Annotated in this window: 54 protein-coding genes and 1 pseudogene (2 of these 55 only partly in view); 37 read left to right on the top strand and 18 right to left on the bottom strand. The window is 50.8% G+C overall.

From position 1 onward, the window contains the following. From ACTRXD_RS10890 to ACTRXD_RS10860, 7 genes and pseudogenes are all read left to right on the top strand, one after another. A protein-coding gene (locus ACTRXD_RS10890) for a response regulator (RefSeq protein ID WP_442431835.1) crosses the window boundary here: on the top strand, positions 1–318 show its 3' portion. 246 nt of this gene lie to the left of the window's left edge; 318 of the gene's 564 nt are visible here — the last part of the coding sequence; the start codon falls outside the window, past its left edge; the stop codon is at positions 316–318. A 105-nt stretch (positions 319–423) separates the two neighbouring features. Beyond that, the gene (gene malQ / locus ACTRXD_RS10885) at positions 424–1,986 is read left to right on the top strand and encodes a 4-alpha-glucanotransferase (protein ID WP_442432014.1); all 1,563 of its coding nucleotides are present in this window, start codon (positions 424–426) and stop codon (positions 1,984–1,986) included. 56 nt (positions 1,987–2,042) lie between these two features. Further along, on the top strand, positions 2,043–2,987 hold the full coding sequence (locus ACTRXD_RS10880) for a universal stress protein (protein WP_442431834.1): 945 nt from the start codon (positions 2,043–2,045) through the stop codon (positions 2,985–2,987). 144 nt (positions 2,988–3,131) lie between these two features. Then, positions 3,132–5,858 carry a cation-transporting P-type ATPase gene (locus ACTRXD_RS10875; RefSeq protein ID WP_442431833.1) on the top strand — a complete coding sequence of 909 codons (2,727 nt, stop codon included), beginning with the start codon at positions 3,132–3,134 and terminating at the stop codon, positions 5,856–5,858. A gap of 21 nt (positions 5,859–5,879) precedes the next feature. Continuing rightward, positions 5,880–6,177, top strand: a pseudogene (locus ACTRXD_RS10870) (phosphoketolase); the annotation flags it as partial. A 152-nt stretch (positions 6,178–6,329) separates the two neighbouring features. Beyond that, positions 6,330–6,752 (top strand): nucleoside diphosphate kinase regulator, encoded by a 423-nt coding sequence (gene rnk, locus ACTRXD_RS10865; protein ID WP_442431832.1) that lies wholly within the window; start codon positions 6,330–6,332, stop codon positions 6,750–6,752. Positions 6,753–7,150: 398 nt separating this feature from the next. Further along, the gene (locus ACTRXD_RS10860; protein WP_442431831.1) at positions 7,151–8,680 is read left to right on the top strand and encodes an alpha-amylase family glycosyl hydrolase; all 1,530 of its coding nucleotides are present in this window, start codon (positions 7,151–7,153) and stop codon (positions 8,678–8,680) included. Between the two features lie 112 nt (positions 8,681–8,792). On the opposite strand, the gene ACTRXD_RS10855 is transcribed toward ACTRXD_RS10860, so the two are convergent. From ACTRXD_RS10855 to ACTRXD_RS10840, 4 genes are all read right to left on the bottom strand, one after another. Then, positions 8,793–8,957, bottom strand: coding sequence for an FmdB family zinc ribbon protein (locus ACTRXD_RS10855; protein ID WP_376753545.1), 165 nt, complete (start codon positions 8,955–8,957; stop codon positions 8,793–8,795). Positions 8,958–9,054: 97 nt separating this feature from the next. Beyond that, a complete protein-coding gene (locus tag ACTRXD_RS10850) occupies positions 9,055–11,478 on the bottom strand; it encodes a Lon protease family protein (protein WP_442431830.1) in 2,424 nt (807 codons plus the stop codon). Between the two features lie 71 nt (positions 11,479–11,549). After that, positions 11,550–11,930: a c-type cytochrome gene (locus ACTRXD_RS10845; protein WP_442431829.1), complete on the bottom strand. Its 381-nt coding sequence runs from the start codon at positions 11,928–11,930 to the stop codon at positions 11,550–11,552. Between the two features lie 110 nt (positions 11,931–12,040). Beyond that, positions 12,041–12,466 carry a CBS domain-containing protein gene (locus tag ACTRXD_RS10840; RefSeq protein WP_442431828.1) on the bottom strand — a complete coding sequence of 142 codons (426 nt, stop codon included), beginning with the start codon at positions 12,464–12,466 and terminating at the stop codon, positions 12,041–12,043. A gap of 596 nt (positions 12,467–13,062) precedes the next feature. Here ACTRXD_RS10840 and ACTRXD_RS10835 point away from each other — a divergent pair. From ACTRXD_RS10835 to ACTRXD_RS10815, 5 genes are all read left to right on the top strand, one after another. Further along, positions 13,063–13,599 carry an Hsp20/alpha crystallin family protein gene (locus tag ACTRXD_RS10835; RefSeq protein ID WP_442431827.1) on the top strand — a complete coding sequence of 179 codons (537 nt, stop codon included), beginning with the start codon at positions 13,063–13,065 and terminating at the stop codon, positions 13,597–13,599. Between the two features lie 268 nt (positions 13,600–13,867). Beyond that, positions 13,868–14,440, top strand: a complete 573-nt coding sequence (locus ACTRXD_RS10830; protein WP_442431826.1) for an MlaC/ttg2D family ABC transporter substrate-binding protein — start codon at positions 13,868–13,870, stop codon at positions 14,438–14,440. A gap of 12 nt (positions 14,441–14,452) precedes the next feature. Then, entirely contained in the window at positions 14,453–15,667 is a 1,215-nt protein-coding gene (locus ACTRXD_RS10825; protein ID WP_442431825.1) for a methionine adenosyltransferase, read from the top strand. Between the two features lie 87 nt (positions 15,668–15,754). Next, positions 15,755–17,134, top strand: coding sequence for an APC family permease (locus ACTRXD_RS10820; RefSeq protein ID WP_442431824.1), 1,380 nt, complete (start codon positions 15,755–15,757; stop codon positions 17,132–17,134). Then, positions 17,131–17,910: a protein-L-isoaspartate(D-aspartate) O-methyltransferase gene (locus ACTRXD_RS10815; RefSeq protein ID WP_442431823.1), complete on the top strand. Its 780-nt coding sequence runs from the start codon at positions 17,131–17,133 to the stop codon at positions 17,908–17,910. Before ACTRXD_RS10820 ends, ACTRXD_RS10815 begins: the two co-directional genes overlap by 4 nt. 28 nt (positions 17,911–17,938) lie before the next feature. On the opposite strand, the gene ACTRXD_RS10810 is transcribed toward ACTRXD_RS10815, so the two are convergent. Both ACTRXD_RS10810 and ACTRXD_RS10805 read right to left on the bottom strand, forming a co-directional pair. After that, positions 17,939–19,792: an alpha-amylase family glycosyl hydrolase gene (locus tag ACTRXD_RS10810; RefSeq protein WP_442431822.1), complete on the bottom strand. Its 1,854-nt coding sequence runs from the start codon at positions 19,790–19,792 to the stop codon at positions 17,939–17,941. A 422-nt stretch (positions 19,793–20,214) separates the two neighbouring features. Continuing rightward, on the bottom strand, positions 20,215–20,721 hold the full coding sequence (locus ACTRXD_RS10805; RefSeq protein WP_442431821.1) for a universal stress protein: 507 nt from the start codon (positions 20,719–20,721) through the stop codon (positions 20,215–20,217). Positions 20,722–21,417: 696 nt separating this feature from the next. On the opposite strand from ACTRXD_RS10805, the gene ACTRXD_RS10800 reads away from it, so the two are divergent. From ACTRXD_RS10800 to ACTRXD_RS10790, 3 genes are all read left to right on the top strand, one after another. Next, a complete protein-coding gene (locus ACTRXD_RS10800) occupies positions 21,418–22,557 on the top strand; it encodes a hypothetical protein (RefSeq protein ID WP_442431820.1) in 1,140 nt (379 codons plus the stop codon). A 465-nt stretch (positions 22,558–23,022) separates the two neighbouring features. Further along, the gene (locus ACTRXD_RS10795; RefSeq protein ID WP_442431819.1) at positions 23,023–23,646 is read left to right on the top strand and encodes a hypothetical protein; all 624 of its coding nucleotides are present in this window, start codon (positions 23,023–23,025) and stop codon (positions 23,644–23,646) included. A 214-nt stretch (positions 23,647–23,860) separates the two neighbouring features. Beyond that, complete coding sequence (locus tag ACTRXD_RS10790; protein WP_442431818.1) at positions 23,861–25,021, top strand: IS30 family transposase; 1,161 nt, start codon at positions 23,861–23,863, stop codon at positions 25,019–25,021. Positions 25,022–25,444: 423 nt separating this feature from the next. On the opposite strand, the gene ACTRXD_RS10785 is transcribed toward ACTRXD_RS10790, so the two are convergent. The 3 genes from ACTRXD_RS10785 to ACTRXD_RS10775 form a co-directional block, all read right to left on the bottom strand. Further along, on the bottom strand, positions 25,445–25,756 hold the full coding sequence (locus tag ACTRXD_RS10785; protein WP_442431817.1) for a hypothetical protein: 312 nt from the start codon (positions 25,754–25,756) through the stop codon (positions 25,445–25,447). 165 nt (positions 25,757–25,921) lie between these two features. Next, positions 25,922–26,338: a hypothetical protein gene (locus ACTRXD_RS10780; RefSeq protein ID WP_442431816.1), complete on the bottom strand. Its 417-nt coding sequence runs from the start codon at positions 26,336–26,338 to the stop codon at positions 25,922–25,924. A 673-nt stretch (positions 26,339–27,011) separates the two neighbouring features. Next, positions 27,012–28,997, bottom strand: a complete 1,986-nt coding sequence (locus tag ACTRXD_RS10775; protein WP_442431815.1) for a protein-L-isoaspartate(D-aspartate) O-methyltransferase — start codon at positions 28,995–28,997, stop codon at positions 27,012–27,014. 537 nt (positions 28,998–29,534) lie between these two features. On the opposite strand from ACTRXD_RS10775, the gene ACTRXD_RS10770 reads away from it, so the two are divergent. From ACTRXD_RS10770 to ACTRXD_RS10755, 4 genes are all read left to right on the top strand, one after another. Continuing rightward, a complete protein-coding gene (locus ACTRXD_RS10770) occupies positions 29,535–30,449 on the top strand; it encodes an alpha/beta hydrolase (protein ID WP_442431814.1) in 915 nt (304 codons plus the stop codon). A 445-nt stretch (positions 30,450–30,894) separates the two neighbouring features. Next, entirely contained in the window at positions 30,895–31,116 is a 222-nt protein-coding gene (locus tag ACTRXD_RS10765; protein ID WP_312745526.1) for a type II toxin-antitoxin system HicB family antitoxin, read from the top strand. Continuing rightward, complete coding sequence (locus tag ACTRXD_RS10760) at positions 31,113–31,325, top strand: type II toxin-antitoxin system HicA family toxin (protein ID WP_312745529.1); 213 nt, start codon at positions 31,113–31,115, stop codon at positions 31,323–31,325. The genes ACTRXD_RS10765 and ACTRXD_RS10760 overlap by 4 nt, the downstream gene beginning before the upstream one ends. Before the next feature lie 202 nt (positions 31,326–31,527). Then, a complete protein-coding gene (locus tag ACTRXD_RS10755; RefSeq protein WP_442431813.1) occupies positions 31,528–31,965 on the top strand; it encodes a hypothetical protein in 438 nt (145 codons plus the stop codon). A 35-nt stretch (positions 31,966–32,000) separates the two neighbouring features. Here the strand turns inward: ACTRXD_RS10755 and ACTRXD_RS10750 are convergent, their stop codons facing one another. The 5 genes from ACTRXD_RS10750 to ACTRXD_RS10730 all read right to left on the bottom strand — a co-directional run bounded on the left by ACTRXD_RS10750 (position 32,001) and on the right by ACTRXD_RS10730 (position 36,025). Beyond that, on the bottom strand, positions 32,001–32,354 hold the full coding sequence (locus tag ACTRXD_RS10750; protein ID WP_442431812.1) for a DUF5615 family PIN-like protein: 354 nt from the start codon (positions 32,352–32,354) through the stop codon (positions 32,001–32,003). Further along, positions 32,351–32,590 (bottom strand): DUF433 domain-containing protein, encoded by a 240-nt coding sequence (locus ACTRXD_RS10745; RefSeq protein ID WP_442431811.1) that lies wholly within the window; start codon positions 32,588–32,590, stop codon positions 32,351–32,353. The genes ACTRXD_RS10750 and ACTRXD_RS10745 overlap by 4 nt, the downstream gene beginning before the upstream one ends. Before the next feature lie 2,087 nt (positions 32,591–34,677). Next, complete coding sequence (locus ACTRXD_RS10740) at positions 34,678–35,109, bottom strand: type II toxin-antitoxin system VapC family toxin (protein WP_442431810.1); 432 nt, start codon at positions 35,107–35,109, stop codon at positions 34,678–34,680. Further along, on the bottom strand, positions 35,106–35,339 hold the full coding sequence (locus ACTRXD_RS10735; RefSeq protein ID WP_442431809.1) for a hypothetical protein: 234 nt from the start codon (positions 35,337–35,339) through the stop codon (positions 35,106–35,108). The genes ACTRXD_RS10740 and ACTRXD_RS10735 overlap by 4 nt, the downstream gene beginning before the upstream one ends. Positions 35,340–35,779: 440 nt before the next feature. Beyond that, positions 35,780–36,025 (bottom strand): hypothetical protein, encoded by a 246-nt coding sequence (locus ACTRXD_RS10730; protein ID WP_442431808.1) that lies wholly within the window; start codon positions 36,023–36,025, stop codon positions 35,780–35,782. Positions 36,026–37,084: 1,059 nt separating this feature from the next. On the opposite strand from ACTRXD_RS10730, the gene ACTRXD_RS10725 reads away from it, so the two are divergent. The 4 genes from ACTRXD_RS10725 (at position 37,085) to ACTRXD_RS10710 (ending at position 42,101) form a co-directional block, all read left to right on the top strand. Then, positions 37,085–37,312, top strand: coding sequence for a hypothetical protein (locus tag ACTRXD_RS10725; RefSeq protein ID WP_442431807.1), 228 nt, complete (start codon positions 37,085–37,087; stop codon positions 37,310–37,312). Positions 37,313–37,509: 197 nt separating this feature from the next. After that, a complete protein-coding gene (gene fbp / locus ACTRXD_RS10720) occupies positions 37,510–38,610 on the top strand; it encodes a fructose-1,6-bisphosphate aldolase/phosphatase (RefSeq protein ID WP_442432013.1) in 1,101 nt (366 codons plus the stop codon). A gap of 286 nt (positions 38,611–38,896) precedes the next feature. Continuing rightward, entirely contained in the window at positions 38,897–40,192 is a 1,296-nt protein-coding gene (locus ACTRXD_RS10715) for an NrdH-redoxin (protein ID WP_442431806.1), read from the top strand. 169 nt (positions 40,193–40,361) lie between these two features. Then, positions 40,362–42,101, top strand: coding sequence for a sensor histidine kinase (locus tag ACTRXD_RS10710; protein WP_442431805.1), 1,740 nt, complete (start codon positions 40,362–40,364; stop codon positions 42,099–42,101). Between the two features lie 536 nt (positions 42,102–42,637). On the opposite strand, the gene ACTRXD_RS10705 is transcribed toward ACTRXD_RS10710, so the two are convergent. From ACTRXD_RS10705 to ACTRXD_RS10690, 4 genes are all read right to left on the bottom strand, one after another. Continuing rightward, positions 42,638–43,324, bottom strand: coding sequence for a rubrerythrin family protein (locus ACTRXD_RS10705; protein WP_442431804.1), 687 nt, complete (start codon positions 43,322–43,324; stop codon positions 42,638–42,640). A 219-nt stretch (positions 43,325–43,543) separates the two neighbouring features. Next, a complete protein-coding gene (locus ACTRXD_RS10700; RefSeq protein WP_442431803.1) occupies positions 43,544–44,479 on the bottom strand; it encodes a SufB/SufD family protein in 936 nt (311 codons plus the stop codon). A 6-nt stretch (positions 44,480–44,485) separates the two neighbouring features. Beyond that, on the bottom strand, positions 44,486–45,214 hold the full coding sequence (locus ACTRXD_RS10695; RefSeq protein WP_442431802.1) for an ATP-binding cassette domain-containing protein: 729 nt from the start codon (positions 45,212–45,214) through the stop codon (positions 44,486–44,488). Between the two features lie 30 nt (positions 45,215–45,244). Then, positions 45,245–46,132 carry a helix-hairpin-helix domain-containing protein gene (locus ACTRXD_RS10690; protein ID WP_442431801.1) on the bottom strand — a complete coding sequence of 296 codons (888 nt, stop codon included), beginning with the start codon at positions 46,130–46,132 and terminating at the stop codon, positions 45,245–45,247. A 442-nt stretch (positions 46,133–46,574) separates the two neighbouring features. Between ACTRXD_RS10690 and ACTRXD_RS10685 the strand changes: the two genes are divergently transcribed. From ACTRXD_RS10685 to ACTRXD_RS10620, 14 genes are all read left to right on the top strand, one after another. Beyond that, a complete protein-coding gene (locus ACTRXD_RS10685; protein ID WP_442431800.1) occupies positions 46,575–47,660 on the top strand; it encodes an MlaE family ABC transporter permease in 1,086 nt (361 codons plus the stop codon). A 2-nt stretch (positions 47,661–47,662) separates the two neighbouring features. Further along, on the top strand, positions 47,663–48,457 hold the full coding sequence (locus ACTRXD_RS10680; protein ID WP_442431799.1) for an ABC transporter ATP-binding protein: 795 nt from the start codon (positions 47,663–47,665) through the stop codon (positions 48,455–48,457). After that, on the top strand, positions 48,454–49,419 hold the full coding sequence (locus tag ACTRXD_RS10675; RefSeq protein WP_442431798.1) for an MlaD family protein: 966 nt from the start codon (positions 48,454–48,456) through the stop codon (positions 49,417–49,419). Before ACTRXD_RS10680 ends, ACTRXD_RS10675 begins: the two co-directional genes overlap by 4 nt. 4 nt (positions 49,420–49,423) lie before the next feature. After that, positions 49,424–50,062 carry an ABC-type transport auxiliary lipoprotein family protein gene (locus tag ACTRXD_RS10670; RefSeq protein WP_442431797.1) on the top strand — a complete coding sequence of 213 codons (639 nt, stop codon included), beginning with the start codon at positions 49,424–49,426 and terminating at the stop codon, positions 50,060–50,062. Positions 50,063–50,118: 56 nt separating this feature from the next. Continuing rightward, complete coding sequence (locus ACTRXD_RS10665) at positions 50,119–50,502, top strand: c-type cytochrome (protein ID WP_442431796.1); 384 nt, start codon at positions 50,119–50,121, stop codon at positions 50,500–50,502. A 101-nt stretch (positions 50,503–50,603) separates the two neighbouring features. Beyond that, entirely contained in the window at positions 50,604–50,981 is a 378-nt protein-coding gene (locus ACTRXD_RS10660) for an ArsR/SmtB family transcription factor (RefSeq protein WP_442431795.1), read from the top strand. Next, the gene (locus tag ACTRXD_RS10655; protein WP_442431794.1) at positions 50,978–51,457 is read left to right on the top strand and encodes an ArsI/CadI family heavy metal resistance metalloenzyme; all 480 of its coding nucleotides are present in this window, start codon (positions 50,978–50,980) and stop codon (positions 51,455–51,457) included. Before ACTRXD_RS10660 ends, ACTRXD_RS10655 begins: the two co-directional genes overlap by 4 nt. Next, positions 51,450–51,872: an arsenate reductase ArsC gene (locus tag ACTRXD_RS10650; protein WP_442431793.1), complete on the top strand. Its 423-nt coding sequence runs from the start codon at positions 51,450–51,452 to the stop codon at positions 51,870–51,872. The genes ACTRXD_RS10655 and ACTRXD_RS10650 overlap by 8 nt, the downstream gene beginning before the upstream one ends. Further along, positions 51,869–52,939 (top strand): ACR3 family arsenite efflux transporter, encoded by a 1,071-nt coding sequence (gene arsB / locus ACTRXD_RS10645; RefSeq protein WP_442431792.1) that lies wholly within the window; start codon positions 51,869–51,871, stop codon positions 52,937–52,939. Before ACTRXD_RS10650 ends, arsB begins: the two co-directional genes overlap by 4 nt. A gap of 123 nt (positions 52,940–53,062) precedes the next feature. After that, positions 53,063–54,088 carry a Vgb family protein gene (locus tag ACTRXD_RS10640; RefSeq protein WP_442431791.1) on the top strand — a complete coding sequence of 342 codons (1,026 nt, stop codon included), beginning with the start codon at positions 53,063–53,065 and terminating at the stop codon, positions 54,086–54,088. A gap of 54 nt (positions 54,089–54,142) precedes the next feature. Beyond that, complete coding sequence (locus ACTRXD_RS10635; protein ID WP_442431790.1) at positions 54,143–54,454, top strand: GIY-YIG nuclease family protein; 312 nt, start codon at positions 54,143–54,145, stop codon at positions 54,452–54,454. Positions 54,455–54,597: 143 nt separating this feature from the next. Beyond that, complete coding sequence (locus tag ACTRXD_RS10630; RefSeq protein WP_442431789.1) at positions 54,598–56,304, top strand: hypothetical protein; 1,707 nt, start codon at positions 54,598–54,600, stop codon at positions 56,302–56,304. A 340-nt stretch (positions 56,305–56,644) separates the two neighbouring features. After that, positions 56,645–57,433, top strand: a complete 789-nt coding sequence (locus ACTRXD_RS10625) for a TIGR04255 family protein (RefSeq protein ID WP_442431788.1) — start codon at positions 56,645–56,647, stop codon at positions 57,431–57,433. Next, a protein-coding gene (locus ACTRXD_RS10620) for a hypothetical protein (RefSeq protein ID WP_442431787.1) crosses the window boundary here: on the top strand, positions 57,433–57,671 show its 5' portion. 55 nt of this gene lie beyond the right edge of the window; the window shows 239 of its 294 coding nt (coding positions 1–239); it begins with the start codon at positions 57,433–57,435; its stop codon lies off the right edge, out of view. Before ACTRXD_RS10625 ends, ACTRXD_RS10620 begins: the two co-directional genes overlap by 1 nt.

Below are 57,671 nucleotides of genomic sequence, written 5' to 3'. Positions count from 1 at the left end.
CGTTCATTAATGTCTCAGGCGTCCCAGCTTGGTGTGAACCAGGTGATTGGGGGATTTCAAGGCGATGGAGGGGCGCTGAATCTTGATCAGGTGGAGTCTGCGATTAAAATGGCATTACACTCAACCATTGCCAAACGCGCATTTGAATTGTATGTGGCACGAGGTCGGACGAAAGGGAAGGACCTGGAAGATTGGTTGGAAGCCGAACGGCAAATTTTCAAGAAGACCTTGCCGTTGTCATCAGGGGAAAGCAAACAGAGAGCTAAAACCGAAGGCGGATCTCAGAAGCCAAAGAAAACCCAAAAGAAATCAACTTGAAGGAACAAAAGTTTTTTCAAGGTGAATGGACAAACATCCAAGAATGTTTTGCGGGTGTCATCAAGAAACAAGAAAACGTAAATTTTATCTTAACCCGTCAACTGAATAGTTTTTCAGTGCATTCAGCCGGTAATCATGGTGAATCTGGCGAGAGGAAGTGGAATCTTATTGCATCCGACGTCTCTCCCGGAGGGATGGGGCATTGGGGATTTAGGATCCACGGCCTATCAATTTGTCGATTTTTTAAAGGCTGCCGGTCAGAGTTGGTGGCAGATGTTGCCACTGGGCCCGACCGGTTATGGCAATTCCCCCTACATGTGCTTTTCCGCCTTTGCAGGAAATCCTCTGCTTATTAGTCCGGAAAAACTTGTAGAGGATGGATTTGTCTCGGCATCCGATGCCAGGCGGCCTCCGCTCTTTCCAGCCGAACGTGTGGATTATCCTCTGGTCATTGCGCATAAGCGCCTAATCTTCGAAAAGTCTTTTGAGCAGTTTAAAACCAATCCTCCAGCCGAACACCGCCAAGCCTTTTTGTTGTTTCGTGAGAAACATGCTTCCTGGTTAGAAGACTTCTCCCTCTTTATGTCTTTGAAGGAAAGTTATGCGGGGCAACCATGGACTCGATGGGATAAGTCACTGATCATTCGAGATCCTCAAGCCCTGCAGGACTGCAGTCGTCGCCTCTGGGAGAAGATAGATTATCATCAGTTTCTTCAGTACCTGTTTTTTCACCAATGGTCGGCCCTGAGACAGTATGCTCATGCCAGGGGGATCAGAATTATCGGGGACCTCCCGATTTATATTGCTCATGATAGTTCAGACGTCTGGGCCCATCCTGATTCATTCTATTTGGATGATCAATGTCAACCCTCCGTGGTGGCCGGGGTGCCGCCGGACTATTTCAGCGCAACAGGACAACGGTGGGGGAATCCGATTTACCGGTGGGACGTGAGGGCCGGATCCGGTTACCCATGGTGGATTGATCGATTTCGTGCCAATCTTGCCCTTGTCGATATGATTCGATTGGATCATTTCCGGGGGTTTGAAGCCTATTGGGAAATTCCGGCTTCTGAACCTCATGCCATCCATGGTCGATGGGTGAAAGGTCCGGGAGGCGAATTGTTCGCAGCCGTGAAAGCCGCACTTGGTGATTTGCCGGTGATCGCCGAGGACCTTGGTGTGATCACTCCGGAGGTGGAGGCGTTACGGGATACCTGTGGTTTTCCCGGTATGCGAATTTTACAAATGGCCTTCGGCAACGATCCCAAAGCCCATCATTATCGACCCCATCACTATACTCAGAATTCCATCGTCTATACGGCCACTCATGATCATAATACGACGGTCGGGTGGTTTACCGCTGAACCGGGGAAAGAAACCACCCAATCCAAAGAGGAGATCAAGGAGGAGCGTGTGAGTGTGTTGCGCTATCTTGGGACTGACGGTCGAGACATTCATTGGGATGTGATTCGACTGGCCATGAGTTCTGTTGCCCAACTCGCCATGGTTCCGCTTCAGGATGTTTTGGGATTGGGGAGTGAATGCCGGATGAATCGACCCAGCACGCTCAAGGGGAACTGGGAGTGGCGGGTTCATCCTGGTCATTTGACGGAGAATGTTGGGAACCGACTCCGTGACATGACAGGTTTATTTGATCGATTGCCATGACCCACGCCTTAGGAATCCAAAAAAAGTTAAAGCCTATGTGAGAAAAGGAGCTGACGATGAAAATTTTAGTGGCGGTTGATCCTTCCGAACATTCGCAGGAGGCCATTCGATTTGTGAAATCGGTGGATTGGCCAAAGGCATCAGAAATTTATTTAATCCATGTGATCGAGATGAAACATGCGTCTCCTCTGATACCGTCGGGTGGACCTTCCAGTTGGGATCGGGTCATTTCCGAGGCAAGGGGGAAACTGTTCACCGAAGCAAAGGGTCTTCTTGAGCACACGAAAAAGGAGATTCTTGAAAAAAGGGGTGTGACCATTAAGTCTCTGGTGATGGAAGGGCTTCCTGGTTCCGAAATTTTACAGGTGGTGGAGGACTATCAAGTCGACCTGGTCATCCTAGGAACCCGTGGCCTTTCCAATGTCAAACGGTTTCTTCTAGGGAGTACCAGTGATTGGGTGATGAGGGAAGCCCCCTGTTCAGTGTTATTGGTTCGTGAGAAACTCAGTAAGGTGACGACGGGAAAATCCGCCGCCAAAATTCTTTTGGCCACCGATGGGTCAGCGGTGGCTCTGAGTACTGTGGATATGCTCGGTCTATTGACCTGCAAGACTCCTCCAAAGGTGACAGTGACGCATGTGGTGGGAAGGCCGGCATACCTGGAGGGCTGGTATTTGGGAAAAGGAAAAGCGGCCTTTAAACAATTAGCCGAACAAGTATCGGAGAACGCTCAAAAAGAAGGTGCCAGCCACCTGGAAGAGATGGGCCAAAGAGTCAAAGGACTCGGCATGGAAGTCGAGACCGTGTTGACCAAAGGAGATCCCGCTGAAGAAATTGTCAAAATTGCCGAGCGTTCGAAGGCAAAATTGATCATGGTTGGATCAAAAGGATTCATAGGGGGCAAGCCGGTCCCATTGGGAGGGGTCGTTAGAAAAATTGCTCGCTATGCTCCATGTTCGGTGTTGCTTACCCGCCCTGGAAGATCCGAGAAAAAAGTTTGATGCGTGATCCATCTTCCCTCATCAGGAATACTCAAGGCCATCAAAGGGTGAAGGGCGCAATTATCATGGCTTTCCGCTAGTAAGGTGGGGGCATTCTGAACCTGTTTCTCATGTGTGGTGCTATTCTCAATTAAAAGGAGCGCGATGTCGGCATTAGATCAAAATAGGTCAGACGTATGCTGGCATGCCATGGATGGTGAATCTGTCCTCAAGGCAGTGGCCAGTCAAGTTGGGGGCTTAACGCAGGATGTTGCTGCCCAACGGCTGGCGCTCTATGGCCCCAATCGTCTACGTCCGCCTAAAAAGCAATCCTCCTGGCAGCGGTTTCTCGCCCAGTTCCACAATATTTTAATTTATATTCTCATGGGAGCGGGTGTCGTGACCGCCATCCTGGGTCATTGGGTGGATACCGGTGTGATTCTCGGTGTCGTGGTCATCAATGCCGTCATCGGATTCCTTCAGGAAGGAAAAGCCGAAAGGGCGATGGATGCCATTCGCCGGATGTTATCGGTGCAGGCCTGTGGACTCCGTGATGGATCCCGTTGTCCGATTCCCGCGGAAAGCCTTGTGCCTGGGGATATTGTGTTTCTCCAATCCGGGGACAAAGTCCCGGCAGATCTGCGTCTTCTGAAGGTGAAAGATTTGCGTATTGAAGAAGCCGCCTTGACCGGTGAGTCCGTCCCGGTTGAGAAACACATGAAACCGGTGCCGGAAACCGCATCCATTGGTGATCGAAAGGGCATGGCCTATTCGGGAGCTCTGGTGACCTATGGAACGGGAACCGGGGTGGTGGTCGCGACCGGAGATGCCTCCGAAATTGGACGGATCAGCGCCATGCTGGCCAGGGTGCAGACCTTGACCACCCCACTTCTCCGAAAGATCGGAGAATTCGGGAGCCGATTGAGTATTGCCATTATCACCGGAGCAGTTGGTGTGTTCCTCTTCGGAGTGTTGTTCCGGGAGTATGGGTTCAGTGACATGTTTCTGGCCAGCGTAGGATTAGCCGTTGCCGCCATTCCCGAAGGACTTCCAGCCATTATGACCATCACGCTCGCCATCGGCGTACAAGCGATGGCCCGACGGCAAGCGATTATTCGACGGCTGCCTGCTGTTGAAACCCTTGGCTCTGTGACCGTTATTTGTTCAGATAAAACCGGCACGCTGACACGAAATGAAATGACCGTTCAAACGCTGGCCACCGCGGCGTATACCGTGGAGGTTAGTGGTGTCGGCTATGATCCGCATGGCGGGTTTTCTTTGCTTGGCAACCCGATCGTGCTGACTGATCTTCCGGACGTGATGGAACTCGCTCGAGCCGGAATGTTGTGTAATGATGCGGATTTGTCCCACGTGGAGGGGGCCTGGCGGATCAATGGAGATCCGACGGAGGGGGCCTTGGTGACCTTGGCACGAAAAGCGGGTCTGGATATCCACTTCGAACTGGAGATGTGTCCCAGGACCGATGTGATCCCCTTCGAATCCCAACATCGGTTTATGTCGACGTTACATCATGACCATGCCGGGCATGGATTTATGTTTATCAAGGGTGCTCCTGAACGGGTGTTGGAGATGTGCGCGTTTCAGCGGAGTCTGGGGGAGGATCATCCTTTGAATAGCCGGTCGTGGCACGATCGGATCGAGCAGATGGCGAGTCGGGGGCAGCGAGTGCTGGCGGTGGCCTTTGCATCGACGAATCACGAACATCGAGAGTTGCGATTTCGAGATGTGGAGCAGGGCCTGACGATGTTAGGCCTCTTCGGCATTATTGACCCCCCACGGACTGAAGCCATTGAAGCGGTCCGACAATGTCAACAAGCCGGGATTCGGGTCAAAATGATTACCGGCGATCATCTTGTGACGGCGAGAACGATTGGCTTACAGATGCATATCGGAGATGGGAAACAGGCTCTCTCGGGACAGATACTGGAAACGTTGAGCGATGAGGAATTGAATCGTGTTGTTCGGGAAATCGATATCTTTGCCCGGACAAGTCCGGAGCATAAGTTACGGCTGGTGCAAGCTCTCCAAGCCGGTGGGGAAGTGGTGGCCATGACCGGAGATGGGGTGAATGATGCGCCGGCACTCAAGCGGGCGGATGTCGGAGTGGCGATGGGAGTGAAGGGAACGGAAGTGGCGAAGGAAGCGGCGGAAATGGTGCTGGCCGATGATAATTTTGCCTCCATTGCCCATGCCGTCGAAGAAGGCCGTCGGGTCTATGACAATATTCAAAAGTCCATTCTGTTTATTCTTCCCACCAATGTCGCCGAAGCCGGAGTAATTGTATCCGCCATTCTGTTAGGAACCATGCTGCCGATTACGCCGGTCCAAATCCTGTGGGTCAACATGATCACCGCCGTCACATTGGCCTTGTCTCTAACCGTCGAACCTCCTGAATCGGATGTCATGCGACGTCCCCCTCGAAATCCCGGGGACGCCATTTTGTCACGGTTTCTGCTGTGGCGAATCGGCTTTGTATCCATCTTAGCGGTGGCCGGTACGTTTGGACTGTTCCTGTGGGAGCGTGACCAGGGGGCATCTATCGAAACCGCGAGAACGATAGCCGTTAACATGCTGGTGGTTTTTGAAGCCTTTTATTTGTTAAATGCCAGGTCTTTTTATGGTTCGGTTCTGTCCCGCAACGGATTGTTTGGAAACCCCTATGTTCCCCTGACCATAGGAATGGTGTTAGGCATTCAAGGCCTCTTTACCTATGCCGAAGTGATGCAGACGCTATTTCATACTACCGGCATTGATGGCCTTGCCTGGCTTCGAATTTTTGGAATTGGCGCGGTGATTTATTTGCTGGTGGAATTGGAGAAATCTGTGTTTCGGATTGTTCTTAAACTCAGAACTCCCGATCTGAAAATTTGACGAATAGGTCGTGAGTCAGAATGGCTTTTGATTAGGCATCGGAAAGGTTTTGGGAATACCCGGAGGAATCATGAAAATTTTCACGTTCGAGGCTATAAAGAAGAAGGCACGATGACCACACCGTTTGATATGGTTGTTCTTAACGACCTTGACCGGTATCATCTGGTGGCGGATGTGATCGATCGTGTGCCGAAACTAGGATATCTTGCGGCCTATGCCAAGCAGGCGATTCGCGATAAAAAGATCGATCATAAAAACGTACATCGCCAAGTACGGCGACGATATGGCGGAAATTAATGATTGGAAAGGGCCGTTTTAGTTTTCACGCCCCATCAGGATAACGATGGGTGTGTCGATGTATGGCCTGCTCCATTACCACAATTCGACCGCCTAGATTATTGTGGTATTCTCTCTCATGTGGATGCCCTAGATTTTTCGTTTACCCTGATTGATCTTTTAAGGAGTCATGCGATGGACCGCCGAGACATTTATATTACGGAATTCGACCTGAATCGACTCACTGAACTATTAGGAGTTTGGCAAACATTCAAAGGTAGCAAAAGTACCAGCATTCATCTGGAAAGCTTAATGGAAGAATTGGATCGGGCGCATATCGTTCTCCCAAAGGATATTCCAGCTGATGTCGTCACGATGAACTCACGCGTCCGGTTAACAGACATGAGCAAAGGGGAAGAACTGGTGTATACGCTGGTCTTTCCGCGTGATGCGGATGCGGCGACAGGAAAGATTTCTATTCTGGCCCCGGTTGGAACGGCCATTCTCGGATATAGGGTCGGGGACAGTATTGAATGGCAGGTCCCTATTGGGACGAGGAAGTTAAAAATTGAAGAGATTCTTTACCAACCTGAGGCGGCGGGAGATTTCCATCTGTAAATTTTCCGTGCTCTATCCATTCACATGAACCACATGGAACGTGTTAAGATAAAGACCTAAAAAAACGATGAGCTGAACCGGACCGGAGGAATGTTTTATGATTCATGCTGTCGGTCATCACGAGGGATAGAATTTCCAATAACATCTTTCCTATCGAGTAGATCTTCCGGGAAATATGCTTTGGTTATCATGATGGAAGGTGTCTCATTTATGAAGAGATCCTTGCTCCCCGATCTGTTCACAATGGATTTTTTATTCAAGGGACCGTCCGGTTTGTCTGTTGGATTTCGTGCCTTTCCTCCCATACCTTTATGGCAGGGAGCACTGCCGCTGTCATTAAATCCCTGATCGTGTAGAATCCCTCAGTCAACTTGAATGAGACGGAGGGATGGAATCTTATGAAACCGCAATCTTCGGTTTTTTCATCTCGCTCACACCCGCATCTTTATGAAATCAATACCTGGGTGTGGTTGCATGACCTCTCTCAGAAAATGAACCGAACGATACGTCTTGGTGATGTGCCTGATTATGAATGGGATGAGCTTCAGGCAAAGGGATTTGATTGTCTGTGGCTCATGGGCCTATGGGAGCGCAGTCCTCTGGGCCGGCGGATTGCAAGGCAACATGCTGATTTACAGAAGGAATACGCCAAAGCGCTTCCCGATTGGCAGGAATACGAGGTTGTGGGTTCCCCCTATGCCATTCGGGCGTATCAGCCTGATCCTGAGCTGGGGTCCTGGGAGCAATTGAAGGACGTATTGGAAAAACTTCATGACCGCGGAATCAAATTGATTCTGGATTTTGTGCCCAATCATACCGCATTGGATCATGAGTGGACCACCAGACATCCGGAGTATTATGTTCAAGGAACCTCCAGGGATGTCACAAATTTTCCTTCCCGGTTTTTTCCCATCGAAACATCACAAGGCATTCGATATCTGGCACATGGCAAGGATCCCAATTGCCCTGCATGGACGGACACCGCGCAATTAGATTACTTCAATCCTGATACCCGTAAGGCGCTGATTCGTGAATTGCAACAAGTTGCCAATTATTGTGATGGCGTTCGCTGTGATATGGCCATGTTGGTGCTCAATGAGGTGTTTGCACAGACGTGGGAAAATCATGTGAAGGGCGAGGTCTTCCCTTCCGGGGAGTTCTGGACAGAAGCCATCTCCCTCCTGCCGGATTCTATGTGGATTGCAGAGGTATATTGGAATCGGGAATGGAAGCTTCAACAACTTGGCTTTCACTTTACTTACGACAAAAGATTGTATGACCGGCTTCGACATTCGACTCCACATGAGGTCGCCCTGCATCTTCAGGCTGATACGATCTTTCAAAGCAAACTTGTGCGGTTTTTGGAAAATCACGATGAGCCGAGAAGTGCTGTGGCGTTTGGTAACGTCCGTCTCCCTGCGGTCGGAGTCCTGATGGCCACATTGCCGGGCATGCGTTTGTATCATCAAGGGCAACTCACTGGAAAACGGATTCGGATTCCGGTTCAACTCTGTCGAGCCCAGGACGAACCCCCTGATGAAGCGACCGTCGCGTTTTATGACCGAATTCTGGCGATCACCAATGAAGACGTATTTCACGCCGGGAAATGGGCTATGCTCACTGTGCTTTCTGCCGGCGACGATTCTTTCAATAATGTCGTGGCGTATCAATGGATAACCGACCGGGATTGGAGACTCATCGCGGTGAACCTGAGTCCCATGGTTGCCCAAGCGTATATTCGCCTGAACGGAGCGCTGGGAATGGAATCGCACACCTCCCCCGACTACACCTTGTATGACCAGTTCAACGATCTATCCTTTGAGGGTAGGGGAGAGGATCTCATCCAAAGCGGATTGTACGTCCGTCTCGATCCTTTCGGTTGCCATATCTTTTCTATGGAGAAAAAAAAAGGGGGAATTTGGAAATAAAAATATAACAATACCCTCCGAACGATTAATTGTGTATCAATTCATTTCGTGACCCCACCCCAAATTTTCGGGCCAAGGGGTTTGCCCCGGCACCCAACTTTCTCTGAAGGCGTCAACTTTTCGAACTGGTTCTTGCAATAAAGCTTGTGATCAGTTGCTCTAGTTCTTTGCTTCCACATGAGGGACATGTTGCGGCCCCGGTTTCATGTTCTTTCAGCGTGAGGGCTAGAAGGCATTCCTTGCCACATTTGAGACATTTGTAATCATACAGAGGCATGACGATCCTCCTTCTTGGGTTCTCCGCACAATCGGGAGAAGTTTATTGCGGGTGTTCGAACATTTGTATTCATCCAGACTCATTTACCCCTCCTGGGTCACGGAGGCTTGGAACCGTGGACGGTTTCCAGAGAACGGCGGTCGCCCCACTCTGCGACAATGTGAGCCATTTCACTTAAGCGTTGAGCCGCGCGTCCATAAATGGTGTTGGGAGGATACTGTCCCTCCGGTTGAATTTCTCCCGCAGGCAGTCCCGTGAGTAACTCGAGAACTTCTTCAATGGTATGCACCCCATATACGGTAAATTGTCCTGCCTCCGCTGCATCCACCACCTCATGATGCAGGGCCAAATGGCGGATGTTCTTTGCGGGAATCAGCACCCCGTGTTTTCCTTTCAATCCACGTTTTTTGCAGGATTCAAAAAATCCTTCGATCTTTTCGTTCACGCCCCCGATGGGTTGAATTTCTCCCAGTTGATTCACCGATCCGGTGACCGCGAGGAATTGGTGCACAGGAACATCTGCCAGACTCGATATAATGGCGACTAATTCGGCAACGGCAGCGCTGTCTCCCTCCACTTCCGAATAGGTTTGCTCGAATGTGAGGGTCGCATTTAAGGCGAATGGCTGGAGCTCGGCGAATTTTCCACCAAGAAACCCCGCGAGGGTCATGACCCCCTTGCTGTGGATTTCCCCGGCCAGTTCGGCTTCACGTTGGATATCGATGACGCCTTCATTACCCACAAACGTGCGCGCGGTAATCCGGCAGGGACGTCCGAAGGCATAGTCTCCGAGCTGATAGATGGACAGGCCGTTGACCTGACCAACCGTCTCGCCTTCCAGGTCAACCATCAGCGTGCCTTCCTGGATTTCCTCCTGGAGTCTTTCTTCTAAGAGATTGGTGCGGTGACGTTTCTTGTCGAGAGCCGTTTTCACGTGCGTGTTCGACACCAATGTCCGGCCATCCTGCCTGGCCCAATAGGCGGCTTCGCGAATCACATCACTGATCAAGCTGAGGAGCAATGACAGCCGATCGCGGGATTCGGCGAGACGAAGGCTGTGCCGGATCACTTCACCTACAGCGTCAGCTCCAAAAGCAGGAAGCCCTTCGTCACGACAGAGTTGCGCGATGAAACTGGCATAGAGCTGATCCTGGCTGGTATCACGAGGGATATCCACTTCAAAGTCGGCTTTGACCTTGAACAGCTTTGAGAAATCTTGTTCATACCCTTGCAGAAGTGCAAAAATGTGGGGAGGGCCTAACAAAATGACTTTGATGTCAGTGGGAATTGGTTGAGGTTTAAGGCCGGTTGTCGCAAAACCAAAATACTCTCCGGGATCTTCAATGTTGACCGAACGTGTTTTTATGACCCGCTTGAGCGCTTCCCAGGAGAAGGGCTGACGGAGCAGGTCTAACACATTCATCATCAAAAAACCGCCGCTTGCGCGCAGGCAGGAACCGGCTCTGATCTCGGTGAAGTCGGTATAGACCACGCCCAAATGCGCCTTTCGCTCAATTTTCCCGATTAAATTCGCATAGGTGGGATGAGGCTCATCGATGATGGGAGCCCCGGAATGTTGGGCATGTTCGATAAGGAGGTTCACTTCATAGCGGCCGAGATTGGGCTTGCGATCGCGTGCATCCCAACCTATGAGTGCCAATTGAGGACCTTCGCGCGGCAAAAAATCCTTGTAGTTGGCGACAATATCTTCTTCGACTTTTTGGAGATATTCCAACACATCAGGGAGGGATTGATGATGGTCTCGAAGGACGGCAAAGCGGTTGTGCATGACGGCTCTGACGACCTGACGATCCATTTCACCGAGTTGATGGTCGGCTTCATGATCCAAGGCATGGACCTGGGCTTGGAATTCACGGATTTTGCCCTCCAGAATCTTTCCCTGTTCGGATATGGTATCTTTTTCGGTCGCGGTTAACGTGTCGTGATCTTTTTCCCGTAACGGTTTTCCATTCCGCATCGGCACGAGACTGAATCCTACCGGATCTTCTTTGAAGCCAAATCCACGTGTGGCAGCTTCTTCATTGATTTGTTTGAAGAGCGCCTCTTTTTTTTCATTCCGCTCTTCAATGATTTTTGCTCTGGCATCTAAATATTTATGGCTTTCAAACGCCAGGGGCAGATCTCTTTGAAGACTTTGAATGATGAAACTCATGGCCTGTTTAAACTCCCGTCCTTTGGAGGCAGGAAATGACAGGCAGATGGGGGAAGACGGCTCCAGGAAATTATAGACGTAACACCAATCGGGAGGATCAGACATGGATGAGGCCACGTGTTGGACACGCTTTTGAATGATCGCCCATTTACCGGTACCAATTGGCCCTGAGGCATAAATATTAAATCCGTGGCTTTTTATATTCAGCCCGAAATCCAAGGCTCCAATGGCCCGGGCTTGGCCGAGCGGTGTTTCCAGGGGCGGCAGTTCGGTGGTGTCGCTAAACCCCAAGCTATCCACGTCGATGGTTGGAGCTAACTGTGAAAAAGGAATTTTCAATTCGTCCATGTTGCCTTAGTTTTCCTAGCGACTGTGTGTGAAGGCTATTTTTGAACTTTGGATTCTCCTCGACTGCAATTTTAGATCCTGGGCTGATAGGGGGCTAATTGCCGGATATAGCCGATTACCTCCCGAATCTCCTCTGAACTCAATCGATCCCACCAACCATGCATGGGGCTAAAGACCAAGCCCCAAATAACGATCGCACGAAGGTCTAACTCGCTTTTGGCGGTGGATTCCGGAGAATGGAAATCTGTTGGGGGCACGATTAATGCGGATGAATCCGGTCCTTTTCCGTCGCCCGCCTTCCCATGACACCGGAGGCAATGCAGACGATAAATTGTTTCTCCCGCAGAGATCATAGTGGTCTGCTGAGCCCGGACTCCTCCAAGCCATAACACGATGCAGACACAACTGATAACGGATATGACCAGACTGAGAGGGTCTTGTTCTTTTTTCATCGGGTGAAGCCAGTACGTTTCATGGAAATGCGATTTTGTCGCATCTTGCAACACCTCTTCCCTTTTCCATGGACCCAAATTGCAACACTTTTCGTGTGCTCAATTTTCACTTAGTCTTTTTGCTCTAATCCCAAACCTACCCATGCCCGTAAAAGGTCCTGCCGGGTCAGGCATCCTATCACCACACCATTATCCTCCACTGGAAGTACCAGAAAATGATGGTCTTTCATGATTTTGACAGCCTCCGCTAATGTGGTGGAATTAGGAATAGCGAGAGGGTCCGGCACCATGATTTCCTTTGCCGTTAATTGGCTGACATCCCGCCCTGCTTCCAGCACGGCCAGCACATCAAATTGGCTGATGAACCCAACGCAGTGCCCGTTAGGATCGACAACCGGCGCGCCTGGTAAGGAAGATGTGAGAAGTTTTTGTGTAATGGCCAATCCATTCTGATCCTGATGAAAACGGAAATCATGGAGTGTGGCGATTTGTTGGATTGTTCTGAGGCCGACTGTGGCGACCGCATGAAGACCCATGTGTTCCTCCTCTCTCTTTCACTCATAACCCCACAAAAGTCTTTTCACACGGATGGAGTGAATGAAAATTTAAACGGTTTGAGACAAAATCAGGTATGACTTCCATCTCGAATATACAACCCTCCAACCTCCAGAACTGTTCCGTCATTTAAGGTGATGGATAAAAACTCTTGATTCTTCATGAGAGATTTGACTTCCCCGGACCATCTGGATGGCTCAACAGACTCGATTGATTTTCCACAAATTTTTACCTTTAGCCGTTCTACGTTATCTTGTTTCATGTGTTGGCCTCTGTCTTGTGATGGTTGAAACGTGTGCATGGGATTGTTTCCGTAAGCACCATGAAATCAGAATCTTTGCTTCTACCTGAGTTGAAGCAAGCCTCATGCCTTTATGGGCAATCTCTCTCTCGTCATCCCGCCGGTTGCCAGCGGTGAATCATTCCCAATGAAGACCTGAGGGATGTCTGATGAATACTGGCGGGCATGACAGCTTTTTTTCTCATCCCCGCCAATCGTCAAGCAGGGTATATAAGTTGCATTTCATCACTCGCAGGAAAGTGTGTGGAATTATTCTTTTCTCAAAGGAGGTTTGTGATGGCACATTTAGTAGTGGAAAAGGACAAAAAGGAAGTCGCTCCGGTTCAGAAAGGAGAATTGGCGCGTCGAGGAGAATTTGACCGGTGGCTTGACCGTATGGAGCAAATGATGGGGGAAGTTTGGGGGCGTCCCTTTTCAGGGTTATGGCCATCCATGCCTGGTATGTTACGGCCGTCACGAGCGTTGCTGGGCGAATCATTGCACGTGCGGGTTCCTGCCGTCGACTTGTACGAAGGGAAGGAGGAAGTGGTGCTGAAGGCCGAAGTGCCAGGTCTCTCCAAAGAAGACCTTAAGATTGATCTGACGGATTCCATGCTGACCATCTCCGGAGAAAAGAAAAAAGAAGAGGAGGTTAAGGAGGAAGACTATACTTACTCCGAACGAGCCTACGGGTCTTTTTCCAGGAGTCTGCAATTGCCTTGTGCCGTGAAAGCGGACAAAGTGAAGGCCACGTTTAAGGATGGGATTCTGGAAGTTAAGCTGCCCAAGACCGAAGATGCCAAAAAACGGCATGTCACCGTAAAAATTGAATAGTGGCAATCTGCCCGTGTTTGGATCGGTCAGAATCTGCGTTTGAGAGGCGCTCCTGGAGAAGAACGACGTCCCAGGAGCGTCAAAAAACGATCGACAGCGGTAAGGTCGTGATGCAATGGTTTTTCACGCCTCTTCGAAACTGAGAGAACCGGGTTTTCAGAAAACCATTTACTGCAGAGGGGTCCGGGTGTTCGGCAAACTGAAGATTTTCGTTGTGATTAGAAGATATTCAAGCGTTAACGCGATTACTGTAGGAGTGGTTCTTGGGATGGGAGTGTTGTGTTGGCCGGGTGGTGTCCTGGGTGTGGATTCTCCAACCGGCGTGGTCAGAGGCACTATCGATGAGGTCATTCGTTTGGTGAGCGACGAAGGTCTCAAGAAGCCGGATCAAGCGACCTATCGCCGGCAATTGTTGGAGGAGATTATTGGACAACATTTTGATTTTGAAGAGATGGCCAAACGATCACTAGCCGCGCATTGGAGAAATCGAAGTGAGGCGGAACATCAAGAATTTGCCACATTGTTTCAAACGCTTCTTTCGAAAACCTATGCGGGAAAAATTGAGAACTATTCCGGAGAAACGGTCCAGTATCTCAAGGAACGGCTCAAAGACTCCTTTGCAGAAGTGCAGACCACCATTGCGTCAAACAAAACGGAAATCTCTCTCGATTACCGGCTCCTTCTGAATGATGGCAACTGGCGGGTGTACGATGTGGTGGTCGATGGAGTGAGTCTCGTGAAAAATTACCGGGTTCAATTCGACCGCATTATTCGGGATTCCTCCTATGAAGAATTGGTGAAGACCTTGCGAGACAAGTCCGGTGACATCACGGCTCCCTGAGGGATGCTTAGGATGAAGACGCGTATTCTGATTCACCAGGGACCGGCCGTGCCCGTCGACGCGCAACCTCTTGAAATTGTCGAACGGAAAGGCAGAGGGCATCCCGATACAATTTGTGATGCCATTGCTGAAGCCGTTTCCATTCAATTGTCCAAGGCGTATCAAGAAACCTTTGGGCGCATTTTGCACCATAATATCGATAAATGCCTGTTGGTGGCGGGTCAGGTGAAATTGCATCTGGGCGGTGGTCGTGTCACCCATCCGATGCGTCTGATTCTTGGGGACCGGGCTTCTTCCGGTGTTCCGGGAAAAATGATCCCCGTGTCTGACATCGCCGTTGAGACGGCGCGAACGTGGATCAAGAGCCATTTGCCCCATGTGAATCCTGATACCCATATGAGGTATCAAGTTGAGTTGCAACCGACTTCCGCTGAACTCGGGGCGATTTTTGAACAGGGATCGGGGTTGCTTCCTGCGAACGATACTTCAGCCGGAGTCGGTTATGCCCCGCTGACTTCCACAGAGCAATTGGTGGTGGACCTTGAACAGTATGTAAACGGGCCACGGTTTAAGCGGGCGTTTCCGGAAACCGGTGAGGACGTCAAAGTCATGGCCGTTCGAATGGACCGGATACTGTCACTCACGGTGGCCATGCCGTTTCTTGCCAAACGGATCACCACAGAAAAAACCTATTTTGCTCGAAAGGCGAAGGCCCTTCAGAATGTGCAGCGCTTTATTCATGAGCAACCTCATTCCTGTAAACGAGTGGAGGTAATCATGAATGCCCTTGATCGCCCTGGCCAAGGACTAAAGGGCATGTATCTGACGCTGTTGGGAACATCCGCCGAGCAGGGAGATTCTGGACAGGTGGGGCGGGGGAACCGGATTTCCGGGGTCATCGCGCTGAATCGACCGATGAGCGGGGAGGCCGCGGCCGGGAAAAACCCCGTCAGTCATGTTGGGAAAATTTATAATGTGTGGGCTCGTGAACTCGCTCTGAAGGCGTACGCACAGATACCCGGAGTGCGTGATGCCACCGTGTGGATGGTTAGTCGGATCGGTGCACCGGTGAACGAACCACTGGTTGTCTCAGCTCAGGTCGGGGTAAAGAAGGGATTTTCACTAAAGCGGATCTCGGGAGAGGTCCAAGCCCTGATCAAGCAGGAGCTGGCCGACATGGAACATTTTTGCGAGGATCTGGCCAAAGGGCAATTCCGGATATGCTGACGGCCATCATGAAAATATCGAAATGGTGTCTACGCGACGAGATCACATGCTAATCAGAGAGATTCTATTACCTGGCAGGATGCATGATTGATTGAGAACACATTGGCAGAATGCTCACTTCATAACGGAACCTTGGAAGGAGGTTCCCGTCGCATTAGCGGGTTTACGGCGACGTGTGTGCTGGTCAGTAGTGTGATCGGCACTGGGATCTTCACCACGACAGGTTTTATGGCCCGAGACCTTGGAGATCCGTGGATGATTCTTCTGGTATGGGGAGCGGGCGCGTTACTGGCTCTCATGGGGGCGATGTGTTACAGCGAGCTGGGAGCCGCATTCCCTTTTGTCGGGGGAGACTATGTGTATCTTCGGGAAGCCTACCATCCCTTTTTCGCATTCCTGAGTGGGTGGGCTTCATTTACCGTGGGCTTTGGAGCCGCCATTGCCGCAGGCGCCATGGGATTTGCCTCCTATGTGGTCCAACTCGCCCCGACTGAACCGTATTCCACTTTCCCGATAAAGGGATTTGCCCTTGCCTTGATTTGGAGTCTGACTGCGGTTCATGTGGCAGGCGTTGGCCCTGGCGGACTCCTTCAACAGCTCTTCACCGTCTTAAAAGTTGGAGCAATTCTGCTTCTCATAGTTGGAGCCTTCAGGGTAGGCCATGGAGATTGGGAACATTTGGTCCTGCCCTCAGAAAAGCCGGATGTCGGACTGGGAACCCTGGTGGTGTCCTTTATTTTTGTGACCTATGCCTATTCGGGATGGAATGCCGCAGGGTACATTGCAGGAGAAATACTCAATCCGACCCGTTCTATTCCCCGTACGATGATAGGCGGGACCCTGCTGGTTGGCACGGTCTATGTGGTGCTGAACGTGGTATATTTCTACGCGTTACCGATTCAAGCTTTGGCCGCACCTCCGCTCATGCCGGTGGCGGAAAAAGTCGCGGTGGGAATGTTCGGTCAGGCGGTCGCTCAATTTGTCACTATCATGTTGTGCATTTCCATCGCCGGCGCGGTGAGCGCCATGATATGGACCGGGCCGCGGGTCTACTTTGCCATGGCCAGAGACGGGTTTCTGCCGGCCTTCTTTTCGGATACGGAACACCATCATGGCACCCCGGTTCGTTCCATTGTTCTCCAAAGTCTATGGGTCACCGTATTAGTGCTTTCAGGAACCTTTGAGCAGTTGGTAATTTACAGCGGAATGGTGATCACTGCCTTCACAGCGCTGACAGTCGGGGCCGTCATTATTCTTCGTCAACGGCGTCCGCAACTCGTTCGTCCCTACCGGGTTCCCTTCTATCCTGTCTTGCCCGTTGGCTATATCCTGGTTGCCGGAGTGATCATGCTTTTTCTGAGTGTGGAAAAACCGGTTGAAACCCTTTGGGCCTGTCTGACCCTGAGTGCTGGTATTCCCCTGTACTTTCTGATGAGAAAGCATAATGGAGAATCTGGGGCCACATGAAGATAGCGATCACACTCAGGAGCAAAATACATCCACTTGCCTTTGTTGTGATACTTGGTGGAGTATGGTTTATTCTGTCCGGATGTGGAAATGGAAATCAGGCTATGACCCAACAAAATAATCACTCACGACAGGTTGAACGGGATTCGATGGTGGATACCCAAATCGTGGCGGGGGGTGTCACCGATCTAGCCGTTGTCGCGGCCATGCGCCGGGTTCCCCGGCACCGGTTTATGCCTGAGTCACATGCTAAAGATGCCTATGGAGATTTTCCACTCTCCATCGGCTATGGGCAGACGATTTCTCAGCCGTTCATTGTTGCGTATATGACGCAAGCCCTGAAGTTGAAGCCGGATGAAAAAGTCCTTGAGATAGGAACAGGATCAGGGTACCAGGCTGCCATCCTGGGGGAGTTGGTTTCCAAAGTGTTCACCATTGAAATAGTCGAACCACTCGCTGCGGAGGCAAAAAAGACCCTGGCAGAACTTGGATATGACAATGTGATTGTACGGGCTGGTGATGGCTATCAAGGATGGCCGGACGAAAGCCCGTTTGATGCGATCATTCTGACGGCGGCGCCGAACCATATTCCCGAACCACTCTTAGACCAACTGGCAATCGGCGGACGTCTCATTGTTCCCGTCGGAGACTACCCTCAACGTCTTCTGTTGATTCGTCGCACAGAGGAGGGATATCAGGAAACCGAATTGTTACCGGTGGTGTTTGTGCCCATGACGGGCGAAGCCTTAACGAATCCTCCCGCAACCGGGCCATGACGGTCTTCACTTCCGTTGACCACCTTCTTCACTCATAGATGACCAATCCGCCAGCCGGAAGGGTGAGCACGACGGCTTTGCCATTTCTCGACTCAACGGTCGTCTCCTGACCGATCTGTCCCGCATTGGTTGAATAGAGACACGTGAGTGTGTGGCCGGTGTGATGCAGTCCGTCATCAATCGTCACCCAGGCACTTCGGGGGGCAGCATAGTCGGTATTCATCGCCAGGAGAATTTCCCGGTCATTGAAAATCCTGGACCAGGGAACCACTGAACGAATCTGCCCACCCAGCATGCGCGGCAGCCCGAAGTCGACCCCATTTCCGGAAATTTCTCTTAGGTATTGTCGACCCCGTCGTAACGCAAGCTTGTTACGTCGAAGGCGTAATATGATGGCGAGTTGCCGGTATGCCGGACTCTCTTCATTGAAAAAATGCCGTTGATGGCTTTGAAATGCGCCGAATTCTCCTCCGAACATACATTCGCGAATGAATTGATCACTCTGGCCGTGCCCGTCAAAATACTGTTCGCTGCCATAATACATGCAGGGGATCCCCATCGTGAGAGCGTTCAGCGTAAGGACATTCACGAGTCCGTCCGGTCCGGCAGGATCAGCACAAAACCTGGCTTTGTTTTCTCCCTTTCGCACTTGATCATGATCATCAAACAGGGTCACCACCCGATTGCGAAACCAGACGTGGGATTCTTTCTGAACCAGGATGGAATTCCGGAATAACTGGAAATACTCCTCCGGATTGCGATAGCCCTTCACGAGGTATTCCATTTTGTCCGGGATGTCGTCGACGCCAAGTGCGGCGTCCAGGCCCGTCGTTTCCAGCGTTTGAAACGCGCGGGTTCTGCCCCCGGTAATTTCTCCAATGAGATAGAAATTTTCTTTGCCGATGGATTGGGTGAATTCATGGATCACCGATGCAAAGTACCGGCTCGCTCCCAGGTCCATATGTTTGACGGTATCCACCCGATACCCGTCGACGTCTGCAAAGGCAATCCAGAATTTGTAGACCTCGGCCAGGGCCTTAAGGGCATCTGACGGCTGATACTGATCGACGCCGCCGGAACCGAGTTGGATATTTTTCAGGTCAAGGAAATCCCCCTCAAGAAATTCAGGTGAGAAATCCCAATTGGTGATATGGCCTTTTCGGGTAAAGGCCTGAGGGTCTTGGAATTCCTGTGGCCAGACGGCACCATTCGGCCAGGCGACAGGATGGCTTGCGATGTCGAGTTGTTGGAAGGGGAGAGTGGGTTCTCCGAATTGATCATGGAACCCTTGCACCTCATAGGGTTGGCCATCCCAGCGAGGATCGTTGAAGACCTGCCCGTTATGTTCGGTCCGATAGCGGTTGGGATTGTAGCGAAACACATCTCCCGTATGGTTGAGGATAATATCCAGAATAACGTAGATCCCGTGAGCATGGGCGGTCCGGACAAGGGTTCTCAGATCTTCTCGTTGACCAAAATGCGGATCGACATCCAAAAAGTTTTGAATGCCATAGCCATGATAGGTGTCTTTAAATTTCACCTGTTTGAAAATGGGACTGATCCAAATGGCGGTCACACCGAGACGTTCAAGGTATCCCAGTTTGCTCGTCAATCCGGATAAATTCCCTCCGCAAAACTTCTGTCCCGCTGTCTTCCACCGAGATGCATCCGCATTGCCCGCATCGGTTGACTGAAAAAGGGGGGTCGAGCCACGCCGGACGACGGTCCCGTCATTGCTTCTGTAGCCTTTTTCCTGTCCGTCCGAAAAACGGTCGAGCATTAAAAAGTATAAGACCTGATCCTCCCATGCGGCGGGAGAAGGAAAAAACTCCCGGTTACTGAGAGAAGGCAGGTCCACCTCTTGAAGATTCTTTTCTGTCATGAAAGACTCCTTTTTTTAGCTCTTCAGAAAATCGTGTGGGCGAACCCTCATTCCGGTTCTCAATCCCCCTCCTTTGTAAGGAGGGGGCAGGGGAGGTAGAAACACCATATCGCAACTGTTGACCAAATTTTCCTATTGCCAGCAAGATGCCTAAAGATCCGAGACTCTACCTCACCTTAGTCCTCCCCTTACAAAGGGGAGGAATGACCGGTAGCGTTTTTGGTCGCAAATACGTGACAGAATGGCTGACTCACACAAAACCCAGAAGAGCATCTTCTTTTATTCACGATGGTTATGGCCAATCATGGCTGAAATATGGCCAGAATTCCCGTGGCGCCTGTCGGATAGTTTTGGTCATTCACCAATACCGAAACCCTCGATAATGGAAAAATTTTTCTCAGGCCGGGCTTCTTGATTCACCATCAGGCAATGACCCAAACGGCAAAGCCCTGGCCTTTTTTGGCCAGCTCTTCGCCCACATGGTGATGAAATAATTCTTTGAAGCTGGAGTACGTTTCCCGTCCAACGACGATGGTTCCGCAATTCTGTTTGTGAGCTGTCCCGATCAATTCACCAACAATATCCGGCCGGTGGATGGATTGAGAAAACACGACGCTGACCATGGCGGGTAGTACCCCAATCCGATACAGAATCGTCTTGGCGTTATCTAAGATTGGTTCCGCATCCTTTTTTGCCTTCTCGATCCATTGAGCCTGCTCTTTTTTTAAGGTCTCATCCAGCTTTCGTTCTGTTGCCGGATCTTCAGCGCCCCCGAATTCCAACAGGTCGGGAGGAATCGGGGGGAGGACGTGAAAGAGCACGATATGAAAATCTTCACGGGCCCCTATCATTTCAGCCACGTAGGAGACGCTTCGAATGGAAGAATCCGACCCGTCGACGCCGACGAGTAATGTCTTATCCCTTACCATAGATCACTCCCTTCATGTGACGTGGATTTCGCTACCTCCAAACCAGGATAGTTGGTGGATTTTGTTTTCCAAAGAGCATTCTAAAATATCGTCTGCCGGCCTGAGCGAGCTTGCCTTCACCACATTATTCCCTCAACGAGGTCTTCCTCAACGTCTCCCGGCTTTGGCTACGAATGGGGACGATTATTTGACCCGAAACAAGTTGTCCACCAGGACACTGTCGCCTTAGACCCGGGAATGCAGGTTGCTGGGCATTGGTAAAATCGGCTCTAATTCTACACGGGTTAGCACATGAGGTGAAGGGCTGCACAATATTATAAGAGCGTAGAACATTCACACGCGGATATCCTCATGTGTCCTGGAGTGCTACAGTTTATGTGCATAGGCTGAGAAGGAAAAGAGCAAACGCTTCACAATCTTTGCTCAAGACACAAGCCGGGTTGTGTTGGGAACACTCCATTTTGAATCATCTGGTAACGAAGATATTTAAACTGATGAATAAATGCCCGCTCATGGAACGGCAGGTTTTGTCTGATGGTTGGCTGCAACCGACCTTGCGGTGACGATTTCTTCTGTTCAGCCGTCAGTCTCAGGTGCCTGTTTGATGCTTGTGCCTGGAGCGCCGATGGAAGGAGGACCTGAGAGCAGCCTTTCTGGTGTTGGTCTATGAACAATACATCTACAATGAGGGCAATCATGACAGGGTTCGCTGAGCGGACGGGCCTGATTCCCCCAGCTCGACTGCCCCGTCGCTATCTCTGGACCGACGCGTTTGCCGTTTGCAACTATCTAGAACTTTTCCGCCGAACAGGGGAGGAATATTACCAGGAAGATGCCATACGTCTTGTCTCTCAAGTCCACTGTGTCCTGGGGCGACACCGGGAGGACGATTCGCGCCAGGGATGGATCAGTGGATTGGACGAACAGGAAGGCGAGCTGCATCCGACCCGAGGTGGCCTGAGAATCGGGAAAGCTCTTGCTGAACGCGGATCGGATGAACCGTATGATGAACACCTAGAATGGGAACGGGATGGGCAGTATTTCCATTATCTGACCAAATGGATGCATGCCCTCGATTGTCTGGCACGGGTGACCGGAGATTCCGTGTATAACCAATGGGCGGTGGAGCTTGCCAGAACCGCCCATGCCCGCTTCACCTATAACCCCTGGGGCGGTGGCCCCAAGCGCATGTATTGGAAGATGAGTATCGACCTCTCTTATCCCCTGGTCGCGCCCATGGGCCAGCACGATCCGCTCGACGGGCTGATCACCTATCAGCAACTTCAGGCGACGGCTGTGAAACTTAGCGATCTCCACGCAAAGAGCCCTCTGGGACAAGAGATTACGGAGATGACCGCGATGTGTGAAGGCCTGACCTGGACGACGAATGATCCATTAGGAATCGGTGGGCTTCTGTCCGATGCCTTCAGGTTGACACAATTAATAATTAGCTCTAATTTGCGAGAATCGGAGAGATTGGCTTCGCTCTTGCGGGATGCCGAGGTCGGCCTGGAGGCTTTTGTCCAGAGCCGTCCTCTGAATGCTTCAGCTGATTACCGTCTGGCCTTTCGGGAATTAGGGCTATCCATCGGTCTCCATGCCATTGTGAAGATGCAGAAAGCCATCGAACAACATCCGGAGAAATTCTCCGACCAGCATGATTTCCATGTCAGGCTGTCAGGCCTCGCACGATACCTTCCCTTGATCGAATACATCGAGAACTTCTGGCTCGAGCCGAACAATCAACAGAGCCACACCTGGACCGGGCATCGTGATATTAACAGCGTGATGCTGGCCACCAGTCTGGCACCGGATGGGTATCTGGTTCTTCACTAACAATCACGTGACTTGGCTATGCCTGGCCAATTCCTCATCAGCGAGCCACAGTGTTAGGGTACCGGGCGTATCGCTTTGAAACGCACGCTAAGCGACCTGTTTAGAGATGACGCGCATCCCCAGTATTCGTAGGAAAATTCTGCAACAAGAATTTGCAAAATTGAACCAGTCAAGTGTCTTGAGGTTGGCAATGCTTTGCAAAAAGGGTCCTATATGGAACGTAACTATTCTTGTCGACAGGGGAAGGCGGCTTGCTGGAAAAATGTGTACGAAAATCGTATGGGAATATCCAGGCCGCCCATTTGATATCCTGAACGGAAAACTTGCCCCCGAGTGTCCGGCATCGGCCAGGTGCAGACATTCGCCAAGTTTCGGAAGGCGGTAAAATTGAACCTGCTAAGAATTTGGGCTAGATTGCCCGAGAGACGTTATATGTGGGTTCCTCAAACAATGGGGAGACGCGCTATGCTGAAAAATTTAGTTAGGGAAAGAGAGAGCATCATGGCCAAAAACCCAATCAGGTTAGCCGTAATCCTGTTTCTCCTTTGGCCTTCAATTGGTTGGGGCATGGAAGCTTCTCTAACGCAAGTTCAAATAGATGAGGCAATCGCTAAGGGGAAAAACTTTGCCGAATTATGGAGAAGGGATTCTGACGCTTATGATGATTCTGTGGGGAAGTTTTTTAAGCAATACGAATTTGGCGACCAATCAACATGTAACAATGGCGATGTATTTACAAAAATACGTGATCTAATCGGTATATCCATGGAGGCGGCAAAAAAATATACGGAGGTCGATTGGGGATTGTTGAGGGATATTGTAAGAGAGAAGTCTTTCGCTATAAATATACGAACCTGCCACCAAACTTCAAAAAATATTCTTGATAATCAGGTAGTCCTTAAACAAGGCGTGAATATCATTCAGCCAAAGGCAATAAGGCAAAATATGGGTTCTTCGCATGGAAGAAACAACACGACAGTCTACTTTTTTTACAATCAAATTGACCCACAAAAAGAGGCAAAGATTGTGGTTACTGAGGATTCAGGCCAAGAGTTCGAGCATAAAATCGAGTTGTCTTTGATGCCCTGAAAATTGCCTCCTTTTTTATTCGAGAATTCGCTCAAGACCATCGAACATATTCGGCAGAGTTACCACTCCATACAACCCATGCCCAATGATTCCATGATGGGCTACTCATGATGTTTCATTTTTAATTTTGATTAAACTGTTTGTCGGCTTTGGGTGGTGAGTTCAATTGATCAACGCAACACTTTATCTTATCTTCTAGAGATGGAGTGTGACGATGAAACACCGAACCCGCATTTACTTTAACACTGAACAACGAGCAGATATTTGGGATCGCTGGCAGCGTGGCGAATCCCTGAGTTCGATTGGCCGCCTCTTCGAGCGAGAGTCCTCCTCGATTTATTCCATTCTTGTGTCTAGCGGGGGGATTCGCCCTCCCACCAGAAGCCGCTCACGATTGGCCCTGAGCCTGGCGGAACGGGAAGAGATTTCCCGTGGGGTCGCCAGGAACCAATCTATTCGCGGCATGGCTCGTCAGATGAAACGATCTCCCTCCACGATCAGTCGTGAGCTCGCTCGCAATGGAGGGTATGAAAGCTATCGAGCCTCGGCGGCAGATCAAGCCACCTGGGAGCGCGCGCACCGGTCCAAATCGTGTAAGCTGGCACAGCATCGTTCCCTAGCAAAAGTGGTCGCGGCCAAGCTCAACCAGCAGTGGTCGCCCCAGCAAATCGCCGGGTGGATGAAGAGAACCTCTCCTGAGAACGAGCAAGCACGCGTGTCCCACGAAACTATCTATCGCAGTCTGTATATTCAGGCCAGAGGGGTTTTGAAGAAGGAGCTCCAGGCTTGTCTCCGAAGCCAACGAGCCATGCGCCGCTCGAAGCATGCGAGTCTGAAGCGCCAAGGATTGGGAAAAATCACCCAGGCTGTCTCGATTAAGGACCGACCCGCCTCGGTCGAAGATCGTGCCGTCCCCGGGCATTGGGAAGGTGATCTCATCGGGGGGACTCACAATAGCTATATTGCGACGTTGGTCGAACGCCAGTCGCGGTATGTCATGTTGGCCAAAATAGAAAAGAAGGATGCGAAAACCGTGACAACAGCACTCATTAAACATGCCCAGCGCCTTCCGGTTGAGCTCTACAAATCCTTGACGTGGGACCGAGGCACCGAGATGGCGAATCATCGCCAATTCACCCTGGCGACGGATATTGCCGTGTACTTTTGTGACCCCAAGAGTCCGTGGCAGAGGGGCTCCAATGAGAATACGAATCGGCTGCTTAGGCAGTATCTTCCAAAGGGCACTGACTTATCCAGGTATACGCAGGCCCAGCTCAACAAAGTGGCGCGGCAGTTGAATGAACGTCCGAGAAAAACTTTACACTACGAAACACCAGCAGAGAGATTTCAGGCGTGTGTTGCAGCGACCAGTTGAACTCACCGCCAAAAGCGGCCGTTAACCCTCACTTCGGAAACCCAACCCTCGTCAATTAATACTGATATTTGGGATCTCCATCTACCACAAAGGCTCTTTCCGACTTAGCGGTACGTCCAGATCTCGGTTGATGTAGATTTCCAAGAATCCGGGGAGCCCGCCCGCCTTAACCATTTCCTTGAACGGTTGATGATATCGCGGATCATTGCTCTCCGTTAGAATGACAATACGCCAGGTATTCAAAGGGGCATCTACAGTCCCCGCGACGCCGTGCTCCACATGAAACAAGGGCTGATATCCGTTGGTGCGGATGGTCTCACCAGTCTCAGTTTTCAGTTCGTCTCGCCCAAGAAAGATTACCCTCTGCTCTTTGTGGTTAATGAAAACTTCTTCGAATACTGGTCCGGTCGTATCTTCAATGATTCAAGCTTTGGCATCTATTTCCCTAACGAAATGCTCGGTGCCATCATTGTAAGAGTTACGACCCCACGAATGGTCGCGAGAGACAACATAAGGGATGTACTTAGCTGGATTCCACGCCTTCTTAAGCTCCATGTCCCAGAGCATACTGCGCGTCATGTGGACAGGCTTGCCAACCTCATGACATTCACTCACCACCTTGTTGACATCTACTGCCGGTAACTCAAACCGCGTGTTTCGCCGGTTTTCCCATTCGCTTTCGAATTCCTCGTTCGCCCTAGCGAACGAATGACTGGTATTTCGTACAGTGTTCATTGGCCCTCTCCTTCTGATCAATGATTCCACAGCACCACGTTGGTAGCGGACACTCGCGATTGTCGTAATTACGTTTACCGGCTAGACAGCAACAAACGATTTTCAAACTGATGCCCAAACATCATCTTGGATGCCAGATTGCAGTTTGTTCTTGGCGCAAATCGCTCACTCAGCGCCGAGGGCTTTGGCAGCTTTTTTCACATCTTTTTGGTTGACCCACAAAATGGCCCCGCAGCGTCCTGCGCCACCTGTCACGGCCGCGGCCGCCCGTATGTTGATTTTCGCTTCCGCGAGTTTCGCAGCATAGGGAATGAAGGCGCCCATTTGATCCTTATCATCGATGACAAAACAGGCTTTGGGACCTTTAATATTCCATTTGGCTTTTTTTGCGGCGGCCGTAAGCTTGGCAGGCTCGACGGGCACACAGTCGACTTGGGCTTTCCCGTTTTTTTTCGGAAAAGCCAGAAAGGCTAACAGGTTAACTTGGGACTGTTGTAGGTGCTCCAGGAGCTTGATGCCTTGTCCCGATTTATGGGGAATCATCATTTTGTAATACTTGGCAAGTCGGACGGAATTGGGCATGGGGACCTCCTCATGTTTGGGAACGTTTGTGAATCTTTTGAGTGATGACTGGTGTTCTCCTGGATTATTTCGTCTGGGATGGCTAAAGAAGGATCATAAACAATTTATGGTTCTGACTTTACAGCAAAATTATGTTTATCGGAAATGTATTTTGAGGTCTTCGAGTTGAGATGCGTTGGTCGGTGAATGAGTCCCTTCTTCTTCCCGAACTCGCGTATCACCGTGCTTTTCTGTATTGCCGGGTTTCGGCCCGGCAGCCGAGCCCCTTTTGTTTCGGCAAAAGGAGCCAAAACCATTGACGCCCCGTCCGGCCTCACGAAATGAGATGGACGCAAGCCACAGGAGGGCGAGCCAACTCGCGGCGCTCAAACAAGGCTCGCCGGGTCATGAGAGCGTCCATCCAGAGGGCCGGGCGGCAGGCGTTGGACATTGGGAGATGAACATTTCAGGTATCCTGCTGAAAGAGTGTGGAGCCATACATTCTGTATAATCCCTAAAAAATGTGCTGCAGTAAGTTTCTATCACGTTTGCTAAACTTTTCAAACGGTAAAAGGGGCGGGTCTTGTTGGGGAAAGAATGTGTGTGCACAGCGGTGTCTGGGGTGAAGTCTTGCGATCGGACGAACCTGAATGAGGGGCTGTTGCAGCATGGTTGGGTAGTCTTTCCCTAACAGTCACAACCCAAATGGAAAGGTATCTGCCAGTCCCTTGGTCGTCTCTCTGGTGAGTGCTTCAACAGCCCGCGTTTCATCAAACCAGATATATTCATCAAATTGGTGTGGTAATGACGCATAAAAATAATGGCTCTGTAATTCGGTTTCGGGTCGATAAATCACCCCAATCGCGCGTTCCAGTCTTTCTTGAAGAAGTTTCTCGCGGGTGATGTTCTTGAGCGGGTCCCTGAGCGGCAGAAGAAAGTTGTCAGCCTTCACTTCATGACACACATGCTCATAACTGTCTGGATGCGATGGGCGGACCTGCTTGATTTCCATCGGGCCACCCCATTCAGAGGCAGCGGCAACGGTCCCATGGTCCGTGCCAAAGCCAATCAGATAGGACGCATCGCCATATGCCTGCCGCACCAGTTGCCCGACATTGAACTCACCACGAGCACTCATCTCCGTGGCCCGTGCGTCACCGATATGTGAATTATGTTCCCAGATCACGGCCTTGGCATCCGGGCCTCTGAAGTCTAGAACAGACTGCAAGGTTTCAAACATGTGCTGGTCACGCTGGTTCCAGGAGTTATTTTCGGCGAAGTACATGGTGCGATAATAGCGTTCGGCATTACTCACCAGGCGTGCATTTTGTTCGGCGTTGAAAAAACGTTCTCCGTCTGCCCGGGAATATTCCATGCGTTTATTGTGCAAATCCTTCAGCATCGCCAGGACTTCATGCTCACATTCCCGGTACTGTCTGGTCATGGTGACGCGGCCATACATCGCGGGATCGCTGGCCCATGGCATTAGGCAACCATAGCGTACCCGTGCGACTTCTGCTGTTTTCGGGTCCACTTTTTCCAGATAATCCAGGACGACTTCAATGGAGCTGTACAAGCTGTACAAATCCAATCCGTAAAAACCCACCTGCTGATGAGGATCGTTAATGGTGTCATTATGGGCTTTTAACCAAGAAAGGAAATTCAGGACGGAATGATTAGCCCACATCCAGGTAGGGAAGCGGGAAAATGGCTGACTTTTCAGGAACGGATCAGGCGAGGAACCATGAATATAATGATCAATAAAGGCTGCATCAGGCCAGTCGGCTTCTACCGCAATAATATTCACGCCCTTCTGTTCAATTAATTCCCGCGTGATTCGCGCACGCATATCGTAGAACTCGGCGGTGCCATGCGAGGCCTCACCCAGCAAGATCAGGCGACTATCACCGATGCGCTCCATCAGATTATCTAGATTGACATGCTCAATGCTGGCAAAGTGTTCACTCGATTGCCCAATTAACTCGGGTACGCTTGCTTCGATATCTTCCCTGGCGGGTGTATGCCCAGCTTCGTCTTCCCAGCCAGCCGCACCAATCAGCGGGACAAAACGGACTCCGCCCATATCCTCTTCCTGATATTCATGGTCGCTCATGCGTCGAAGCCGGATGAGTTTTTGTGTGCGCAGGGTCGAGCCCACCGGGATCACGAGACGACCACCGATGGCCAACTGGTCCTTCAGGGGTTGAGGTACTTCGGGTCCGCCTGCGGTGACGACAATGGCATCATAGGGGGCATGTTCCGGCCATCCAAGGGTCCCGTCCCCATAAAGAACTTGAATGTTGCGATAACCCAGTTCCGCAAGGCGTGTACGTGCGGTGTCCACGAGTATTTTATGTCGTTCAATGGTATAGACTTCCTGAGCAATTTCCCCCAATATCGCCGCGGCATATCCGGAACCCGTCCCGATTTCCAGCACGCGGTCTTCCGGTTTTAACTCAAGCGCTGCTGTCATCAACGCCACGATGTAGGGTTGAGAAATGGTCTGACTGGCTTCAATGGGTAAGGGCGAGTCACTATAGGCAAATTCAACAAGGTCTGTCGCGATGAATTCCTCACGAGGGACGGCGTTGATGGCATGAAGCACCCTTTGGTCGTGGAGGCCACGAGCCACTAACTGATGATCAATCATGTCCTGTCGTAATTTATTGAATGTGTTCATGCGTGACTCCTGAGGATGTGGTTTTTTAAAATGATGCCAATAATCACATGGTATTGAAAAAAAGATTGAAAAAAATTCTCCAAGCGGTTCTGTGAAATTGATTCCGCAATAATGGTGCCAAGTGGTTGCCTTCCAGTGTCAGGCAATCAATTCCATGACCCGCTACCTTTTTTTCGCAATGAGATTCATTCAATAAAAATTTCTCTAGGGTGGGAATTCGTGAATTGAGGAGTGCCCAGGAGGCGCACCCAGAAAATTTGTGGGGCAAATTTCTACAGAGGTCGGCCTTATAGAAGCCTTTGGGGAAAAGGAATCGAGAGTGGTATTTTTTGTTTTCTCAGTAGTCTGGTCTAAGATTGTTTCATAAGGCGGTTCCTCTGGTGGCGGAATTATCTGCCCTTGTATGTTTTTTGAAGGTCATGATAAGTCGATTGCGGCGATCTGGCTCAAAAATTCTCTCCGGCAACAACAAGATATTTCAAGTCGCTTCTTTCATGATCCTTGTGAAGGACTTACCTTCGCATTGGGGAGAGTCCCGTGAGCTGGAAATTGCTGTATTGGATTCTTGGGCTTATAGTTCTCCTGCCATTCTTCAATTTTCTGCTGGGCGTGCATCCGCCGAGATTTCAAACGGATGATGACCCTAAGCGCTACGGGTTGGACTACGAGTCAGTTTCATTCCCCACCTCTGATGGGTTAACCCTGAGAGGGTGGTTTATTCCCGCAGCTTCTGCAGCAGGGGAATCATTGCGCCAAGGAGAGATGGCATGGAATACGTGCGGGACTGTCCTGGTGGGCCATGGCTATCCTTTTGATAAAGCCAATATCCTTCGGCATGCGCTCTTCCTGCATCCCCGCTTTCATCTTCTCCTGTTTGACTTCCGGTATTTCGGCGAGAGTGATGGTGCCTACACCACGGCCGGTCTATTAGAAGCCCGTGATGTCCATGCCGCCGTGGAGTATGTCAAAAGTCGGAGCGATGTGAATCCGGAACAAATCGGGGCGCTGGGGTTTTCCATGAGCGCGTCAGCCTTCATCACGGCCCGGCATCCCGATGTTAAAGCCATTGTGGCCGATAGTCCCTATGCCACCCTGGAAGGACTCATTGCCCGGCAGTTTTTCTTCTTTCCGGGATTCACGAAATGGCCGCTTGTCGCACAGACAAAATTCTATGCCCGGCTCTTCCTGGATCTACGAGTCAGTGATGCGGCCCCGGCCGAAGTCGTGCGGGATCTCAACACCCCTTTGCTGATCATCCATGGGGATGCCGATTCCCAGATTCCTCTTGAACATTCGCAGGAAATTTATGCTAATGCCGATCCCGAAATGACAACGCTCTGGATTGTCCGGGGGGCTGACCATGGTTTTGCCCATGGACTTGAGGGCCCTCGGTATGAGTTGCGGGTAAGACAGTTCTTTGAGCAGCATTTGTGCCCCGCTGCACATACCTAAAGGGTGTGTAGCGCGGGTGTATTGCGTGATATCCTGGCTTCTCCGCTCATTCCTCCCCCGTCACTTCCTGTCATCCCGACAGTTGTTATCGGGAATCCATCTTGGTTTGTTCCCTTCAATATCTGTTGGAACATGGGGTATGTGTTGAGCCAACTGTAGTGTCCAAGTGGTTGCGGTAATACGGAGGACGTCTCGGCAGGCAAGCTAAATCTCTGGGCACTAAAGCAGCCCTAAGGTTGCGGTATCTCTTAGCTTACAAGAGGCAACCAGGGTCTTTCCCTGTCAGCATTTTTGGACCTCCTCGTGTGAATCGTAAGCATGGGAAAAGGCCACTTCATACAGTCCAGGCCATTTTTAAATTTCCTCCTCCCGAGGTAAGTTCCCCATTACCTGAAGAAGGGCAGTGTGATAAAATCCGAAGTGATGCCATAAGGAGGAGAACCCCATGTCGAATGTAGAATCCTTCAAAATTGAACTTGAGCAGGAAGATGACGGGCGATGGATTGGTGAGATTGCCGCCCTGCCGGGGGTGATCGCCTACGGAACAACCAGGGAAAACGCATTGGTATCCGTACAGGCCTTGGCTTTGCGTGTGTTAGCTGACCGATTAGATCACGGCGAGGTAGTGCCGGACGAATTGATGAACGTCTCTTTTGTTGGCGCATGAGTCAATGGGCATCGACGTCAGGAAAACGGGTGCTGGCGGCACTTCTCAAGCTCGGGTGGCGCATCAAACGTCAAACCGGGTCGCATAAAATACTCACACGGGAAGGATGGCCAAACGTCGTGTTTGCGTTTCATGATGGCGAAACACTAGGACCAAAAATGTTGGCTCGAATTGCCAAAGCCACCGGGCTGCATCCTGAGGATCTCTAGCTTCATCATCGAAAGCCTCAAGTTCAGACGGTTCCTTCCAAAAACAAAACGACTCCTCAAAGCGGCATAACCCGACGAATCCCTCTTTTTTTCCCTCCGTCATTCCCAACATTTTTTATTGGGAATCCATCTTCTGTTTTTCAGTCAATGCCTGGTGATGGATGGAAGGCTGTGCCCTAGTATTCCAAACTATTGTGTCTACATGATGCTTGGTATTGCCGGGTTTCGCCCCGGCAGGCGAGGTCCTTTTGTTTCGGCAAAAGGACCCAAAACCATGGTGGCCGTGGCGGGGCCCTTCGGGTGCCCTGCGTCCTTTGCCGACTTCGGCGGCGCGCAAACTCGCGGAGTCTACCCTGAGCCAGGTCGAAGGGCTCAAACAATGCGCGTCTTCCTCCGAAATCGGCTGCACGACTTGGCCTCGCCACAAGGCCACGGGAGCCTCGTGAAGGAAGGAGCGACTGAGTCATGGAAGTTATTGAAAGATGGTATCGATGTCATGTTTTGTGCTGCCGGGACAAACATCGGCACAAAAAGATATCAGGAAGGCACCGGTTCCTTTTTTGGAGATAAGTCATTCTTCCGCAGGGAAGCAGATATTGGAGTTGCCACGGCTGGACCAGCTCAGATGGTCTCGACTTAAAATATAAATGTTTGGAAGACCTGATCCTGCCCCCTTTATCCGTGGATAGTGAGTGCCGTTCGGCCTAGTTCCACGAAATCATTTTCGATGAGCGCGCGTTCCAGGTGAACAAGATTTGTGAGGAACAGTTGCAGGAGGGCTGCATTATCAATATTGCCGGTGGAAACCAGTAAGAGCTTGGGTGGACTGTGTTGGAGATGAAAGGTGGTGACGAAGTCACTATCCTTGGTAATCAGGATGCGATCCTCGCGAGTGGCTAGGGCGGCCAACTCTTCGTCCCGCGTATGGTTCCCGTGTGGAAGGTCTAGGGTATGGAGTGTGTCGTAACCAGCCCGCGTCAATTCTTTAGCGAGGTGTTGGGGTAGTTGCGCATCGACAAGGAATTTCACCCCACCACCGGCTCAATTCGTTGAACACGCGCTAGCCGTGCCCCGAACGCACAGGCGGCTTGAAGATCAGCCTCTTCCAAGTCCGAATAGTCGCCTAAGATTTGTTTATTCGACATGCCGCTGCTCATGAGTTCCAATAACCAATCGACCGGATACCGGAGCCCACGGATACAGGGTTTCCCGTGACAAATCTGAGGATCAATCGTGATGCGGGTTAACAGTTGTTCACTGGGCATAGTGCAAGAATACTCCACTTCGACTACCCTGACAAGAAGGGTGAGACGGATGCCTGCGAATGGGTGACTCCAATTTCCATGGCAATATACTCATTGCCGAATAGTCTGTTTGAACTGAGTGCCCGTCTTCCCCGCCTCAGCGTGGCTCAAAAAGCCATTTCACAAACGTAGTGCCTGCTCTGTTATTCCCGACCGGTGTTTTGGGGAATCCATCTTGGGTATCACCTTCTACAACTGTTGGAATATGTGGCAGGTGTTGAACCAACGTTAGTGTCCAAGTGGTTATTGGTATTGCCGGGTTTCGCCCCGGCGAACGAGCCACTTTTGTTCCGGCAAAAGTGGCCAAAACCAGTGACGCCTCGTCCGGCCACATTAGATGGGACGGACGCGAGTCTTAAGAGGGCGGGCCAACTCGCGGAGCTCAGACAAGGCCCGCCGGATGATCTGAGCGTCCGACCCCGGGCCGGGCGGAAGGCGTCAGAACTTGGGAAGGTGTGTAAGTCGGGTTTTCTAGCCGTGGTATCTATCGAAGCTTTGATGTTTCCGCGATTCGCCTCAGAAGATCAGAGCACCATTTGCATCCCCTGGCCTCGCCTCAAGGCCACGGGAGCCTAGTAAAGGAAGGAGCGGCTGAGTCTTGGAGTCGTTGAGAGATGGTATGGATGTCATGTTTTGTGCTGCCGGGACGAACCCTGGCACCAAAAGATATCAAGAAGGCGCCGGTTCCTTTTTGGATATCAGTCATCCTTCCCCTGGGAAGCAGACATGGAAGCCGACCCGGCTGGATCAGCTCCGATGGTCTCGACTTTAAAGATACATGATGCAAGACCTGTCCCCGCGCCCAGGCTGCATTCTGTGACGCCTAACCTGGCCTTCAGCCGCGGGCCGCGCCCGATCGGAGCTCGTCAGGAGTTGTGCGCCGGCGCGGCCCATCGGCTGCAAGGGCTTGTTAGCTGGTCTTGTTGCCATATTTGTCGAAGAACTCAAGGTATTGGTCCCTGTGTTGCTCAAGTTGAAACTGAATAGAACTGATCGCATTCTGAGGTGATGTACGCAACTCTACCGATGCCTCGCCAGCCGGGAGAGGGACCACACCCTCAACATACTCCGGTAGCTCGCGGCAAGCTGGTTTGAAGGCAGACTGCGACGACGCAGCTCGCCTGAGGAGCATGTGGAAGAAGAAGGAGTTGACATTGACAGTGCGAAGCACTGCCGCGCTCCCGTTGGGAGTCATGAGCGCACCAAGCTTAGAGCCATACAGTCCCTGCGGTCGTAGTTCTCGCAGGTTTGAGTTCCTCGCCCAGTCGCTTGGAACAGCAGGTGATACGAGCTCGACCGCCAGAAAGAATCCTTTTGGCCTACCACCTCCTCTGAGGATGTAGCGACGCAGGGGCGCAAATGGCGTGATGTCGCTGCCCGCTAGCCTCGCCGAATTGAAGGCGATCTTGAGGAGCACTCGTGACAGGAGCTCGTAATCATACACAAGTGTATGGCGCTCATCGAAGCCGCGTGCCATCTGCATCTGTGAGTCGTAGAGGCGACAGAAGTAATCATCTAACCCGGATAGCTGGACGTTGTTGCACTGCTCACACACGTCCTTTACTACGTAGTCCGCGCCATGGACAGTTCCGTTGCGTGTCGAGAGGTGTGCGCCCCTTCTGCCGGTCCGGTCCAAGAAGCCGCTTGGCCACACATGCTCCCTTGTGAGCGGCCCGTCACCATCGCAGTATGCGCACGAGCGTCTCACCCGCCGCCTCCGATCCAGCTAACAATGTTTAGGCAGATCCGCATAAGAGGTGGATCTGCCAATTTCTGTCCGTGTAACACCCCATCGTATTTTCTGGAAATACCGACCTGATCGTTGCCATTTCAATGTTACCGTGGAATTCCCGTCCACACAAAGAGGTCGGCCAAGATGAAGAAGATTCTTGAGCAATGCACAAACTTTGTCAAGGATCGATCGGGTGAGCTGAGCGAGATCCTTCGCGGTGCGCATTTAGAAAAAAATTGCCCAGTGCGCACCTGTATGGCGTGACGTGACCCCATGCTGTTCCCCGCACTTCTCCATCCCGCATTGGCCTTTCGGATCACCCTGTTTGGGGAAAGTTTTTTAACTCGATGATGTGCCCCAGCTTGGCTGCTTTTCGAAAATACTGGGTGTCGGCGGTGATGAAAAGGGTATCAGGAACATGCAAGGCTACCGCATGGTAGAGGGTATCAAACAAATGATGGTTGAGTTCCACGGCCAGATGACAGGCCTGCTCATATACGTTCCATTCCGTGGTGATAGGCAACTCCATCGCCAGAAAAGTCTGAAGCATGCTGATGGATTGCTGAGGCGCCAATCGAGTCAACACGGCTCCCACTTCCGCCAACCAATGTGGAGGTTGAAGGACTTGACCCTTGCCCTGCTGAATATCCGTCAACAGCGCGAGGGCTTGTTCTTGATGGGTTTCACCGTCTTGGCCGGGGAGAGCCCATTTCACGGCCACGCTGGCGTCGACCACCCAGGTGGTCATGGACGTCCCTGGGTTCGTGCACGGCGAATATCCTTGTCCGTCACCCGAGGCGCGTGTTCACGCAATGCGAGTAGTTGATCAATGGCTCGTTTGCGGCGCCCAAGTCGCTGCTGTTCTTCGATCGCCTGCTGCATCAGTTGGGTCAGCACAGCACTTTTGTTCTTCCCGGCAAAGACCTTATCAAATTGTTTTTTGACATCTTCCGGAACGCTGAAATTCATCGTGGCCATCAAATCTCTCCATTGTTGAAATTTTCAACAACATTGTGACTCACCGTTTATCACTTGTCAAACCAGGCCCATACCTCCTCCATTCCAAAAAAAACCTCTTGGAATTTTGGAAAGCCCCAGACTGGAGGAACTCCCGTATGAAGGCTTCGCGAGGGTGGGCTGGGCGAGATCCTTCGCCCTGCTCAGGATGACAGAGTCGGTCAGGTTGAAAGAGCCGGTCAAATAATAGGCGACCATGTAAAGGTTGTGTTTTGAGCGAAGTCTGAAAACTCAGTCAAATTTCATCAATTTATATGGTGAGGGAAAATTATTCCCACATTGCCTGAAGGCTGGCCAAATCTGATTCGAGAAATAAAGATTTGCGAGGTATGTGGGAGGGGCCGCGGTTTAACAAAGACTAATGGACAATTCAGGGAAGAACCATCCGAAACCCTACCTGGCTATATTTGATCGTCATCACCCGTGGGCTTGAGTTCCGTGATGTTGGTCACCACGAGGGAAGAGCCAGTAATGGTTTTCTCACGTGATGATTGTTCTGTTGTTTGCAACTCTTGTTCAAGAATTTGATGGATATATTCGGGATCAGTTGAATCCAATTCGGACAGGATTCGCTCATTGTTCACCGCCACGACCTTCCCATCCTCTCCCGTGACCGTCACCGTATATTCCACGCGAGCGATTTTCATTCTTGTCTTGTCCTCTTCTTTTCGTTGTCTTTCATCATGACTCTCACGAAGCCGCTGTAGGGTATTGCGACAGGTGAACCTGAGACGGGTCATGAATAACTTATGGGCTGTATGGTGAACAATGTTTTCGGGCCGCGTTGAGGCCTTACTGCGAGCGCCGGATTATTTGTACGCTCGATTCTAATGGGAACAAGGACTAAAGGCTACTCAGGATGGAAGTGATTACCCCAAACCCCTTTTTCTGGCAAAACCAGAATTTATCTCTACAGCGCAAGAAGCAACCAGACTTTCAGGCAGCAGCCGGATGGTTTTTGCTTTGCGGACACGGCGCTTCCAAATTGAGAATGAGCACAAATTTACAATATTTACAATCTTTCCCGGGCTGTTTGATTGATTGAATTCTGGTGTGAGGTGGATCTTACTTTTTTAGTTCGCACTGTTGGCAATCTCCGGAATCAACGAAGAATGGACTAACAATAATTCTTTTGCCCGGGACCTTTGTTCCGGTTAACCGTCAAGCCCTCCTCCTGTCTGTTTGGAACAAAGAATGTTGATGAACCACGGTCTGGGGCACGATTCCCTAAAAACCCACAAGCTTCTTTGTGTAGCAAAATGTCTCTGGCGAGTGGTGATGTGCAAGAAAAGAGGAGCCTAAACCATTCCTCTATATGGCACGCGAGAGCCGAAATGAGGGGGCCTTCAGATTCTCTCAAATCCCACCAGTCCTTTGGTGCACAAGATCTGTTGAATTTTGTCCTAACCCATGTGCAACAAAGACCCAAAATTCCTCACTTGGGAATCCTATTGTCTGTTCAACCAGGCTTGTGCAGTGAGGTCATCCGGCTTGTGAATAATTATCTTGTTGATTGTAAAGCCATTAATTCATTTGGCCTTATTGTTGCTTCAACCTGTTCCGAGAGGGGGAAGCCGTATTGAGACGTGCTCAGCACAAGAAGAGGGGGAATTAAATGCTGACCATTGTAGCCAAAAATTTTCCATCCCATTCATGAAGGGGAATCGTATTAAATTTTGTCAAAGCTCGTGTAAGGAGATTTTAAGATGAAAGAAAAACGTGAGACGGAAAAATTTATGAATACCCAATCAGCAGACAAAGGGTATACGGTTTCTCGATCCTATCTTGCAGAAGTTTTTCTGGACAAGCTGTGGGAACAAAATTTTACATCTGGAAATCTTCCCAAAGCTGATCGTGATTCACAGGGCGATACCTGTATTCCAGGAAAAAATTCCAGAGTGTCATCGGAGAAGGATGCCCAAACATTCATGTAGGATTTGGTGCCGAACGCTGTGCTGAGGCAAACGTTCATGTTCGGCAGGGAATCAAGACTCGAAGCCGGCCATGATCAGCCACGAACCGTTTGCTTGTTCAGTAAGAGAAATGGCCAAAATGTCAAAGAAGGGTGGAAGGCTTTTTGTGAGGAGCGAAAGGGATTTTGGTTCTTTGTGAGAAGCGGGGAGGTGTGATGATGAATATGACGCTCAGTGTAATCAAAGCGGATATCGGTTCTATCGGAGGACACATATGCCCGTCCAGGCGCCTACTGGAAACTGTGCAATCATGGGTGGAGTCCAATGGCCGAAATCTTATTCAGGATCGGTACATCAGTTTTACGGGGGATGACATTGCCATTGTCATGACGCACACGAAGGGAGTCGGCAATGAGGACATTCACAAGATGGCATGGGAGGCTTTCCTTGCCGGGACGCAGGTCGCGAAGGAACAAGGACTTTATGGGGCGGGACAGGATTTGCTGAAAGACGCGTTTTCGGGCAACGTGCGCGGGATGGGGCCGGCAGTGGCCGAGATGACTTTTGAGGAGCGGCCAAATGAACCATTTTTGTTTTTTGCTGCCGATAAGACAGATCCCGGTGCGTATAACCTACCCCTCTATTTGGCATTTGCGGACCCGATGAATACGCCGGGCCTCATGCTCGCGCCATCGATGTCGGAGGGATTTAAGTTTGTCATTATGGATGTCAATTGTACCGAAGGGGACCGCATTATTGAGTTGAACACCCCGGAGGATTTATACGACGTGGCCGCCTTGTTGCGTAATCCGGAGCGGTATGTCGTTGAGTCGATTTGGACTCGGGCCACAGGCGAACAGGCCGTCGCCGTCTCGACGTCACGATTGCACAACATTGCCGGGCGCTATACCGGGAAAGATGATCCGGTTATGCTCGTGCGTGTGCAAAAAAACTTCCCGGCGACGGGAGAGGTTCTAGCCCCATATGCCATCGGCCCATTCGTGGCGGGTGGGATGCGGGGATCTCATAATATGCCCTTTATGCCCGTTCCCCTCAATTCCAGCATTAGTTATTTCGATGGTCCTCCCGTCGTCAGTTGCGCCGCTTTTGCCATGCAGAAAGGCAAACTGACGGAACCGGCGGATGCCTTTGCTCATCCATTTTGGGACCATGTGCGAACCCGCGTTTCGGAAAAATCCATCGACATGCGTCGCCAAGGGTTTTTTGGGCCGGCAATGCTCCCGATGGCCGAATTGGAATACACCGGCATTGTGGAGAAGCTCAAAAGACTCGATGGCAAGTTTGCTATCAGAAACTAATGGCTTACTTTTGCGAATGGTAAGAGAAATTTGTCGGGGTGCCTCATCCATAACGGGAGGCTGTTTTTTAATCCGTGTAATCCTGGAGTATATAACCACTCTGATTCAGAGAATGGTTTTTTCACGTGATCGGGCTCTGAATGCGAACATGGTGGTAGTTGGGGACTGCTCCGGGAGAATCCTGGCCCCTTCGTCCTTGTAGCCCGGATTCCTAGCAATCATGAATATGGACATTTGAAATGACATCCGGTGTTGAGTGGGGATGTCGGTGGGTGTTCTCACCTGAATGAATCTACGCCAACGGAAGAAACTTCTTCCTCTCTCTCCTACTTCTCAAAAGCCAACCAGACAGCAGTGCGCCTGGTATTTGAAGAAACGAGGATGGCCTCTTGTCCTCTTGTGCGTTGCGTTCGTCCTTGTGGCGTTGCTTGGGCTGTCCGGAAAACCGGCTGTTGTTCCGGAGCAGGCAGAGAGTGATCTTGAAGTGTTTGTTCGCCAGGGATGCCCGCATTGCGAAAATGCGAAAAGCTACCTGACCCGACTGAAGCAACAATATCCCAAACTCACCGTCACGATTCGCGGTATTGGAGAAGATCCTCAGGCGTTACTTCGTTTGAAAGCATTGGCGGCGAAATTGGGTATTACGCAATTGGGAGTCCCGGCCTTCTATGCGCGAGGAGTGCTGCTCATCGGTTTTGAGTCTGCGGAGACAACCGGGAAGCAACTGGAAGAACTGTTGGGACGACCACCACCGGATGCGGGAAATTCCTCTGAAGGTGCCTGTCCGCTGGAACCTGATATGCCCTGCCCCCCGGTATCCACACAAAGCGATGCCGGGGTAACGAGTGTTCAGGTTCCTTTTTTTGGCGACTGGACTCTTCCAGAACTCGGCCTACCGCTTTTTACAGTCTTTCTTGGTCTTCTTGATGGATTCAATCCTTGTGCGATGTGGGTATTGCTGTTTCTTCTGGCGTTGCTGGCCAACCTTCGGGATCGACGTAAAATGTTTCTTCTTGCGGGGACGTTCGTCCTGGTCAGTGGAGTGGTGTATTTTGCGTTCATGGCGGCCTGGCTGAATGTCTTTTTGTTCATCGGGTATATGCGAATCATTCAAGTGCTGATGGGTGGATTGGCAGTCGGAATCGGCCTGCTGAATGTCAAGGAATTTTGGGCCTTTGGGCAAGGCCCCTCACTTACCATTCCCGAGTCGGTGAAACCCGGGCTCTATGCCCGAATTCGAAAAATTTTAGCGGCCGAACATCTCAGCCAGGCTTTCATCGGCATACTGGTATTGGCCACTCTAGTGAACATGGTTGAGTTTGTGTGTACGGCAGGGTTTCCAGCTCTGTTCACCCAAGTGCTCAGTCAACAGGGCCTGACCACGCTTGAGTATTACGGATATCTCGGTCTCTACAATCTGGCCTATGTTGCCGATGATGCGGTGATGGTCACGATCGCCGTGATCACACTCAGCCACCGCAAATTACAAGAACGAGAGGGCCGATGGCTTAAACTGATCAGCGGGTTGGTGATGCTGGGCCTGGGTTTACTTTTGCTGTTCGCTCCAACGCAATTATTCTAACCGCAATCTGTCGGAGGCCAAGAATTGAAGGAGCCTTGTGATTAATGAATAAGAGTTTTAAAGTAACATAGTTCTAAAAGATACACAGAATTGGTCTTGCGAATGTCCGTATGACGTTGGAAACAGAAGAGGGTCTCAAAACGTTCCCTGGAGAGTTTGTGGAGGTTCCGTGTTGGCTAAACACGAACACGATCTCTTGTATGGGCAGCAGATAGAGCAACTCTATGCCCTTGCACCGGTTGGGATTATTGCCTCTCTGGTTAATGGATCCATTCTGACGGTTATCCAATGGAACGTGATCTCACATGGCCTGTTACTTACCTGGTTTGCCGGCCTGTTCCTGCTCAACGGGGCATGGACCCTGCTTTGGCATCAATTTAGAAACGCATCTCGACATCCGCAGGATTCCCATCGCTGGGGGCGTAGATTTCTAGGCGGGACCCTTGCCTCCGGCATTCTTTGGGGGGCAACCGGTGTCGTACTCTTTCCCGAAAACTCCATTCCGCATCAGATTTTTTTGGCCTTTGTGGTAGGAGGCATGATTGCCGGGGCGACCGCAGTCTATGCGCCCTTGCAAGGTGCTTTTTTTGCCTATGTTCTCCCGGCCATGACCCCGCTCATCGTTCAATTCTTTCTCCTGAATGATGAACGGCATATGGCCATGGGAGGCATGTGTCTCCTTTTCGTGACAATGATGTTTGTCACCTTACGACACAACCATTCCGTCACGATGGCTTCCATGACCTTAAATCTTGAGTTGGGCAAGTCCAACCAAGCCTTACAACGCGAAATCGGTCAGCGTGAACAGGCAGAGGTGGCTCTTCGGGAAAGCCGGGAACAGTTACATTCGATTGTGCAATCAACCGACGAGGGTATCATCTCGTTGAATAGTCAGGGGAAGGTCATGTTGTGGAATACAGGAGCTGAAGCCTTGTTTGGCTTTTCAATGGAGGAGATGAAAGGTCAGACGTTAGAGTGCATTATTCCCGAAAGGTTTCGTCTGGCTCATCAACAGGGAATCTTGCGGGCCTCGCGAGCGGGGCGAAAGACCGTTGAGGGGGAGATGTTTGAGCTGATGGGGCTTCGACGGGACGGCAGCGAATTCCCTCTTGAACTGTCTCTGGGATATTGGCACAAGCACGGAGAGATATTTTTTACGGGTATTGTCCGGGATATCACGGCACGCAAGGAGGCAGGACGGGCCCTCAAACACAGAGAGCGGGAACTCGAGCAGAGCCAGGAAGAACTCCGGGCTCTTGGTGCACAACTCATTTCTGCTCAGGAAGATGAGCGCCGCCGTCTCTCTCGTGAATTGCACGATGATATGAATCAACGCTTAGCCATGCTCTCCCTCGAGATAGACTCTATTCAGAGGTCTCTGCCGGAGTCGGATCCGATGCAAAAGACTCTTCAACATCTGAATGATCAAGTGTCTGGGCTTTCCGATAGCGTCCTGCATCTGGCCTATCAGCTTCATCCTTCAATTTTAGATGACCTGGGGTTAGTTGTGGCACTTCAGTCCTCTATTAAAGAATTTTCTCAATGGGAGAACATTCCGGTCACATTTCAGCCTCGGGATGTCCCTCAGCTCCTGCCTCAGGATATTGCGTCGTGTGTGTATCGGGTGACGCAGGAATGTTTACGAAATGTGGCGAAGCATGCGCAGGCGTCTCAAGTGTCTGTGGAGGTGAGAGGGGTAGAGGGTGGCCTCCAACTTGTCATTACGGATAACGGTAAAGGATTTATCCCTGAATCTGGCTTGCGAGGCACTCGCGGGTTAGGGCTGATTGGAATGAAAGAACGAATTCGTGTGGTGCAAGGCACCTTGGAGGTCAAAGCCTCCCAGGGCAAAGGCACCACCGTTACTGCCTGGATTCCTCTTTCCCCCCAGGAGAAATCCCGAGAGTGAAAATTTCCTTTTCTGCTCCATGAACTTCTCTTTTTGTATCAATCGGCACCTTTCAAAATTTGGAGTGTTGCAACAACATGCCAGATCTAACCTGTTGACGGATTTCAAGGCCCATGGTTCTCCAACGATGTTGGTGTTCTTTGTCAATACTAATCCTATCCCGATCAATGGATAAGCCCGCATGCCCGTTTGTTCTGTGTTTCTTGTCACATGCCAAAAATGCTCATGTGCCTGAAGGGGTCTGTTGAAAAAAGCTGCCAGCGGCGTTCTCGCCATTTTCCCGTGCTCACGTACTCAGCGTACGTTCCGCGCGTAAAAACGGCTGCGGCCTTCCCTTCGCTATGACTCAGGGCAGGACTGGACGGACCCTTCGGGAAGACTCAGGGCATGCTTTTTTGAACCGACCCGGAGCCTTTGATGAGAAATCTAATCCTGGGCAAATTTTCCCTTTAACATCTTTATTATTCAACACTCCCTGAAGGGTCGTAGGAGAATTGTTTTCGCAACAGGACAAACCTTTCCGGAATTGGCGAAGGTTAAATGGGATACTCAATCTTGCGGTAGTGTTCCGATGAGAGATGGCAGATCGGGCATGTGTCGGAAGGAATCTCATCTACCGTGGACCCGCAAAATTGGCAGACAAAGTATTTGTCGGTTTCCTCATCGATGTTCTTGGCGACTTTTTCAAAAAACCAGGGAGCCCAACGCTGAATTTTCATGAGGATATCACGATGCTGTTTCTCAGACTCCCAGGCAAACGTGGCAAAGGTAATCGCATCATGGAATCCTTCAGGTTTTAAGTGGGCGATCATGCTGGGGTAGAAGGTATCGATGTCATTGATTTCTTCATCGGCGGCTTTCATCAGGTTGTCGTGTGTCTGGGCAACGGTTATCCGCGGTTTGCCCACCCGGGATATTTCCACGTCTAAACGAGAGAGGATTTTTTCAAAGTTCTGAGCGTGGATCAGTTCTGCTGCGGCCAAGGCGGTAAACAAATAGGCAATGCCTTTATAGTCTTCTTCTTTTGCCTTGCGTCCAAATGCCATGTATTGGTAGTACTTCGCCATTTCCTGTGCACGGGCTGACTCAAGTAGCTTGATGGTCTTTGGATACCTGGTAGCTGCCCATGGGCGTCGATTACCCAACACGACTGACGCGGCGACAACAATCGCCGTCGTAATCATCTGTCTGCGACTAAGGCGTGCGGTCTCCCATTTCTCCATCGAAAGCCATGAACAAGTGGAGATGTGGTTCTCTATTTTTCGACCGGATTTCAATGGGGTCACAGGTAGAAACGCTCCCGATGCAGATCCGGGCACGGTCGAAGTGTCAATACGTTTCTTGCTGGGTGATTGGGCAGAACATTTTTGGAGATGTGGGTGCATTTCGTTTTTCATTCTTTCCTCCGGTTACACGCCGAACTCTCGGAGAGGTGACAGGGCCTATTGCAGCATGCCGCTGACAATCAGTTCCGTGGCCTGTTCCGGGTCGAGTCCATGCGCCATTAAGGTTTCCAACTCCTTTTTATCCACCGTTCCGATGGCGGCTTCATGTGTGACTTTTGCCTTTGGATGCGTCACTTCTACGATGGGAATGGCACGGCCAACCGCACGGTCCTTGATAATTTCCCGACAATCCACATGCCCGCGTGCTCCTTCGGCGTGCGCTTCCATAATGCCGGTCATTTCACCCTGAGCGTCATGTTCTAACGCCACACGCGTTGTAATGAGCCCCCTCGCATACTCACCGGCCAGTACCATTTTTTCCTTGATATGAATGATATCGCTTTCTCGCCCGAATACTTTGGAGGTGAGCTCCGCCACAGCCATTGCGGCCACCTCCACGACGTAATCGATGTTCAACTGTCCGACCCGGCCCTTCACCAGAGAAAAATCCGAAAAATATTGTGCGCCGGGTCCAACTGAGACAATGGCCTGGGGGACCACAACCATGCCTCCACACGTTCCCTGGTAATGGCTTTCGTGGTATCGCACATGAGCCCCTTCTTTAATCTCAACCGTGGCATCCATGCGGTGCTCTCCAGATTCCACAAATGGGAACAGGCAGTGCGCTAAAAATGAAGCGGAGGCCCCCTCTTCAATAACCAGCCGGGTCTGAATGTGTTGAATCCCGGTTTTTTCGGTAATGCCCAGACATAAATGTATCGGTAGGTCTATGCGCTTCCCCTTTTCAATGGAAATGGTATTGGTAATGCCGTCCTCTGTTTCGTGTGCGTCAATCGTGACGCCGGGAATTTGGCGTTGACTGATTATACGATGGCCGCTGGCAGCCATATGCGCGATGTGCCGATCCTGAAAGACCTTTGGATCTCCTCCTAACGCTTCGAATGTCTGAGTCAAAATTTTGAGTTCCCGCATAGAGTCCTACCTGGCCATGGACAATGGTAGGCAGCGTTCACCGTCACATCGAACGCAGCTGCCCTTTATATACTGGTCGGCAATGTCCTTAGGATTTCCCGAGGCAATAATCCTTCCCCCGCAGAGTTGCGAGGCATGATCGGCCATCAAGGCAATCGTTTCCTGGTGAGTAATTAGCAAGACGGAGGCGCCTCCTTCTTTAAACGATCGAATGACATGCATCATGTCCTGGACGGAGAGCATGTCGATCCCGGCAGTGGGTTCATCCAGAATGGCGAATAGAGGTTTCATGGCCAGGACGGACGCCAGTTCAATACGTTTGCGTTCGCCTCCGCTCAATGATGTATCAACCAAGCGGTTCCCATAGGTGTCAGGTGAGAGTCCCACCCTGGTGAGATACGGTGCGGGATCGATGTCCGCATTTCCTAGGCGGATGTATTGAGAGACGGTCATGCCTTCGAAGCGAGCCGGTTCCTGCCACGCGAGGGTCATGCCCAATCGTGCTCGTTCAAACATCGGCAAAGGCCCAAGATCCTTCCCCTTGAAGGTCATCAGGCCGCTGGTGGGAGCAAATCCCTGGCAACCCATTAAGACATAGGCCAATGTGCTTTTCCCCGAGCCATTGGCCCCTACCAATGCGTGGATTTCCTGTTTTTCAATAGGGAGAGTGAGATCCTGGAGGATCGCCTTTCCATGAATTTCAAACACGAGATGTTGAATGTCGACCAACGGCATGTCGGTTGTCTTTCCTTCTTATCAAAATCTTCATGAGGTGGCGGTCTCCTGTTCGGGGGCTGTCTGTTTTTCATAATAGCGCAGGCATTCCCCTTCCCGGCCCCTCACGATTCGTCGCCCGTCAAGGATTCCCCATTCAGCGGTGATGATTGTACATTGGGAGTCTTTCTCCTTATCGTCGAAAAACAATACGACCCAGTCGTGGGTTTTCCCTTTTTGATGCGCCCGGGCCGTGTTGGAAAATAAGGCCGTGTAATGCCGATCCCCGCGTTGCGTATGAAGGATGGGGAGCCAGGCTTCATGGGTGGGATTGAACCGGCGTGGAGCAAAGCAATGCAGCAGTCCGGCTTTGGCTGTTTCCCGGTATTCCCGATCCACATCCAGCAGTTCTTCGATGGAAGGGATGTCTTGCGTATCCTGCTGAACTTTGGCTCGAACGCGTCCCAATCGTTCAGTTAAACAGGCCATAATCCCGGCCAGGCGTTTATCTCCAATACCGCCTGCCTGCCGTAACCGCCCATCATGAGCGGCCGTTTCCAGTTCTTCCAGTGTATCGATTTCCAAGTCATGATGGAGGCGAGCGGCCAGTTTTTTCCCGATTCCAGGAATCGTGGCCAACAGACTTTCGGGCTCCGCTTCACCTCGTAACCGTTCGAGCATCGGTAATCTTCCTCGGAGGACAAGTTCCCGTATGGCACGGGCCAGACTTTCTCCGATACCGGGAAGAGTTTTCAGCTCTTCAACCCCCTTAGTGCGGATCAGCTCGTCGACGGGTTGTTTTAACTGTTCGAGTGTCTGGGCTGCATAGTGATAGGCTTGAGCCCGAAAGGGATTGCTGCCCTGGCTGTGCAGAAGTTCAGCCACTTCTTTCAGCCGTTGGGCTATGGTGATATTCAAAGGGGGAATGCTTGTGGTCATCGATATCAGTGGCAAAAAATATTCATCTTCACTCCTGAGAGAGAAACGACAGCAAGGGTTGTGCTCAAAGGGTAAAGCACTCAGAACTCACGGTTTTTCAGAGAATTTTGAAAATAGTTAACATTTCAGATGTAGCATTTCGCGCCACTGAACCCAATGTGGAAGAATATGATTTTTGGGTAGGATATCTAGAGGTGGTGGTTTTAAGAAAAAAACCTCCAAGTACGGGGTTCTAAAAAGGTTTTTCAAGAAATCACCATGCGGAAGGAAAGTTTATGGCGTTGTCCATGTTTCCAGGCATTCCCATTGCAGTTGGTTTATCCTAGAGAAAGGACGCAAGGCCCGGCATTGTTTCCCAAAACCTTTTGGTTATCTTCTCACGCAATTTTTCCGGTTACCTATGACTGGAATACATCAAAATAGAGTGCCTCATGTCCACATCATGGATGATTCCATCATTCGTTGTGAAGGATCATGGGTCATACCGCATCTCTCAATGCTGAATACGTTACTGACGGAAATCCAATGGCCGTTGGAGAGAGATCTGGTTTGGGATGTGGTGAATATTCGGGCCATGGATACGGGTGGTGCAATTGTGCTGTATCGGACGATTATGGAGCTTCGCTCAAAAGGGCACCACGTCTCGCTTGAAGGCCTCCGTCCGGAGTTTGAGGAACTGATGCAATTAGTTTCGAGCCATTGGGATCGAGTTCATCCCGCATTACCCGTGAAAGAGCATAAGCAGAAAAATTTCAAATGGTGGGTGTCCCGGCATACCGGCCCTATGGTGAAAGCGCTAGCGTTTGTCGGAGAGGCGACGGTTGATATGTTCCGTGCACTCCGACGACCTTCATTAATCCGATGGAGAGCGTTGTTTCACAGCCTTGACCGGGATGGATATCATGCGTTGCCGATTACCGGGTTACTCGCCTTTCTCATGGGTGTGGTGATTGCGTATCAGGGTGCCGAACAGTTGCGTCAGTTTGGAGCCAATATTTTTGTGGTGGATCTCGTCGGCATCTCATTGTTTCGTGAAATTTCTCCTTTGATCGTGGCCATTCTGATTGCCGGGCGTTCGGGATCAGCCTATGCTGCTCAGATTGGAACGATGAAGGTGACGGAAGAGTTGGATGCCGTCAGGACCCTGGGACTTTCGCCCATGCAATTGCTGGTACTTCCGCGGGTCTTTGCGCTCGTCATCGCGGTTCCCCTTTTGACGGTGTATGCGGATATTCTGGGAGTCATTGGAGGGGCATTGGTTGCTTCCAGTCAGCTGAATGTCAGCGGAGTGGAGTTTGTGGGTCGATTTGAAGAGTCCGTGGCGCTCCGGCACTTTTTCATCGGGATTGGGAAAGCCCCCTGTTTCGCCGTTATCATCGCCATGGTCGGCTGTTATCAGGGGCTTCAGATCCGTGGCAATGTCGATGATGTGGGAAAGAGAACCACGATTGGCGTGGTCCAAAGTATTTTTCTCGTTATCGTGTTTGATGCGGTGTGCAGCATTGTCTTTAGTTGGTGGAATATTTAACGATGGCATCAGAAGCTATTCATCACGCAAATCCTGTTATTGAAGTGAGCCACGTGTGTACCAGGTTTGGTGACGCCGTTGTCCATGAGGATGTCAATTTAACGATTATGTCGGGGGAGATCTTTGCTATCGCAGGTGGCAATGGTTCAGGAAAATCCACACTCTTGCGAGAAATCATTGGATTACACGTACAGGCTGAAGGAACCATTCGCCTGTTCGGACAGGACGTGGCAGGGTTAGGAGAGCAGGGCGCCCAGAATGTGTACCGGCGTTTGGGAGTCATGTTTCAGCAGGGCGCGTTATTCAGTTCGTTGACGTTAGCGGAAAATGTCGCCGTACCGTTAAAGGAGCATACTGATATCTCCCCGGAACTCATTCGCGACATTGTGGCCGTGAAAATTGCCACGGTCGAATTGCCCATGGACAGTGCCGATAAATTCCCCAGTGAATTGAGTGGGGGTATGCGGCGACGAGCGGCGTTGGCACGGGCGATTGTCATGGATCCGGAGCTCCTTTTTTTAGATGAACCCACTGCCGGCTTGGATCCCATCATTGCGGCGGGATTTGATGCGTTGGTCCTGCAGTTGAAAGCGGTACTAGGATTAACGGTGGTGATGGTCACGCATGACCTTGATTCTCTCTGGCGCATCGCCGATCGTGTCGCGGTGCTCGGGAATGGCACCATCCTGGGTGTAGGAACAATGCACGAACTGGCGGAATCAAGCGACCCGATCATTCATGAATATTTCCATGGTCCCCGGGGGAGGGCGGCCCAGAGTCAATATGAGGTTTCATGATGGAGCCCCGAGGGAATTACGTCATTGTCGGAGTGTTCGTCTTTGTGCTGGGTGCGATTGCGGTGGGAATGGTGTTGTGGTTGGGGAAATCGGATTACCGCGGTGCGTACGACCAGTACCATGCCTACATGCGGCAATCCGTGTCCGGGTTGAGCGTCGACTCGACGGTAAAATATCGGGGCGTGAACGTGGGGCGAGTGAAGGAGATTGCGTTGAATCCGGATAATACCGAGGAGGTGCGTTTGACGCTTGATATTCTTCGGGACACACCGATCAAGACCGATACGGTCGCGACGTTGGAAACGCAAGGATTAACCGGATTGGCGACGATGAATTTGGAAGGAGGAAGTCGCGAGGCTCCGAAATTGGAGCCCGAACCCGGTCAGGAGTATCCAGTCATTCAGACGAAACCCTCGCTCTTCTTTCGTTTGGATATGGCCATTTCGCGTCTTCTCTCGGAGCATGGGCTTTCCAAGCTTTTGAGTAGCCTGCATGGGTTGAGTGAAAACGCTGCGGCTTTCATGAATGAGGAGAATCGCTTAAAGATGGAAGGGATTCTGAATGACCTTTCCAAAGTGTCTCACACATTGATGCGGCATAATGAATCGATAGCTCAGGGAATTGACCGGGCGTCCGAAGCTGCCGAGAATCTGGCCATCCTGACCTCAACGGTGAACCAGGACATGCCAAGACTGGTCGCGCGAATTCACCAGAGTGTCACAGCGGTCAAGACGGTAGCGGAAGAATTGGCCCGAACCGGAAAGACGTTGGAGTCCATCGTTGAGGAAAGCCATCCGGAGATCCAGCAATTCACGCGCGAAACCTTGGGTGAGACCGGGCAATTAGTCATCGAACTCCGGCAGCTGACAAACACGTTGCAACGAGTGGCTCATCAAATCGAGCAGGAACCCGATTCGCTGATTTATGGTCGACCATCTCAACCCAGAGGTCCCGGAGAGTAAAGACATGAAAGCCATATTCCTGCTGGCGGCCATAATCCTTTCGACAGCACTTTCCGCCTGTGCACTCTCTCGAGGGACGGATGAGCCGGTGCGGTCGTATGTCCTGGAAATAGGGGAAGGTGGGGAAGCCCGGGGAACGGATAGATCCCGTCCATCGAATTTGCCAAGTCTTCTTGTGTCGCTCCCTCAACCTGCTCCGGGATATGGATCGCAACGAATGGCCTATGAACAGGTTCCCTATGAAATTCGCTATTTTGCCACCAGCCAATGGGTCGATTCCCCCGCCCGAATGCTGGCCCCGTTAATCATGAATGCACTCGAAGGCAGTGGGGAATGGGGTGCGGTGATTCAACTGCCTTCCGTGCTTCGAGGGGACTATCGCTTGGACCTCTCCCAGGTGGCGTTGGTTCAGGAATTCACACAACAGCCGAGTCGAATTCGATTGGCACTGCGGGTACAACTGGTGACCGTTTTTGACCCGCGCGTCATTGGAACGCGGATTTTCGAATTTTATGAAATGGCGCCCAGCGAAGATGCGTATGGTGGCGTGCAAGCTGCCCAAAAAGTCGTTGGGAAGTTGTTGGTTGAGCTACAACACTGGTTGCAGGGCTGTCTGCAAACAGCGAAATCGTCGCATTGTTAAGTGACACATTCCATCGGATTTTTCCGAATCTCCGTGAGGGAAGGAGGGCCTTGAGTATGTCGAGGAGGCATCATGTATCCGTATGGTGGCAAGTGGGGAGCATCGCACTGATCGGGCTGACACTCTGGTTGATCCCGGGTGAAAATGTCCAGGTGGTACACGGACAGGATACCTCAGTGGAAAAGGGTAAAGGCCTCTATCAACGATTGTGTTCGGCCTGCCACGGAAAAGCCGGAAAGGAAGAGGCCTATCCTCTCTTTGATCCGCCGCCTGCAGATTTGAAGGCCCCGGCAACTCAGAACAAAACCGATGAGGCGTTATTGGAGACGATCCGGAACGGGCATCCCAACACGGCCATGGGGAAGTGGGAATATGCCTTATCTGAGGAGGAGATGAAGGAAGTCCTGGCGTATATCAGAACGTTCGGAGGAGCAAAATAGTCGCGTGGTCGACTCAGGGAAAAAGTACATAGATCTCAATTGGGTTGATGCACATGTTTCAGGCGCTTGCTTTTTTTTAATATGTCCATTATTCTAGACATATGGAAATTAATGACGCTCTTCTGGCTTTTAATGCTTTGTCTCAGGAAACGCGGCTACGTGTCTTTCGTCTGCTGGTGGAATATGGTCTGGCAGGCGTACCCGCCGGGACGTTGAGCGAGGCCCTGGCCATTCCCCATAACACCCTCTCCTTTCACCTGTCGCACATGAGTAATGCGGGACTGGTCCGTTCTCACCGAAAAGGCCGATCAATTATTTACAGCGCCAACTTTGAATTTTTTACCGATCTGATTCGCTATATGGTCAAAGACTGCTGCCGCGAGGATATGGCCAGTATCCGGGACAATAAGAAAAAGAAGTGCAGCATTATTGAACTCTCGAATTGTTGCCAACCCACACACAAGGAGGCCCATTCATGAAACGTCTTCATATCCATATCGGCGTCGAACAGTTGGAAGAAGCCATCGGGTTTTACAGCAAGCTGTTTGGAGCGGAACCGGTTAAACGCAAACCGGACTATGCCAAATGGATGCTTGACGATCCCTGCGTCAATCTGGCCATCTCCACCCGGTCATCCACGAAAGGCGTGGATCACCTGGGCATTCAGGTTGAGGAGAAACAGGAGTTGGACGAGATCAGGCAACGATTTCAAGCCGGGAATCTCGCGGTAGCAGAGGAAGGCGAGGCTTTGTGTTGTTATGCCAAATCGGATAAATCCTGGGTAGTGGATCCTGCCGGAGTCCCGTGGGAAGCCTACCGTACGATGGAAGACGCGGAAATTTTTTCAACTCATTCGGCGAACACGGATTCTGCATGTTGCGAACCGTCTGTTCTGGCGAGTCCCGAGGCGAACATGCCGGTACAGGAATCCAGCGGCTGCTGTACCAATGTCTGAAGAACCAATAAAAGTTCTGGTTCTCTGTACAGGTAATTCGTGCCGCTCCATTATGGCCGAAGCCCTCTTTAACCACATGGGCCAAGGACGGTATCGGGCGTGGAGTGCAGGAAGTCATCCGGCCAGATACGTCCATCCGGGTTCCGTCTCGACCTTGAAACGGCATGGAATTGATCCCGGCCAGCCGTACAGCAAATCGTGGGATGACATGATTTCACAGCCTTTTGACCTGGTCATCACGGTCTGCGATCAAGCTGCCGGAGAAGCCTGCCCGATCTTTTCCGGTCACCCGCGTAAGCTGCATTGGAGTATTCCTGATCCGGGCAGGGTGATCGGTACGAAAGAAGAAATTAACGCGGCCTTTGACCAGACCTTTTTCCTGCTCAAGTCACGAATCGAAGAGGTTCTGTCATGACCGCGTCCGCCCCACGCCGTTTGTCATTTCTCGACCGCTATCTCACGGGGTGGATCCTCCTCGCCATGGTGGCCGGCGTCACGATCGGCTCGGTTTTCACCGGTGCACCGGCATTGGTGAATAGCCTTACCCTTGGTACCACCAACATTCCTATCGCCATTGGCCTCATGCTCATGATGTATCCCCCGCTGGCTCGTGTAAGGTATGAAGAGCTGCCGTTGATTTTTCGTGATTGGAAAATTCTCCTCCTGTCACTGGTGCAAAATTGGATTATCGGCCCCTTGCTCATGTTTGGTTTGGCCGTGATATTCCTCCACGATTCACCGGAATATCTGACCGGGCTCATCCTAATCGGGCTGGCGCGGTGTATTGCCATGGTGCTGGTCTGGAATCAACTCGCCGAAGGCGACAACCAATATGTGGCGGCCCTGGTGGCCTTCAATAGCCTCTTTCAATTGATCTTCTTCAGTGGATTGGCCTGGTTCTATTTGGACATTCTGCCTGCGGTATTAGGTCTGGCTGTGGAAGTCGTCGACGTCAGCTTTCAGACGATTGCCGAAAGTGTCTTCATCTATCTGGGCATTCCCTTTGTGTTCGGGTTCCTCTCACGCTGGATCGGGATCAGACAAAAAGGCCGCGAGTGGTATGAACGGGGGTTTCTCCCGAAGATTGCTCCTCTCACGCTGATGGCACTGCTGTTCACGATCTTTGCCATGTTTACGCTCAAAGGCGGCATGGTGCTCAGTCTCCCCGGAGATGTGGTTCGTATTGCCCTGCCACTCATTCTCTACTTCATCCTCATGTTTCTCGTCAGCTTTAGCATGGGCAAACTCATCGGGGCCGATTATGGCAAAACTACGGCCACCTCTTTCACGGCAGCCAGCAATAATTTTGAACTGGCCATCGCCGTAGCCATCGCCGCATTCGGCCTGGGATCGTCCGTCGCGTTTGCCACCGTCATCGGACCTTTAGTTGAAGTACCGGTACTCTTAGCTCTCGTCCATGTCGCGCTCTGGTTAAAAAAGAAATGGTTTGCCAAAGATCCGGCATCCGTTCCCCTTACCTGACCCATCAAGTTCATCCCCTCTGCCTGGTCGATCGTTGATTGCCTAATATTTCCAGACATGCCAACATAGGCATAAAAGATTCTGAAACGCATCATCGAGGGTAATCCAAAGAGGAGAACCATTGTGTATCGTCTACACCAAATAAGCACCATTATCATTGGGCTGATCATCCTACTGGTTCTTTCCGGATGCACCAATCATCCTGCAAAAGCCGCAGATGCCTCTCTTAATCCGGTGGAAATTAAAGAATGGCAGGTGCCTTGGGACCAGACGAGACCGCGTGATCCGTATGTGGACCAGCAGGGCCGCGTATGGTTCGTGGGGCAGGGAGGTGATTACATTGCCGTGCTCGACCCTGAGCTCGGACAGTTTCATCAATTCAAATTGGATCCCGGTACCGGTCCGCACAATCTGATTGTGGATAAGGAAGGACAGGTCTGGTACGCCGGAAATCGCGCCGCCCACATCGGAAAACTTGATCCATCCACCGGCAAGATCATCAAGTATCCCATGCCCGATCCTACAGCCCACGACCCGCATACTCTGGTGTTTGGCCATGATCGGGACATCTGGTTTACGGTACAACAGGGGAATTTCGTGGGGCATCTGGATATGGCCACCGGAACGATTCAACTCATGCCCCTCCCAACCGCACAAGCTCGTCCTTATGGCATCGTTCTGGATCCCACCCACTCCCCATGGTTTACTGAATTCGGGACCAACAAGTTGGGGACGATAGATCGGACGACAAAGACCGTTCGAGAAATTCCGCTTTCACGTACCGAAACACGACCACGACGCCTGGCGGTGACCTCTAACGGTGTCATTTGGTATGTGGATTATGCCGAAGGGTATCTTGGATCTTACAACGCCAAAACAGGCGACATTCAGGAATGGTTGGCGCCGGGAGAAGCCGATGCCAAACCTTACGGGATGACCGTCGATGACCAGGACCGGGTGTGGTTTGTGGAAACCGGCGCGCATCCTAATCGCCTCGTCGGATTCGATACCCGAACTCACACCTTCCTGAGTCTGACCGATATTCCCAGCGGCGGTGGAAGCGTCCGTCATATGGTCTATCATCATCCAACGAAATCCATTTGGTTCGGCACGGATGCCAATACCATCGGTCGCGCCAGGGTTCCCTAGCAATGTCCCTTCTTGGCCTTGCTGTCATTTCGACCAAAGGGAGAAATCCTTTCTATGGCACATGCCTATTATGTTTACCTCCTGACCAATTGGAACAACAATTTCATGTATGTAGGAATGACCAATAACTTAGAACGCAGAATGTGCGAACATAAAAAGAAACTTGTGAAATGGTTTACCCAAAAATACAACATAAACAAACTCGTGTATTTTGAAGAAACTCAAGAGGTGAATGCAGCCATCATTCGAGAAAAAGAAATAAAAAAATGGAGGAGAGAGAAAAAGAACTCCTTAGTAAACGGAGAAAATCCACAATGGAAGGATTTAAGTCTCGAATTTCAGGATTCCTCACTTTGTTCGGAATGACAATCTTGAGTGTGAGTTCAAATCATGAAAACTCATTCCTATCATTCATTCTTGTCTTATTCTATTTTGAACAAAAATGATAAGGTGAAATAGCATCATGGGGAGAGCAATGACGGGCCGCCGTCATTAACCAAGGAGTTGGCATGTCCATCAAGCTGTATTCGTCGAAATATGCGCCGGGACGATCCTGTCTCCGGTACTTCCTCATCGCTATCTTCGTCACGGCACTTCCCCAGTTAAGCTTTGGCGAGATGGACGACGCGTCGCCTTCATCGGAGGAGAGTGCGGCATTCAGTCAATTGGGAAGTATTGAATTTCCCGCATCAGGATCTACAGAAGCCCATCCCCATTTTCTACGGGGCGTCGCGGCCCTGCATTCGTTCTGGTATGAAGAAGCCATCGAGGCTTTTCGTCGGGCGACCACGATTGATCCAGATTTTGTGATGGGATATTGGGGTGAGGCGATGGCGCATAATCATCCCGTCTGGAGTGAAGAAAACATTGAAGCGGCACAGGCGGCGCTGGGGAAAGTTTCCGATACGGCGTCTGTAACCGTCAGAGAGCGTCAGTACCTCCAGGCCGTGAACACGTTATTTGCTGAGGGAGACAAGCTTGACCGCGACCAGGCGTATGCGGCTCGAATGGAAAGCCTTGCCAGTGAGTATCCCGAAGATCTTGAAGCCACCTGCTTCTATGCCCTGTCCCTGCTCGGGTTGGCTATTCATTATGATGAAAAGCCGGACCTTCAGGAGAAATATCGCGTCCAGGCTGGTGCCTTGGCCTTAGGGGTATATGGAGTAAATCCCAATCATCCGTGTGCCGCGCATTACACCATTCATGCATTTGACGATCCGATCCACGCCATCCTGGCCCTTCCTCAAGCCCGTCGGTATGCCAAAATTGCTCCGGAAGCGCATCATGCCCAACATATGCCGGCCCATATATTTGTTCAACTGGGTATGTGGGACCAGGCAGCGGCCTCCAACAAAGCCGGATGGAAAATTTCACAGGCCTGGGTTAAGGACAAGCAGTTGCCATTATCGCTTCAGGATTATCACAGCCTGTACTGGTTGCAGTATGCCTATCTCCAACAAGGCCGGTACAACGCCGCCGCAGCCCTGATATTGGAGAAGCAACAGGATATGGCGCAATCGTCATCCGGCGAACAGACACCGGTTCTTGGCTATGACCGCAAGGTCTGGCGGAATTACGATCAGATGGTGGGTGCCTTTATTATAGAAACCGAACGATGGGAGCTGGCGGATCAGGCGTGGAACGTGAATGACTATCGCTTTGGGGACGAGTCGCCATCGATGTCCGTCTATATCCGCGAATTTGCGCAGAACATGGCCACGCTGAGAAATCAATCAGTTGCTCACCGGATACACCCTGGTTTAGGTTCGCCGGTTCCCGAGCCTTCCACGCAGTCATCTGAACCGTTTACCGGACAAATTTGGAAATTGCAGATTGCCGCGTTGAAACATCTCATCAACGGCGACCATTCAGATGCCATTCGTATGCTTGATCAGGCCACCGCCCTGGAAGAATCCCTCCCGCCTCCTTCCGGCCCACCAGATCTCATCAAGCCCACCCATGAACTGTATGGCGAAATACTGTTGGGCATCGACCGGCCCAATGAGGCGCAACAACAATTTGAACGATCACTGTTATGGCATCCCAATCGGGCACGTTCACTTCTGGGTCTGGCACGGGCGGCAGCTCAATTGGGCCATATCCAGGCGACTCGTCAAGCCTATAGCAATTTTCTCAATATATGGAATCAGGCCGATTCGGATCTCCCCGAGGTGAAGGAAGCAAAATTGTTCATTCAAAATGCTCCCTACGAATAAAAATGAATATCCCTCTTTGGCAAAGAGAAGCTATAAGGAATGTGTTGGTTGTGAAGATTCCCTGAATGTTCTCTTAGGCGTCAGTTAGGAGAAGCTGTAAGCTGAGTTTTGAGCTGAATTGTACGCCATCCTTTTCTCTGGCCTTCACTAAGCTTTTAAGAGTATCCTCTAGAATAGATTTTTGATCTACAGGCCTCTTATATTAAAAGATCCAACGAAACTGCTCAGAGTTTGTCTGTATTATTTCTTTTGTTGCGCTTTTGAAAAGTGTGCAAACTTTGGAATGAAATTGTAGAATGCAAATTAATTATTTAAAATCTGAATGAGTAAGAGAACCTCGGTGAGTCTTAAAAAGTTAAAAGCATCAAAACAGGTGGTTCGCACTTCTGGCAGAGGTGAAGAGTACCGGCATTACTCGAAAGCTCCTCTCACGGAGGCAGTTCTGGATATTAGAGTTGAACTGCCAAGCGAAATAACACTCCAGGAATTAGCAAAACTTCAGTCTGGGCAAGAAAAGCGATACCCCAAAAAAGACGAAAGCTTGCTTGTTGGGCAAATGTCCATGGGATCGCAAGATAGTGCTTCTGCTAGTCAAACTCCAAATGGGTATCGTTTCACTAGCCAAGACAATAGGCAGATTTTTCAGGCAAGAATTGACGGGTTTACATTTAGCCGCCTTGCTCCCTATGAGACTTGGGATTCTTTTCGAGATGAGGCTCGTCGATTATGGGAGTTGTATCGCTCTATAGCTAAACCCAAAAATATTACACGCCTTGCCCTCAGATATATTAATAAGCTGGATCTCCCTCTGCCTCTTGGAGATTTTAAGGATTATTTAAGAACAGTTCCGGAAATTTCTCCTGACATGACACAAGGGTTAAGCGGGTACTTTATGCAATTGCAGTTACCACAAGCCGATTTAGATGCGCTCCTGGTATTAAATCAAACACTCATTCCTCCGCCAGAACCCAGTATTGTCTCTGTTGTCTTGGATTTTGACTTATTTTGCAAAGACAATGTTCCCAACGAAGATCAAGATATTTGGAAACGTTTTGAGGTTCTACGAACAAGAAAAAATAAAGTATTTGAGGCCTGTATAACAGATAAAACCAGGAGGTTGATCACCTAATGCCTACCCTGACGATTCCACAACCAAGGAATTTTCCTCTTTATCAACCCCTGACATTGGATTCAATGTCCCGTCCTCCATTACATGGCTCCGCCGGACAAGAACTAGTACGCGTGGAAGAAAAACTTTTGGAATATTGGAAAATCAGTTGTGAGCAAATACATATCCTTCGCGAAGCTCACGAAACATTTAATTACCAGGCTATGCCCTCTAAGAAGACGTTTATAGTCCCTATTCG

The organism is Nitrospira sp. T9 (genome assembly GCF_052156535.1).
Classification (GTDB): domain Bacteria; phylum Nitrospirota; class Nitrospiria; order Nitrospirales; family UBA8639; genus Nitrospira_E.
The sequence above is the reverse complement of the archived record's forward strand: the minus strand, read 5'-3'. Positions and strand labels throughout refer to the sequence as shown.

Excerpts from the sequence above, each read along its gene's own strand:
- ACTRXD_RS10880 (WP_442431834.1), top strand. The coding sequence starts at position 2,043 with ATGAAAATTTTAGTGGCGGTTGATCCTTCCGAACATTCGCAGGAGGCC.
- ACTRXD_RS10875 (WP_442431833.1), top strand. The coding sequence starts at position 3,132 with ATGTCGGCATTAGATCAAAATAGGTCAGACGTATGCTGGCATGCCATG.
- rnk (WP_442431832.1), top strand. The coding sequence starts at position 6,330 with ATGGACCGCCGAGACATTTATATTACGGAATTCGACCTGAATCGACTC.
- ACTRXD_RS10860 (WP_442431831.1), top strand. The coding sequence starts at position 7,151 with ATGAAACCGCAATCTTCGGTTTTTTCATCTCGCTCACACCCGCATCTT.
- ACTRXD_RS10855 (WP_376753545.1), bottom strand. The coding sequence starts at position 8,957 with ATGCCTCTGTATGATTACAAATGTCTCAAATGTGGCAAGGAATGCCTT.
- ACTRXD_RS10850 (WP_442431830.1), bottom strand. The coding sequence starts at position 11,478 with ATGGACGAATTGAAAATTCCTTTTTCACAGTTAGCTCCAACCATCGAC.
- ACTRXD_RS10845 (WP_442431829.1), bottom strand. The coding sequence starts at position 11,930 with ATGAAAAAAGAACAAGACCCTCTCAGTCTGGTCATATCCGTTATCAGT.
- ACTRXD_RS10840 (WP_442431828.1), bottom strand. The coding sequence starts at position 12,466 with ATGGGTCTTCATGCGGTCGCCACAGTCGGCCTCAGAACAATCCAACAA.
- ACTRXD_RS10835 (WP_442431827.1), top strand. The coding sequence starts at position 13,063 with ATGGCACATTTAGTAGTGGAAAAGGACAAAAAGGAAGTCGCTCCGGTT.
- ACTRXD_RS10830 (WP_442431826.1), top strand. The coding sequence starts at position 13,868 with ATGGGAGTGTTGTGTTGGCCGGGTGGTGTCCTGGGTGTGGATTCTCCA.
- ACTRXD_RS10825 (WP_442431825.1), top strand. The coding sequence starts at position 14,453 with ATGAAGACGCGTATTCTGATTCACCAGGGACCGGCCGTGCCCGTCGAC.
- ACTRXD_RS10815 (WP_442431823.1), top strand. The coding sequence starts at position 17,131 with ATGAAGATAGCGATCACACTCAGGAGCAAAATACATCCACTTGCCTTT.
- ACTRXD_RS10810 (WP_442431822.1), bottom strand. The coding sequence starts at position 19,792 with ATGACAGAAAAGAATCTTCAAGAGGTGGACCTGCCTTCTCTCAGTAAC.
- ACTRXD_RS10805 (WP_442431821.1), bottom strand. The coding sequence starts at position 20,721 with ATGGTAAGGGATAAGACATTACTCGTCGGCGTCGACGGGTCGGATTCT.
- ACTRXD_RS10800 (WP_442431820.1), top strand. The coding sequence starts at position 21,418 with ATGACAGGGTTCGCTGAGCGGACGGGCCTGATTCCCCCAGCTCGACTG.
- ACTRXD_RS10795 (WP_442431819.1), top strand. The coding sequence starts at position 23,023 with ATGCTGAAAAATTTAGTTAGGGAAAGAGAGAGCATCATGGCCAAAAAC.
- ACTRXD_RS10790 (WP_442431818.1), top strand. The coding sequence starts at position 23,861 with ATGAAACACCGAACCCGCATTTACTTTAACACTGAACAACGAGCAGAT.
- ACTRXD_RS10785 (WP_442431817.1), bottom strand. The coding sequence starts at position 25,756 with ATGAACACTGTACGAAATACCAGTCATTCGTTCGCTAGGGCGAACGAG.
- ACTRXD_RS10780 (WP_442431816.1), bottom strand. The coding sequence starts at position 26,338 with ATGCCCAATTCCGTCCGACTTGCCAAGTATTACAAAATGATGATTCCC.
- ACTRXD_RS10775 (WP_442431815.1), bottom strand. The coding sequence starts at position 28,997 with ATGAACACATTCAATAAATTACGACAGGACATGATTGATCATCAGTTA.
- ACTRXD_RS10765 (WP_312745526.1), top strand. The coding sequence starts at position 30,895 with ATGTCGAATGTAGAATCCTTCAAAATTGAACTTGAGCAGGAAGATGAC.
- ACTRXD_RS10760 (WP_312745529.1), top strand. The coding sequence starts at position 31,113 with ATGAGTCAATGGGCATCGACGTCAGGAAAACGGGTGCTGGCGGCACTT.
- ACTRXD_RS10755 (WP_442431813.1), top strand. The coding sequence starts at position 31,528 with ATGATGCTTGGTATTGCCGGGTTTCGCCCCGGCAGGCGAGGTCCTTTT.
- ACTRXD_RS10745 (WP_442431811.1), bottom strand. The coding sequence starts at position 32,590 with ATGCCCAGTGAACAACTGTTAACCCGCATCACGATTGATCCTCAGATT.
- ACTRXD_RS10740 (WP_442431810.1), bottom strand. The coding sequence starts at position 35,109 with ATGACCACCTGGGTGGTCGACGCCAGCGTGGCCGTGAAATGGGCTCTC.
- ACTRXD_RS10735 (WP_442431809.1), bottom strand. The coding sequence starts at position 35,339 with ATGGCCACGATGAATTTCAGCGTTCCGGAAGATGTCAAAAAACAATTT.
- ACTRXD_RS10730 (WP_442431808.1), bottom strand. The coding sequence starts at position 36,025 with ATGAAAATCGCTCGCGTGGAATATACGGTGACGGTCACGGGAGAGGAT.
- ACTRXD_RS10725 (WP_442431807.1), top strand. The coding sequence starts at position 37,085 with ATGAAAGAAAAACGTGAGACGGAAAAATTTATGAATACCCAATCAGCA.
- fbp (WP_442432013.1), top strand. The coding sequence starts at position 37,510 with ATGAATATGACGCTCAGTGTAATCAAAGCGGATATCGGTTCTATCGGA.
- ACTRXD_RS10715 (WP_442431806.1), top strand. The coding sequence starts at position 38,897 with ATGAATCTACGCCAACGGAAGAAACTTCTTCCTCTCTCTCCTACTTCT.
- ACTRXD_RS10705 (WP_442431804.1), bottom strand. The coding sequence starts at position 43,324 with ATGGAGAAATGGGAGACCGCACGCCTTAGTCGCAGACAGATGATTACG.
- ACTRXD_RS10700 (WP_442431803.1), bottom strand. The coding sequence starts at position 44,479 with ATGCGGGAACTCAAAATTTTGACTCAGACATTCGAAGCGTTAGGAGGA.
- ACTRXD_RS10695 (WP_442431802.1), bottom strand. The coding sequence starts at position 45,214 with ATGCCGTTGGTCGACATTCAACATCTCGTGTTTGAAATTCATGGAAAG.
- ACTRXD_RS10690 (WP_442431801.1), bottom strand. The coding sequence starts at position 46,132 with ATGACCACAAGCATTCCCCCTTTGAATATCACCATAGCCCAACGGCTG.
- ACTRXD_RS10685 (WP_442431800.1), top strand. The coding sequence starts at position 46,575 with ATGGATGATTCCATCATTCGTTGTGAAGGATCATGGGTCATACCGCAT.
- ACTRXD_RS10680 (WP_442431799.1), top strand. The coding sequence starts at position 47,663 with ATGGCATCAGAAGCTATTCATCACGCAAATCCTGTTATTGAAGTGAGC.
- ACTRXD_RS10675 (WP_442431798.1), top strand. The coding sequence starts at position 48,454 with ATGATGGAGCCCCGAGGGAATTACGTCATTGTCGGAGTGTTCGTCTTT.
- ACTRXD_RS10670 (WP_442431797.1), top strand. The coding sequence starts at position 49,424 with ATGAAAGCCATATTCCTGCTGGCGGCCATAATCCTTTCGACAGCACTT.
- ACTRXD_RS10665 (WP_442431796.1), top strand. The coding sequence starts at position 50,119 with ATGTCGAGGAGGCATCATGTATCCGTATGGTGGCAAGTGGGGAGCATC.
- ACTRXD_RS10660 (WP_442431795.1), top strand. The coding sequence starts at position 50,604 with ATGGAAATTAATGACGCTCTTCTGGCTTTTAATGCTTTGTCTCAGGAA.
- ACTRXD_RS10655 (WP_442431794.1), top strand. The coding sequence starts at position 50,978 with ATGAAACGTCTTCATATCCATATCGGCGTCGAACAGTTGGAAGAAGCC.
- ACTRXD_RS10650 (WP_442431793.1), top strand. The coding sequence starts at position 51,450 with ATGTCTGAAGAACCAATAAAAGTTCTGGTTCTCTGTACAGGTAATTCG.
- arsB (WP_442431792.1), top strand. The coding sequence starts at position 51,869 with ATGACCGCGTCCGCCCCACGCCGTTTGTCATTTCTCGACCGCTATCTC.
- ACTRXD_RS10635 (WP_442431790.1), top strand. The coding sequence starts at position 54,143 with ATGGCACATGCCTATTATGTTTACCTCCTGACCAATTGGAACAACAAT.
- ACTRXD_RS10630 (WP_442431789.1), top strand. The coding sequence starts at position 54,598 with ATGTCCATCAAGCTGTATTCGTCGAAATATGCGCCGGGACGATCCTGT.